Source organism: Bacillus cereus group sp. Bc031 (genome assembly GCF_027716265.1).
In the GTDB taxonomy this organism is placed as follows: Bacteria; Bacillota; Bacilli; order Bacillales; family Bacillaceae_G; genus Bacillus_A; species Bacillus_A paranthracis.
This window is the reverse complement of record NZ_JAQFUL010000004.1, coordinates 57,672-115,342: the sequence shown is the minus strand read 5'-3', so window position 1 is coordinate 115,342 and position 57,671 is coordinate 57,672. Positions and strand designations below refer to the sequence as shown.

The following is a 57,671-nucleotide window of genomic DNA, read 5'->3' as shown; positions in this document are numbered from 1 at the left end:
CAGAAAGAACTTACGATTTATAGTAATTTTGCTGGTGTTGTTCAAAAGTTAGATAAAGATGCTGCACAAAGCTCATCTCAAGCGGTAGGTGGTCAGGGGAAAGCATTCTTACAAATTGCTTCTAAAGATCCGTTCCAAATTCAAGGGACGTTAACTGAGCTTCAGAAGTCACAAATTCAAAAAGATCAAACATTTACTGTAACGGCGAAAGCAAATAATAAGAAGAAATGGACAGGTAAGATTACAGAGGTAAGTGAGTTTCCAACAAGTGCAGAGATGGCTCAAGCCGGTGGTGTAGGTGAGGCAACTCAAAATATGTCTCAATATACATATAAAGCAAGTCTTGATAGTCAAGATGGTTTATCTCCAGGTTATCACGTTTCTCTACAAGTAAATTTAGGGAATAAGAAGATGGTTGCTGTTCCAACTAAGAGCATTGTAGAAAAGGGCGATGATGCATTTGTTTATGTTGAGGATAAAGGAAAGCTTCGTAAACAAAATGTGAAAAAAGGATCTACTGATGGAGACTGGACAGAGATTGTAGAAGGCGTAACAGTGGGGCAAAAGGTGGTTAAAAATCCTTCCGAAGATGTGTATGACGGAATGGAAGTGAAAGAGAAATGATTACGTTAAATCATATTGCTAAAACGTATTATCAAGGAAAATTGGCAGTGCCGATTTTGCACGGTATTAGTTTAACGATTCAGAGTGGTGAATTTGTTTCGATTATGGGGCCGTCTGGTTCTGGTAAGTCGACGCTTATGAATATTATCGGTTGTTTAGATCGTCCAACAGAAGGCGAATATATGCTGAACGACGTGAATATCCTAACAGCAGATGAGTCAAAACTTGCTTTAATTCGTAATGAATATATTGGTTTTGTGTTTCAGCATTTTAATTTGCTGCCGCGTCTTTCAGCAGTGGAAAATGTTGAGCTTCCGCTCGTATATGGTGGCGTGAAGAAAGCGGAGCGTCGCAAGCGTGCTTTGGAGGCGTTAGGTAAAGTTGGATTGGCAGATCGTGTGCATCATTTACCAAATGAGTTATCAGGTGGACAGAAGCAGCGTGTAGCGATTGCAAGAGCGATTGCAAATAATCCAACGTTCATTATGGCCGATGAACCGACTGGTGCACTTGATACGAAGTCTGGTGAGCAGGTCATGAATATTTTCACGAAGCTTAATGCAGAAGGCACGACGATTGTTATGGTTACGCATGAAGAGGAAGTAGCAGCGTATTCGTCCCGCCGCATTGTACTGCGGGACGGGAAAGTTACAGAAGATAGAAGGTGTGCGGTATGAGTTTACTAGATAGTATAAAAATTGCCCTGTCTTCTATTTTAGCTCATAAACTACGTTCTGCTCTTACGATGCTCGGTATTATTATCGGAGTAGGTTCGATTATTACTGTCGTTGCAATCGGACAGGGCGGGGAATCGATGCTGAAATCTCAATTTGCTGGTTCAGGTAATCAAACTGTTCAAATTCATTATAGTGCAGATATGAATGATCCTTTTGGTATGGAAATGGTAGAAGCACCGAAAATAACTGAAGAAGATATTTTTGAAATAAAAAAATCTCAGAGATCACACATGTTGTGACAACAAACTCAAGCATGGAACCACTTGATATTGAAGATAAAAAAGAAATGGTAAGTATTACTGGATTAGATAGTGAGTACTTTGCAGTAAATAAAGTAAAGTTGTTAAAGGGACGTTCTTTACAAGAATCAGATGTGGACCAAGGTAATAACGTTGTCATGATTAGTAAACAAATGGAAGAAAAGGTATTTAAGGATGCCAATCCAGTAGGTAAAATTATTGAAATAAAGGGACAACCAATGCAAATTATTGGTATCTACAAATCAGATAGTGAGTTTATGGGAATGGGAACATCAGAAATATTAATTCCAATTTCATTATGGCCAATACTATATGGGAAAGATGAAATTCAAAATATTTCTGTTCAAGCCAAAAATGTAAATGATTTAGAGAAAGCAGGTAAAAAAGCTGCCGATGTCTTAAACAGCCGCAAACCAAGTGACGTAACTGGTAAATACGAGGTTCTAAATTTAAAAGAACTTCAAGAAGGCATTTCAAAGATGACAGGGATTATGACAATGATCATCGGTGGTATCGCTGGTATTTCACTAATTGTTGGTGGTATCGGTGTTATGAACATCATGCTCGTATCTGTAACGGAGCGTACACGTGAAATTGGTATACGTAAAGCACTTGGTGCAACGCGCAGCAAAATTTTATTACAGTTCTTAATTGAAGCAGTTATGTTAACGCTTCTTGGTGGGCTGATAGGAATTGGGCTTGGTTATGGTGGTGCATATATTGTTTCCACGTTTGCAAAGTGGCCACCACTTGTTTCATGGGAAGTTGTCATAGGCGGCGTATTGTTCTCAATAACACTCGGCGTTATTTTCGGATTAATTCCAGCGAACAAAGCTGCAAAATTAGATCCAATTGAAGCACTTCGTTATGAATAAATTACTAGTGTAGTAGGAATGTTATTCTCTATTACACATACCCATTGTTTTAGTAGGCATTTCACATCCTCGAGAATAAAGAGGATGTGAAACTCCCCCTTATAACCATTTATATTAATATAAAAATTTATTATAGAGGAAGTGAGTTTAAATAAACAGAAAGTTGGCGAAGAAAAACCGCCTTTACTTAAAATGATTACAGATCCTGGAGTACAATTCGAATGAGAAAAAATTTGAGACATGTTCTTCTTATTAGCACTGCTACAAGTTCTTTTTGGTAGTTGCAGTGCGTAATATTATGTATACATCAACAGCGATTGTTAAGATTAAAAATCATTAGGTCATTATTAAGTTTTTATGATGTTTTTTCGAAATAATACTCCTTATACAACTATTATTATCATTAGTGGTCTTATTAAGGCTATTTTAAGTTTAACTTCATTTGGCAGAACAACTAAATAAACGAGTTTAGGCTCATTATTTACTAAAGGTACATTTGCATATAGAATTAGTAGTACAATTTAAACATCCTATGTATCAAATTTAACTGTTTTTTGTTTAGGGTTATAAATTGGATTAAGTAAATTAAAATTTGCTATTCCAATTCTCATCTTCTTTATATTCAAAACTACGTTTTCATTTGCACTTGTTGTATTAATAACAAAGTTTTTACCGGATACGCCGACATAGATAAGATTATCTTCATGACAGTATACAATTTGTCACATTAGTAACCGATTAATTTGTTTCGAAACGTATAATTTTCTTTTTTGATATGGTGACTCTTTGTTACAATAACAGCATTCTAAGTTCGATTAAAAATTGAGCAGACTTCTTGCATATAATTCTACTTCCCCTCCTTATTAATTACATTTTCAACAAATAATTTTAAATCGTCCCAACGCTCTTTGAATTTATCCAATTCCTTTTCCCCCATTTTTGATAACGCATAGTACTTTCTTTTTGGACCAGTCGTAGATTCCCTTAATACACTCGTAACTAATCCTTCTTTTTGCATACGTAATAATAATGGATATATCGTCCCTTCACTAAAAAGAGTGAAAGCCATAGTTATGTAATTTTTCCTTTAATTCGTAACCGTATATTTCCCCTTCTTGAATAATGGATAAAATACATCCATCTAAAACACCTTTTAACATTTGTGTTGATTTTTTCATTTCATTCCCCTCTCTTCTGTTAACTTTTAATACAAGTGCTTTAAACATAAACATAAAAATAACATACGATAACTTGTAATGCAAGGTATAATGAACGTAACTTTTAAATTTCCATTCATAAAAACAGAACGATTTTTATAGTATTTATTAGATATATGTTTGTTAATAGCAAATACCTTTGTTAACTTATTTTTGTATTAATTTTCTTAAATTTATTATATTAACCTTTCATCAATTGAGATTCCTGCTGGAAAAAACCTAAATATTTCCTCCTAAAAATGCACATGAATCATTGATTATTTTAACTTTTCCATTTTAGGTAATTTATTAATTTTACAAAGGTGGACAATTCCTCTAAGTTGTCTCCTCAAGTAGCTTCTACAAGTATTCTTTTCCCTTAATCGGAGAAATACCATTCCTTCGTTTGTTCTTATATGGCCGCTCTTTATAGAACAGAGTACTTCAGCTGATAAAGAAAAAGACCACTTTAATGTGGTCTTGGTTCTAAATTAACTTAAGCAATTCATGCAGATCATTTATTATTCTTTCTTGCGCCCACCAGAATAATATTATGAGCATCCCTTAAATCTAATTTTTTAAAAATTTCATTAACTCTTGATAACTCTTGTTCTGAAGAATTAAATATTACTTTTATTAATTTCTTATATAACAATCACCGAAAACATTAAACTCCTTTATAAGATCAAAAAAATAATTTAAAGAATTAACTCCATTTGGAATAACCTTTATTCCAAATGGAGTTTTTAAACTAACTGCTAAATTAAATTTTATGATCTCATTTTAATCAAATTTTAATTTCTTTAATGCTTCTGCGAATGCATTATTTAATGGTTCTTCTTCTTTTTTCTGTTGTTTCATATACTTTTGAACGTCGCGTTTATCCGCTTTGTTTCCAGATTCTTTTTTACGTCGCTCTTGGAATGTCGATAACTTCTCGCGATAGCCACATTTACATGCAAAGATTTGACCTGCACCTTCACCACGTAATTCTAGTTTCTTCTTACATTGTGGGCAACGAGCGTTTGTTGTACGAGATACATTTTTACGATGACCGCATTCACGGTCTTGGCATACGAGCATTTTTCCTTTTTTGCCGTTTACTTCTAACATTGGTTTACCGCAGTCCGGGCAAGACTTCGTTGAAATGTTGTCATGTTTATATTTTTTATCACTCGATTTAATTTCAGAAACAATTTCTTTCGTATAGTTCTTCATTTCGGAAATGAATACTTCTTTTTTCAGTTTCCCCTTTGCAATTGCCTCTAGCTTTTGTTCCCACTCACCAGTTAGTGTAGGTGATTTTAACTCTTCTGGTACTAAATCAAGTAATTGACGACCTTTTGAAGTAATGTGAATATCTTTACCACGTTTTTCAATTAAAAATGAATTGAATAGCTTGTCGATAATATCAGCACGCGTTGCTACAGTACCTAATCCACCAGTTGATTTTAACGTATCAGCAAGTTGTTTATTTTGCGTATCCATATATTTCGTAGGATTTTCCATTGCTGAAAGTAAAGTCGCTTCGTTAAAACGTGCAGGTGCTTTCGTTTGGCCTGATGTTTGCATAATTAACTTTACAGTTAATGTATCGCCTTTTTCGATACGAGGTAAAAGCTGCTCTTTTACGTCATCAGTTACATCATCATCCTCAAATCGATTTTCATATACTTCCTTCCAACCAGCATGTAAAATCGTTTTTCCGCGTGCAATGAACGTTTCGTTACCAACTTTGGTACGTAATGTTAGTTGCTCGTATTCGAATGCTGGGAATAAAACAGCTAAGAAACGTTTTACAACTAAATCATAAATTTTGCGTTCTTTATCTGTGAATACTGAAAAGTTAACGTATCCTTCTGTTGGAATAATCGCATGATGATCGCTCACTTTACTATCATCAACAAATGATTTATTAGGTTTGATAGGCTTTTGTAATACTTTATGTGCTAAAGGACGGTATTCTCCAACACCACATGCTTTTAGACGCTCTGGAAGTGTTCCAACGATATCAGATGAAATGTAGCGTGAATCTGTACGAGGATACGTTAGCACTTTATGTTGTTCATATAATTTCTGCATAATGTTTAATGTTTCTTTCGCAGAGTAACCAAACTTTTTATTGGCATCACGTTGCAATTCAGTTAAATCGTAAAGACCAGGAGAGAATGACTTCTTCTGCTTTTTATCAATTTCCACAACAGTGGCATTTTGTTTATCTAGATTTTTTACAATATCATCGATTTTTTCTTTATTAAAACTACGGCTATTACCATTTGCATCTTGCCAAGTTAGTTTTAACCTATCGTTTGTTTGAGCTTCGATACCGTAGTATGTTTGAGCCTTAAAGTTTTTAATTTCATCCTCACGACCAGCAATAATAGCTACAGTTGGAGTTTGTACACGCCCACAGTTTAATTGAGCATTGAATTTTGTTGTTAATGCACGGGTAGCATTTAAGCCAATATACCAATCTGCTTCAGAGCGGGCAACGGCTGAGGCATATAAATTGTCATAAGCTTTACCTGGTTTTAAATTATTAAAACCATCTTTAATTGCTTTGTCTGTTACAGAAGAAATCCATAAACGCTTAATTGGTTTATTTACTTTTGCTTTTTCAATTATCCAACGTGCGACTAATTCGCCCTCTCTTCCTGCATCGGTAGCCACAATCAGCTCATTAACATCATTTCGAGTAAGTTGATGTTTCACAGCATTAAACTGTTTTCCCGTTTGTTTTATAACAACTAATTTCATACGTTCTGGAAGCATTGGAAGATCTTCAAGAGTCCATGTTTTATACTTATTATCATAAGTCTCAGGATCTGCAAGCGTCACTAAATGCCCAAGAGCCCAAGTCACGATGTATTTGTCACCTTCTAAAAATCCATTACCTTTTTTTGTACACTTTAATACTTTTGCTATATCACGTGCAACTGATGGTTTCTCAGCAATTACTACACTCTTTGCCATTTATTCAAACTCCTTTACTAACTATATACCGTTTAATATACCACAGTTTTCAAGAAGAGCAGTAAGAAGCACCTTATATATCAGTCATAATTGACATGACTCGTTTAAGAATCACTAAACAGAAGCATTAAAGAAATTAAAATTTGATTAAACAAAAAGGTTCCTACCTCTATCGGTAGGAACCTTTTATGTTAGTGAATGATTTTACTTCCTTTTGCGTTCTCAACGAATTTTTCGCTCGATTTGTTAATTGGTGTTTTCAATAATAACGCAGCTACAATCATAACTACTACGAAAGCACTTAATACAAGTAAATCTCGCGTTACAATATCCCACAGCATTCCGCCTACTGTTTCACGAATTGCACTAATTGCATATGTGAACGGTAAGAACGGATAAATTGCTTGGAAGAATTTCGGTGTCATTTGAATTGGGAATGTTCCGCCCGATCCTGCTACTTGCAGTACAAGTAAAATGATCGCCATCGATTTCCCAACGTTTCCAAAAATAGAAACGAGTGAGTATACGATACAAACGAAGACCCCACCAATAAATAAACTAAATAATACAAACCAGAACTTATCGACTACGTACGTACCGAGTAAGAATATATCTCCCATCGATACGATAAACGCTTGTGAAAGACCTATCGTTAAGAATGTTAATAAACGTCCGAAGTAAATTTCATGGCTCTTATAATTCGCGCCCTCTTCATGTACTTCTACTGTTAATAATGAAACCATTAATAATGCGCCTACCCATAATGCAAGCACTGTATAGAATGGTGACATCGCTGAACCGTAGTTCGGCATCGCAAATAATTTATTCTCTTTTAAATTTACTGGATTCGCAAAGTAGTCACTTTGCTTCTCAACATCGTTTTTCAATAAGCGTATGATGTCTTTTAAATCCTCTTCAGATTCAAAATCACGAATTTTATCTGCCAATTCTTTAATCTTTTTCTCAGTAGCTGGCATTTCAGCTTTAATGTCTGTTAATTTCTTTTTACCATCTACTAAGCCTTTTGATGAATCTTCTAGTATTTTTTTAACATCTGGAAGCTTTTTGTCTGCTTCTTTTAAAATTTGAGATGTGTTTTTAGACATCTCTTTTGTACGAGCAATTGCTTCATTAAAGTTTGGAACGATTTCTGAATCGTATTTAGCTAAGATGTCACTTATTTGGGCCGAAGTACTTTTAGATACTGCGTTAATACTTTCAATAACATCTGCTGCTGGCTTTTGACCTTTATTAATAGCGTCAATTCCTTTATCAGTTAAATCGATTGCTTTTTGTAAACCATCTTTTAATTTATTCAATTTAGAAATCATGTTATTCGTGTTCTTATCACTATTTACATCCGCTAAAACTTTATTCGTATTTTCCATAACAGGAATCATATCATTAACTAAATTCTTTCCAGCTTGTAACTCTCCTCTTATATCATTTAAAGCTACTTTTGTAGAATCTAATCCGTTAATCCCTTTATTATTCAAGTCTTCTCTTGCTTTGCCAAGCTCCGTTTTTAATCTGCTATAATCATTTACAGCCTTATCATAAGCTTCTCTACCATTGTTTAAAATCTCATTAGCTTTGTTTATATCTTGATTTAAATTTCCTCTCAGTTGCTGAGCATCTTCTTTTACACCTTCAGCCTTGTTTTTTAATTGTTCAGCTGTGCTTACTGCTTTTTCAAAATCCGCTACGAACGTTGCATTATAATCTGTTTCTGCTTGATTTACCAAGTTATTTATTGCGTCTAACTTTTTATTAGCAGCATCTCTTACGTCTTGTTTCACTTCTTGCCCTGTACCAATAATATTGGCAATATCTTTAACGCCCCCATTTGCATTTTCGATAGCTGATTTAAGGCTTGTTAATCTTTCTATTCTCTTTTGGAAGAATTCTTTTCCAAAATCAGTTGATGCCGACTCTTTAAATTTAGTAAAGACATCAATTACATATGAAACACTATCCGCACGATCTTGAAGATTCTCAGAAACCTTATTAAGATCTTGTTTCGCTTTTTCCGGGTCGAAATTACCATTTTGCAACCCGTTTATAACACCTTGTGCATAAGTTGTTCCAACACGTATTGAGCTAAAAACATTATTTACAGTTTGATTAATATTTTTAGCAATGTTTTTATATCCCTCACCATTCACTTGCGGTAATTCTGGAAGCGCTGGTATTTGCGGGATAGTTACATTTGGTAACTCTGGAAGTTTAGATGGATCTGGAAGTGCCAGATTGAAATCAACAGATGGATTTTTTAAGAAATCCGTAATTGCCGCCGCACCATTCAAACCTGTTTGCATTGCAATTAAATTATTCTTAATAGTTCCCGGGGCACGATTCAATGTTTCATCATTTCTCGCAAAGAACGCATCTAAGCTCTTAAGTGTATCCTGACCATCATTAATAACACTCTCTACAACCGGCAATTCTTTCTGCGCTACTTTCACGACATCCTCTGCTCGAGTCGCATCATCTAACGCCTTATCCATAAGTGTATTCATTTCTGGGAACTGCGCTTCTAACTTAAATACAAGATCTTTTACTTTCTCAATACTTGGTAAGTTTGTTTCTAAATCGATTCCAAGGTCATTGAAGATTTTAAAAATCTCACCGTTCGCTGTTTTAACAAAGTTTTTACTAATTTCTTCTGTAATACCTGATGCACCTTTTGCTGTAATTTTTGGTGCAATCGCATTTACTTTTTCATTTACATAGTAATCAAGTTCTGGTTTCTGTGGATTTTCATCCAGAACAGTTGCAATTTTTTCAGAGAAATCTTTTGGAATTGTAATGCTTGCATAGTAATCCCCACGCTCAACTCCGTAAATTGCCTGTTTTTCGTCTACAAATTTCCAACCAAGATTTTTGTTTTTCTTAAGAGAATCTACAATCTCGTCCCCGATATTGATATCTTTCCCTCTTAAATTAGAGCCTGCATCTTGGTTAGAAACTGCAATGGGAACTTCTTTTGTATTTCCATATGGATCCCAAGAAGCTTTAATGTTAAACCATGCATATAACGATGGTAAAATCATTAACCCTACAACAATAACAATTGCAGCCCAATGTTTAGCTACATTCCGTAAATCAGTCTTATAAATACGCCAAATTTGTTTCATAGAAGTTATCACCTAATTATATATTTTTCCTTCTTTAGAAAATGATACATACATTTTGCAATTATATCACTTTCTACATCGTGGATTAACCAAAAACGAACTATTTTTTCCCATTAACTTTAACTTACTACATTATATAACGAAGTAAGTCAAAGTATGAATACAAAATGACCAAATCGGTTTTATATTCAATAATAACAAATATATAGGAAATGTCATAAAAAATACAAGTATTTTCTCTTGGAAATACTTGTATTCCTAAAAAAATCCTCACAGCTTTTTATTATCTGTGAGGATTTCTTCTATTATATATCTACTTGCACTTCTACACCGAAATGATCTGAAATTATATTTCGGTTTGTACCATTAAAAATAACTTTTGAAGAACAAACTTTTTCACTTCGGTTACACAATATTAGATCGATTCGTAAATTATGTTTATTTTCATCCCAACCAGCAATTTCACCTTGGACAGTTGTTCCTTCATCCTTCTCTATTGCTAGTCCATATGTGTCGTACAAACCTTTTTGCATCATATATTCATAACCCTCCCCTTGCAAACGAGCGTTATTATTAAAATCACCCATTAAGAAGGAAAGTTCATTGCTATCTACACGCTCCATCAAACGATTCACTTGATCTTTAAATGATTCTTCTTCATCATTCCACCAACCGAGGTGGCAAGAGTAAAACGTGATGTTCTTACCATTATAAGCAATTGTTGCACTTACAATTTTGCGTGTTTTCCAATACGCTGTATCCTTATTTTCTGAAATAAAGAACGTATCTTCTTTTACAACATTATGCTTCGTTATAATCGCTAATCCTTCTTCATACACATCATAACCAATATGAGAGAAATCCCAAGTAATATTGTAATCTTTTACATGTAACGCTTTTAACTCTTCTAATAGTAAAAGTCCAAAATTATCTTCTTTCTTGTTACCGCATACATTTTTAGCTCCTATCGACTGACTTACTTCTTGCAATGCGATAACATCGTACTCTTCTTCTTGAATGACTTTAGCAAGATATTTTATCTTTTCTATTTGATTTTCTTCTTGCCAAGAGTGACAGTTTAAAGTTAGCAATTTCATATTATTACGCACCTAACATATCTTGAATGTCTGACTTTAATACGTCAGCTTTCGGGCCATATACCGCTTGTACACCTTTATCTTTTACGATAAGTCCTAAAGCACCATTTTGTTTCCACTGCGCTTCTGGTGCAACAACATCTAAATCTTTTACTGTTACACGTAAACGTGTCATACAAGCATCTACGTCAGCAATATTTTCTTTTCCACCTAATAAATCAATAACCTTTGTTGCTAATGAACCATCTTGTACATTTCCTGTTCCTTCTGATGCCTCATCTTCATTATCAATATAGTTACCTGCACGTCCTGGTGTTGGTAAGTTGAACTTTTTAATTAAGAAATTGAATAATGTAAAGTTCAGACCGAAGAATACTAATGAAACGATAACGAAATTGATTAAATCTCTAGTTAATCCTGCATTAACCATCATCGGTGTACGAGTAATTAACTCAATGAATCCGAATGCGTGAACACGTAAGTTAATTAAATCTGCTAATGCGAATGCAAGTCCTGTTGTAATTGCATATACAACATATAATACTGGAGCAATAAACATGAACATGAATTCAATTGGTTCTGTTACACCTGTTAAGAATACTGCTAATGCTGCTGATAAGAACATTGGTTTATATTTTGCACGTTTTTCTTTATCAACATTACGGAACATCGCGAAAGCAATACCCATTAATGCTGCTGTTGAACCGATAACTTGTCCAGCTTTGAAACGAGCTGGTACAACATTATTTAATAGATCGTTATATGCTTTTGTATCTCCATTTGCTAATAAGTTATTTAAATCTGTAATCCATGCAAGCCATAAAGGATCTTGTCCTGCTACAACTTGTCCAATTTTTGAGCCAGTTAACATCGTATATGTTCCACCTAGCTCAGTATAGTTCATCGGAATTGTTAACATATGGTGTAAACCGAATGGTAATAGTAAACGCTCTAACGTTCCATATACAAATGGTGCAACAATTGGTGCACTATCTTTTGAAGCTGCAATCCAGCGACCAAATTCATTTAATCCACTTTGGATGAATGGCCATAAAAGTGATAATACAATTGCAGTTACTGTAGACCAAACAATTACAACGAATGGTACGAATCGTTTTCCGTTAAAGAATGCTAATGCTTGTGGTAGTTTGTTATAGTTATAATATTTGTTATATAAAGTAGCTCCTAAGAAACCTGTGATAATCCCTACGAAAACCCCCATGTTTAATGCTGGTGCACCAAGTACAGAAGTAAAGTAATCTTTTACAATTAAGTTCCCTGCTAATACTGAAGAAACTTTCGCTTTTGAATCCGCTAACATTTCAGCGTTTACGCCAAATATAGCTCCTGTAATTCTGTTTGTTAAGACGAATGCTAATAGCGCTGCAAATGCGCCACCTGCGCGATCTTTCGCCCAAGATCCCCCAATTGCTACTGCGAATAAGATGTGTAGATTAGTAATAATTGCCCAACCGATGTCTTCCATTACGCGAGCGATTGTATGAACTGCGTTAATATCCCCAGCAGACATTCCAATTAACTTACCGATAGAAATCATTAAACCAGCTGCTGGCATTACAGCTACAACAACTAATAACGCTTTCCCGAACTTTTGCCAAAAATCAAAAGACGTAATTTTCATCTGTTCTTCCTCCCCTTTATTTATAACAACATAATGATTTAAATTATAATTTCTGTTTCTATTGTGAAAACGATTCCTTATGTTACTTCATTTTTATCTTTACGCAACCGTTTTCATAAATCTATTTTAATAAAAGCGTTTTCACTTTGCAATAGAAATTTATTATTTTTCATAAAAAAAGATGCTCTAAGAGCATCCTTTTTTATTATGAAATACGATAAACCCTTGTTTCATAAGGCTTTAACGTGATTGAAGTTACTTGTTCATGTTCCGCAACTTCATAGTTATTTAAAAGCAAACGTTTGCGTTCTAGTGCAAATAAATCCTCATTATACACAGCTTCCTCTTTTGAGATATTACTAATTACGACTATTTTTTCATCGTTTAATGTACGAGTATATGCATAAATTTGCGGATCATCTTCTAAAAGTAAATCGTACGTACCGTAATTCAGTACATCGTGCTCTTTTTTCAAGGCAATCATTTTCTTATAGAAATTGAAAATAGAGTTTTCTTCATTTTTCTGCTTTTCAACATTAATCTCTTTGTAGTTTTGATTCATACTAAACCAAGGTGCACCTGTTGTGAAGCCAGCATTCATCTCATCGTTCCACTGCATAGGTGTACGTGAATTATCGCGGCAAGAAGCCCATATAATTTCCATCATATCTTGATGGGACACGCCCTCTGCAATTTTCTCACGATATAAATTTTTAGTTGCAACATCATCGTAATCTTCAACATTTGGTAATTGGACATTTGTCATCCCAATTTCTTGTCCCTGATAAATAAACGGTGTACCGTGCATAAAGAAGTACATTGCGCCTAGAGCCGTTGCACTTTCACGCCAATATTGTTTATCATCTCCCCAAGTTGAAACGATACGCGGCTTATCGTGATTCTCAATATATAAAGCATTCCATCCTTTATTTTCTAACCCTTTTTGCCATTTCGTTAATACCTTTTTCAGCCCTACAACATCAAGATCTTTCTTCTTTTCTGCATCCCATAAACTTAAATGTTCGAATTGGAATACCATATTGAACTTACCTTGCTCTTCTCCAACCCAAAGCTCAGCATCTTCAATCTTAACGCCATTCGCTTCACCAACAGTCATAATATCGTACTTAGAAAACGTATTTTCTTTTAATTCTTCTAATAAAGGTTGAATACCATCCACATTCATATGTTTATCAAAAGATGGAACATACTTTAGTCCTCTTGGATTTGGCATATCTTTAAAGCCGTCTTCTTTTTTAATATGGCTGATTGCATCTACTCGGAAGCCATCAATTCCTTTATCAAGCCACCAATTAACTGTATCGTATAGCACTTCTCGAACTTCTTTATTCTCCCAGTTTAAATCTGGTTGTTTACGCGAGAATAAGTGTAAATAATATTGTCCTGTTACTTCATCATACTCCCATGCCGAACCATTAAAAATACTTTCCCAGTTGTTTGGTTCTGCACCATCTTTACCATCATGCCAAATATACCAATCACGCTTCGGATTGTCTTTAGATGAACGAGACTCAATAAACCATGGATGTTCATCACTTGTATGATTAATAACTAAATCAATAATAAGCTTCATATCACGTTTATGAACTTCATCTAGTAAAGCATCAAAGTCTTCCATCGTCCCAAACTCATCCATAATATCTTGATAATCACTAATGTCATAACCATTATCATCATTAGGTGACTTATACATTGGACAAATCCAAATTACATCTATTCCTAAATCTTTTAAATAATCCAGTTTCGCAATAATACCTTGTAAATCTCCAATACCATCGCCATTTGAATCCATAAAGCTACGTGGATAAATTTGATAAGCAACCGCTTCTTTCCACCATGTCTTATTCATAGTCATTCTCTCCTTTTGCATCCCATCGGAATTTTATGCAAACGTTTTCGTAACACTATCATAACAAAATATGAATAGTTTGCAACTGTTTTCATTGAACTCTATGTAGTTTCTTTATTCTTATGCTTTATTTATTTCTCACAAAGGCAAATCTCATTCTTCTCATCTCCTTGTCCACGCTTATTACAAACCTTATTCATATATAAAAAAGGAAGAACAAAAATGCTGTTCTTCCTTTTCACATTGAAAATCTTTCAATTGTCTGTTTCAATTCTGTTGCTTGTTTCTCTAGATCCTTTAATAATTGATCGATTGCTATCATATTTTTAGATTGTTGCAACGTCACACGTGCTACTTCTTGTGAACCAGCTGACGTTTCTTCAGCAATTGCTGCTACGGCCTTTGTTTGTGCTCCTGTTTGATGAATGTGGTTCACTTGTTCATTCATATAACCACTAATTTGCTTCGTTGCATCCGCTACTTCCATAACACTTGATGACATTTCTTTTAAAATTAATTCCGTAGCCTCCCCACGTTTCGCCTCTTCTTTAGCTATTTTCACTTGTTCTGTCATTTTCATTGCAACTTGTTGTACTTCCTCTTGCATATTTCGTAATAACTGCGATATATTTCTTGCAGAGTGGTCACTTTCATCTGCAAGTTTACGTACTTCTTCAGCTACAACGGCAAAGCCCCGTCCATGCTCTCCAGCACGAGCAGCCTCAATAGAAGCATTAAGTGCTAATAAATTCGTTTGGCTAGCAATCTCACTCACAACAGATACAATATGTTCTACTTGTTTCATTCTTTCCTCTAACTTCTGTACATTTTGCATTGAATCTTCATTTTCTTTCGCCAATGTTTGAATACCTTTAATTAAAGACGTAAAGACACGAGTACTATGCCCTAAAGCTTGAACCATTTCTGAAGACAACTCATCAGACTGTTTAGCTTTCTCTTCTACTTCACTTGCAATAGAAGTTGTTGTATCAACAGCGGAAACAATCGCTTGAATTGATGCCGCTGATTGCTCAGCGCCAGAAGAAATCTCTGCAAGAGTTTCAGAAACACCTTGTGCTTGTTTCGTTGCTTCGCCTGTTTGTTTTCTAATTTGCTGTACTTGATTGTTTGTATACGAAAATGTTGTATCAATATTTTTTACCATGCCCCTTAAGTTCCCAAGCATCATATTAAATGCAACACTTAAAGATTTAATTTCATCATCAGTCTTCGGTAACGGAACATCTTCACGAATGTCTCCTTCAGCCGCTTTTCTCGCCGCCTCCTCTAACTTTCGAAGCGGTTTAATTAAAAATATGGCTGCTCCATATGCTAAAATTCCAGACCATACTACTCCTAATAACATAACGATAATATTATATGCAGTTTGACTTACATAACTTTGAAAATAATCATATATCACATAAATAAAAAATATACTTGTTGAATATGTAATTAAAGCTAAAACTGTAGTGAATAGCATAAGTTGTGTACGTAAGCCAAAGGAAAATGTCTTCCTTTCTTTTTCCATCTCTTCTTTCCCCCTTTGTATAAGTAATATAAGTACTACCTATATATTATTATCCATATTTTCATTATAGAAGGATATAGAGATTTCAAAAAATTATTATTTTCTTTAATATCAAATCCACGAAAAAAATAAAGGATTCTGACAATTTGTGACTAATAACAGAAATAAGGGGCAACATTTGTAAAATATATTTTTGACTGGGGGTTTTGTATGATTCAGGTTCGAAATCTAGTAAAATCATTTGGCTCACTTGACGTTTTAAAAGGAATTGATTTAGAAGTACAAGAAAAAGAAGTTGTCGTTTTAATTGGTGCCAGTGGTTCCGGTAAAAGTACATTACTTCGCTGTCTTAACTTTTTAGAAATGTACGATGAAGGTGAAATTCACTTACAAGGTGAACGAATTGATCCAAAGCATTCAAATTTAAACAAAGTCCGCGAAAATGTCGGTATGGTTTTTCAGCACTTTAACCTCTTTCCTCATATGACCTCACTAGAAAACATCATAGAAGCACCTATTCATGTAAAAAAATTAGAAGCAGCAAATGCAAAAGAAATCGGAAATCAGCTTCTGCAAAAAGTCGGCCTACAAGATAAAGCAGATGTAACGCCCCATCTCCTATCAGGTGGTCAAAAACAGCGTATTGCTATTGCACGAGCTCTTGCTATGAATCCTAAAATTATGCTATTTGATGAACCTACCTCAGCTTTAGACCCTGAACTTGTTGGAGAAGTATTGCAAGTTATGAAAGAACTTGCTGAAGAAGGAATGACCATGGTTATTGTTACTCATGAAATGAATTTCGCAAGAGATGTAGCTGATCGCGTCATTTTTATGGATGATGGAAAAATTGTAGAAGATGCTCCGCCAGCACAATTCTTTTCAGCTCCATCACATGAACGAGCGAAACAATTTTTACGTAACGTTTTATAATATAACTTCTGTTTCAAACGAAAAGAAATACATTCATACGGTGCACAACTAATCATCTAAATAAAATATTTCAATAACATACTTAAAACCATCCGTATGATCAATATATAGGAGGGGTTTTATGAAAAGAAAACTATTAACCATTGTTGCGAGTATTACATTATGCACATCCTTTATACTAGGAGCCTGTAGTAAGGAAAGTGCTACTACTTCTTCAAATGGTGAAAAAGAATTTCGTTATGCGATGAGTGGCTTATATAAGCCTTTTAACTATAAAGAAAATGACGGAAAACTTGTCGGTTTTGATGTAGAACTAGGTGAAGCACTTGCGAAAAAAATGAATATGAAACCAACCCCTATTACAAATCCATGGGAAACGCTAATCCAAGGTCTCAAAGCGAAAAAGTATGATGTAATACTGGGCAGTATGGCAATTACAGAAGAACGCTTAAAAGCTGTTAATTTCTCAAATCCTTATTATCGTTCTGGTGCCCAAATTTTTGTAGCTAAAAAGAATACATCTATCTCTTCTCCAGAAGATTTAAAGGGTAAGAAAATTGGTGTTGTAAAAGCTAGTACCTTTAAAGACCTCGTTGCAAAATATACAGATCAAATTACAGAATACGATAGCGATATTACTGCACTTATGGACTTAGAGCCTGGACGTATCGACGCAGTAATTACAGATCAAATGGTTGGTTTACGCATGATCAAAGAAGGTAAATCAAATATAAAAGAAGCTGGAAAACCACTAAACCTTGATGAAATGGGAATTGCTATTCGTAAAGATGATAAAGAAATGGTCGAGAAAGTAAATAAAGCTTTAGATGAAATTATTAAAGATGGTACGTATGAAAAGATCAGTAAAAAATGGTTTGGGCGTAATATTCTTGGTGAAGAGGAAAAAACGAAGTAATTTAGCCCTTCAAAGTTTCCATAAATCATGCCCCACTTTGTGTGGGGCATTTCATTCTCTACTAAAATCTATACAATATGAGGTGAAACGCATGTTTGAAATTTTTATCTCTACCTATCCCACACTCTTAAAAGCTACTATTGTCACATTACAATTAACACTAACATCCCTATTACTCGGTTCACTAATTGGATTACTATTCGCTTTCTTTCGAATCTCTAACAATAAAGTTTTAAATAGTATCGCTCACGTATACATCGCCATTATTCGTGGTACACCTTTAATTGTTCAAATCGCCATTCTCTATTTTGGGATTACATCCGTTGTTGTTTTTACTCCTTTTTGGGCAGGAGCCATTGCTTTAGCAATCCACAACGGTGCATATATTACTGAAATTTTCCGAGGCTCTATCCAATCTGTCGATCGTGGACAAATGGAAGCAGCTCGCTCTCTAGGTATGCCATATCCTTTAGCGATGCGCCGTATTGTATTACCGCAAGCATTTCGTCAATCTATTCCTCCTTTAGGAAATCAATTTATTATTGGATTAAAAGATTCTTCACTTGTTGCTTACGTAGGATTGTCCGAATTATGGGGGTCAGGTTTATCAATCGCTGCAGGGAACTTCCAACAACTAGATACATATATAATCGTTGGTTTATATTATCTCGTGCTCGTTCTCCTATTCACTTACCTTGTTAATCTTTTAGAAAAACGATTACAGCGAAAAGAAACAAACTCTATACAAACTGCAAAAAAGAAAACAAAAGAAATTTCTCTTTGAACAAACTAACAGGTTAAGGACCATTTCCTTAACCTGTTTTTATTTCTTCTCCATACTTTTTACTCCAATAATATTTTTCTATGTATAAGAAATTCATTATATTTCTACAGTCTCCCTCTTTACACATCATAAAATTATCCATAATATAGTAAAGATGGATATACACATCTAGACGTCTTAAATAGTATAAGGAGGTCACTATGCTGGATTTAATTTATAAAGATTGGCTGAAACAAAAATATCAAATTTATAACCTTCAGCAACTTACAAGCTACATAAACAACTTAATTAGCCTGGCTGAAACATTAGGATTCTATCAATTACAAAAGGATTTACAACAATTATCTACAACGTTAAAAGATTCTAGCTCTGTCTACGATGTAGTCGAGCATATCACAGAAATGATGCTTTCCTTTAAACAGGATGATCAATTACTTAAAATTTATATAATTGGTACTATCCCTGAGGTACTTCAAAATGCCTCCATTCAAATTTTCGACAACATAAATAATGCTGATTGTGTTGTTGTATATAAAGAAACTATCCCTTCTTATTTCATACAACAGCCTATCATTTATTTTTATGAGAACGTAGATGATGAACAAATTGTGCATCACGGAGTACAAGAGGTGTTACATACAAAATTACCTTTTGAAACAATCCAGAAGAGATTACAAAAATATATGTCAGTATCTCGCCAAACCCCTCCACTATTAGTAGTAACCGCTGACGACTTATTAACAAAATTTATAAAAACTGAATACACAACTTTACTAAACGTATATCATTTCACTAGTGGAAAGCACTTTTTCACAGAAAAAATCTATGAACAGTTTCCATTCTTCATACTAATTGTGGATTGGATGATGCCACAAATGGATGGTTTAGAACTTATTAATCGATTAAAGAGATTGTTGCCTAGTCGACATTTCCGAATTTTTATGACCTCTACTAAATCAACAGCCCACCACCTGGAGGAAGCATTTAAAGCCGGTGCTGATGATTTTATTGAAAAGCCGTTTTCACCTTTAGAATTTAAGGTTCGTTTGGCGCACTTATTAGAAGGAAGGAATGAAGGCTATTGATTATAGTTACAATTGTACAATCCATAGTTATCTTTTTAATAGTTGCTATTCTTATAGCGTATATATATTTAATTTCACTAAAATTACGTAGTAGAAATTTCAAAAGAAAAAATAATAAATGGAAAGAAGAAAATAGAAAATCTCTATATGAATTTATCATGCATAATAAATGCCATGATTTCAAAATTGAACATATAGCAGATATTCACGCACTAGAATCTCTCTGCATTAAAGCTACACAGCTCGTATCCGGGATTGATGAAAAACAGCGCATTCATCATTTATTACAAGTCTATTTGTTTCCCCATTATAAAGAAAAATTAGTTCACGGCACTCATATAGAAAAACAAAATATATTAGATATTATTTCTTTCTTCAAAATAAAAGAGTTTGAAAATGAGGTAAAAGATATATGCACTCAAACATCTGGATCTATCCAGCATCAGGCATTTACTACATTAAGTACATTAAACACAAGGCAAGCAATTTTACTTGCTACAAGAGTCCATGACTCTATTCCCATCACTATGATCGCTTTAAGTATTTCTCAAACTGAAAATTTTTCTGTTTGGGTTGAGTTTTTCCATACATTACCTAAACAATTTCAATATGAAATTTTAAATGCAATCGGTACACGTGAAGAAAATAGCTGTTATCTTTTCCTCATTCAAAACTTAATGAATGAAGATGAGGAAATTATTATTCGCTCGTTACATGCTATTTCAAAGTTAATGCCTAAAACAGAAACAAAAGAGCACATTGAACAGTTATTTAAAAAGGACAGTTGGCAAATTCACCTCATGCTTATTCGTGTAATAACCCCCTTTAAAGATGAAGGATACTTCCCTTATTTACTAGAACAAGCAGGGCATCAATCTTGGTGGATACGTCGTGAAGTCCAACATGCAATTCAATATTATTCAAACTGGCAAGAAAAGTATATTGAAATTGCATTACATCACCCTGATCGTTTCGCACGTGAAAGTGCATTAGAGGCTCTAGCACGAAAGGATGTGACAACATATGCATTATCTTGATATATTTTTAAAAATTTCACAATGGCTCTTCTTACTATACATGGGTGTTGCTATCTTATTCTATACAGCTATATTTCTGATTTCTGCATTCACCTTAAGAAAAAAAAGAGAACGTGATGAAAATAGGGAATTACTTCATTATTTACAGTCTGGTATTACTCGACCTGTCTCTATTATTGTTCCTGCCTATAACGAAGGAGTCACTATCGTATCAAGTGTCCAATCACTTTTAACTTTAGAATACCCTGAGTTTGAGGTAATCGTCGTAAACGATGGATCAAGCGATGATACGTTAGAACAATTAAAAGATCATTTCCAACTATACGAAATTCAGAACGTGGTTAGATTACAATTGGAAACAGAGACTATTCGAAAAATATATCGCTCATCTGTTAATAAACAAATTATCGTTGTCGATAAAGAAAACGGCGGCAAAGCAGATGCATTAAATGCAGGTATCAATATTTCCAACTATCCGTACGTTTGTTCATTAGATGCTGATTCTCTCTTAGAACGTGATGCACTTATGAAAGCTATGAAACCAATTTATGAATCTCCAGAAAAAGTTATGGTAACTGGCGGGAGTGTTCGAATTGTGAACGGTTCTTACATACAAAATGGACAAATGATTGAAAATCGTCTTCCAAAACAACCTCTTGCGCTCATGCAAATTATCGAGTATTTGCGTGGATTCTTATTTGGTCGCTTAGCATGGAGCAAGTATAATATTCTTCCTATCATTTCTGGTGCATTTGGTATTTTCGATAAAGGAGAAGTTATTCGTGTTGGAGGTTATCAGCGAAAAACTGTCGGAGAAGATATGGAGCTTGTCGTTCACCTTCATAAAAAAGCTTTACAGGATGAAGAAGAAAAGAAAATCATTTATAACCCAAACGCAATTTGCTGGACATAGGCTCCCGATGATTTAACAACCTTCCGCAAACCACGGAGTCGTTGGCACCGTGGTTTAGGTGAAACTTTATGGCGCCATAAAGATATTTTATTCCGTCCAAAATATAAAGCTTTCGGTATGATTGCAATGCCTTTTTATTTATTACTAGAATGGCTCGGTCCTATTATTGAAATACTTGGCTATTTACTACTACTGTTTCATTTACTATTCGATGAAATTTTCACAGAATATGTATTTTTACTGTTAGCTGCTACCGTACTATACGGATCATTCCTATCCGTAGGAGTTGTTTTATTAGAAGAATGGAGTATGAAAAAGCAAAATAGTATTAAAGATTTCACACTCTTACTTCTCTGGTCGTTAACTGAATCATTTTGGTATCGTCCACTGACTGTTTGGTACCGATTTTTAGGACTGTTTCAAAGTCTTTTCCGAATTAAAGGTTGGGGGAAGATGAAGCGTAAATCGCTTGAAAATCAATCCTCAGAGCGTTTTTGGTGGCTGCGAAGAATCGCCTTCATCCTAATTATTTTAGCTGTTATTTTCGGTATAGATGCAACAAAACACCGATTGCAACCAACATTCCTAAAAAACCCTGCAGATAATATTTCATATGGTTTTAAAGCAGAGCGAAATAAGCAAAACCTTCAACATTATACAGGGGGCAAATGGGAAGATTGGACAATTAAAGGTGTGAACCTAGGTATGGCAAAACCAGGGGCATTTCCAGGTGATGCTGCAATTACAAAAGCAGAATATAAAAAATGGTTGAAACAAATTAGCGAAATGGGTGCAAATACGATTCGTATTTATACCATTCACCCTCCTGCTTTTTACGAAGCTTTATTTGAATTTAACCAACAAGCAAAACAACCTTTATATTTGTTCCATGGTGTATGGGTTGAAGAAGAACAACTGTTAGAAACAAAAGATGCTTACAAATCCAAAAATGAACTCTTTAAAAATATTGAAAGAACAGCCGATGTAATTCATGGTAATACAACAATCGCTGCTGAAAAAGGACATGCTTACGGTGAATATAATTATGATGTGTCACAATATTTAGCTGGTTGGATTCTCGGGATTGAGTGGGATCCTGACATGGTCATCGAAACAAATAAAAAACATGCTGATAAAACTTCATTTAAGGGTAAATATTTCGAAGCAAAGAACGCTAGTCCATTTGAAATTTGGCTAGCTGAAGGAATGAATTATATCGCTCAATATTCTATTAGCAAATATGAGACCGCTCAGCCTATCGCTTTTTCCAACTGGGTTACAACAGATTTACTAGATCACCCTGCTGAACCGTTCATCGGTGAAGATGCTGTATCTATAAATCCAAATCATATCTTTGCTAATAAGAATTACCCAAGCGGGGCGTTTGCCTCTTATCACGTGTATCCTTATTACCTTGACTTCTTAAATTTCGATCCAGATAAAGCAAATTTCAAAGACCATCGAGGGCAATCCAATAGTTACGCTGCTTATTTAAAAGACTTGCATGATTCACATGAAATGCCTGTTGTTATTTCGGAATTTGGTATCCCAGGATCCCGAGGTATTTCTCATAAAAATATACATGGAAAAGACCAAGGGCATATGAATGAAGATGAACAAGGGAAACGTAATGCAGAGCTCTTCGAAGATATTATTCAGGCGAAATTGGCCGGCGGTATTGTATTCATTTGGCAAGATGAATGGTTTAAATTCTCTTGGAATACAACTAAATATGATAATACGGAAGAACGACCACATTGGAACAACGTACAAGTTCCTGAACAACATTTCGGTTTGCTATCATTTGAATCCCATACTATTAATGTCGATGGTGATACGAGTGATTGGAAAACAAAAACAAAAATTGGGGATAAGAATGGTTACACGACTTTCGTAACACACGATGAGTCCTATTTATACTTATCCATTGATCGTCCAAAAGCTAGACCTCTTGAAGAGGAACCTATTACAATTGGAGTAAACATATTACCTGAACAAGGAAATAAAGAATTTAACGGCCTTTCTATGAAAGAAGGCGCTGATTTTAAAATTGATTTGCACGGCGGACAATCTAATCAAGTACTTGTTGATTCTTATTATGATGTATTCTCTTATGAATTTGGTTTCCAACGAAATCTAGTTCCTTATACAAAACCAGAAAAAAATAGCGGACAATTCTCCCCTATTTATACAGCATTAAGTTTGCCAATTACATTACCACTGACTCAGGAACAATTGCCATTTGAAAAATTTAATGTCGGAGCATTAACTATGGGAAATAGTAATCCAGATAGTGCTGATTACAACTCACTTTCAGATTTTTCTACTCCGAAAAAAGAGACAATTGAGATTCGGATTCCTTGGATGTTATTAAATGCGAAGGCGCCAAATATAAAAGAATTTATTGGTGATATTTATGCAAATGAAGAAATAGATGGTTTAACTACGAAACAAATTATTAACGCAATTGGCTTTACAGTTCAAATTGGAGCTGAAAACATTACAACTGCACAAGATGGAGAATACGCTATGTATAACTATTCAAAATGGGGTGATGTTGTCGAATATACATCACGACTCAAGAAAAGTTACTACTACATGCAAAAAGTATATCAAGCTACAAAATAACAAAAAGCAAGCTACTTTTCAGTAGCTTGCTTTTTTGAAAATATATATATTTACTGATTTACTTTTTTAATACTCTCTTCTTCCTCTATATGTTCCTCACGATATGAAATATTATGAGGATCTAGCCCATTTCCTAAAGAACCATAGAAATGCTCTCTATGCGGATCCACTAATTCACTTCCTTGATAATACACACGTGGTGTATTCCATAGCGCTGCCAAAGCTTTTGTCATCGGCATCTCATGATAGCGTTCCGGCCACATTTCTTTAATTTTCTCTTTTACTAACGGGTAGTATTTAGAGCTCATAGCAGGGAACAAATGATGTTCTGTATGATATGAGAAATTGAAATGTAAAACGTCTACCCAACGCGGCACTGTTACTGATAAACAGTTTGCTAACGGATCATTTACTGGAACAATTGGATTTAAGCGGTGATTTGTTGCGATATATGCCATTACAATAAAGTTAGCAATTAACAATGGAATCACATATGCAAATAACCATTTTCCAGGTCCCATAATAAACAATAAACTAATCCAAACAGTCCAAGGCAAAAGAAGTTGAAGCCATACAGATTTTTGATTGGATGACTTAAACTCTTTTATAAAATGAAAGAACATTCGAGTCGAATGCAAGGTAAATTGAATTGTTAGTGACAGAAAACTAAAGAATGAACGTACATGAAGAGGCATGCGATATACCCAGCTCAAAAACTTACTCTTTTTAAGCTTCTCAAGTGTAGGCCATGCATCTGGATCATTCTCTTCATGTTGTGTATGAACGTGATGTGTTGCATTATGCCACTTTCGCCAAAGTTTAGGACCTGTTGATAATGGCATAAATGCAATCGCTCCTAAGAAATCACGAAGCCATGCCTTTCTTACAACAGTTCCATGTAAAATTTCATGCCCTAAAAACCCAAGTGAAGCAAAACATAATCCAAGAACGATCGCAATTCCTAGATTAGCCCACACATTCAATTCAAATACACCAATCGATATTAACCCCGCCAATGCCACAAGTAAATAAGCCAGTCCGCCAAATAAACGAGTAGGAACTGGTTTAAATGCTTTTTTCGGCAAATGTGGTGATACACGTGCTGCATACCACCCAAACGTATGAAGCTCCTTCATCCTTTTGCCCCTTTCTTATGCCGCGCCTTGCGCAACTTACATATATCAATTCTTGCTTCCAGATTGATTTTACTAGGTGATTAAAAAGCATCTAGTATAAGGAAAATATACTCACTCTATCGTCACTTATTTTTCGCTTTTATTATCAATGAAAAACATTTATCTTTTTACTCTCTATCAACCTTTCCACATGATGAATCATATCAATAGAATTTCTACATTGTCAATAACTTTTATGACCTAGTAATAAAAGTTGGTTATATTTTTATAATTATACTTTATTTCAATAAAGAAAAAACACATATTTTATAAGGTTTCATCTATTATACAGATACGTACCTTAACATGCTATAGACTCTATCTTATTCAAGAACTCTCTGTGTAAACAACAAATACACTCACTTAAATTTAAGCTTTACACAACTTCTACCTCTTCATACCAACAAGACCTAATAATTATATTGAAATAATTTTATCTTTCTTTTAAATAAAAATAGCCTTCCTCTAAAACAGCACACATGAATTTCATCTCATATGGAAATATTAAAAGGAAAATTGTTCTAAATCAGGAGGTTTCCTTAATGACAAGCGATACATTTCCACAATTCCCATCATCTTATTGGATTGAATCTACTCAACTCCCTGCTTTTCCCCCTTTATCTGAAAATATAAAGACAAAAGTCGCTATTATAGGTGCTGGTATTACAGGTATTACTACTGCCTATTTACTTGCAAAAGAAGGCATCGATGTTGTATTAATTGATTCTGGTCTTATTTTAAACGGGACGACTGGACATACAACAGCGAAGATAACAGCGCAACATGATCTTATTTATGATGAATTAATAAACCATTTCGGTATGGAAAAGGCCGGGCTTTTCTATGAATCAAATAATCATGCTCTACAATTTATTAATGAAACTTTGCAAACATATAAAATCGACTGTAATTTCTCAAATGAAGATTCATATTTATATACAACTACTGATAAGGGATTAAGAAATTTATCGAAAGAATATGAAGCTTATCAAAAATTAAATATACCTTGTGACTATGTTCAATCTCTATCGATTCCAATTCCAGTACAATCTGCACTTGTCATGAAAAATCAAGCCCAGTTTCATCCCCTTCTTTATTTGAAAACGCTTTTAGAAAAGTTTATGAACAAACGACTGCCATGGATGTAGAAAAAGGAGATTCTCCACAAGTCATTACAAAGGGCGGACATCGCATTACTTGTGAATATGTTGTCTCTTGTTCACACTTTCCTTTTTATGATGCGAATAGCTTTTTCTTTACACGAATGTACGCAGAGCGCTCTTATGCTCTTGCTATTAAAACAAAAACAGATTATCCAGGTGGCATGTATTTAAGTATTGATGACCCAAAGCGCTCCTTACGCTACACAACAAGCAATGGGGAAAAATTAATTTTAATTGGCGGAGAAAGTCATAAAACAGGCCAAGGAATAAACACGATGCTTCATTATGAAGCACTGTATTCTTTTGCAGAAGCAACGTTTGGGGTAGATGAGGTTCCTTATAGATGGTCAGCACAAGATTTAATCACGCTAGATAAGGTCCCTTATATCGGACATATTAACGAGAGCAATCCAAATATATTTGTTGCAACTGGATATCGTAAATGGGGGATGACAACTGGAACTGCTGCCGCTCATTTACTGAAGGATTCCATTCTAAAAGTAGACAGTCCATATAAAGAACTATATGCACCTTCACGCTTTCATGCAAATCCAGATATAAAAACGTTCTTCTCCCAAAACATTGATGTTGCGAAACATTTAATTGAAGGAAAGATTGAAACTGCATTACGTAAGCCAGAAGATCTCGAAGTTGGTGAAGGATCTGTCGTACATGTTAACGGGAAACGAGCAGGTGCTTATAAGGACAAAGATGGAAAATTACATATTGTCGATACAACTTGTACACATCTCGGCTGCGAAGTTGAATGGAATAATGGTGATTGTACTTGGGACTGCCCTTGCCACGGTTCCCGTTTTTCAATTGAAGGAGGTGTTATTGAAGGTCCGGCAGATCAACCGTTAAAACGAGTTGATAATGAGTAAATAAAGAAGTTCAACAGAATGACTGTTGAACTTCTTTATTTACTATAAAACTTTTTCATATAAATTCCGACATAAGAAGGGAAATATTAACATCAAATGAAATAATATATTCATCTACAAATCAAAAGGGGTGAACATTATGCAACCTTCAGCTCCACCTCATCTAGAATCTACAAAAACTATCTTTTTAAACTCTATTACAAAACTTGTTGTTTTTATTTGTTGGCTAGCCATTCTAGCTGACGGCTATGATTTAGGTATTTACGGGGCCGTTCTGCCTAAGCTACTGGAAGACAACAGCTGGGCACTATCACCAGCTCATGCTGGTACAATTGCAAGCTATGCTTTGTTTGGTATGTTTATTGGCGCTATTCTAGTTGGAACTATTACAGATCTAATTGGACGAAAATGGACGCTTATATGCTGTTTAGCACTTTTTTCTATCACAATGGGCCTAGCTGCACTTGCTCCTTCTCCTGAATTATTTGGACTATGGCGATTTATCGGAGGAATTGGACTAGGCGGTGTCATTCCAACAGCTTCCGCACTTACTGTTGAATATTCACCCAAAAAGCGACAATCTTTTATTTATGCTCTTATGTTTACTGGCTATCCTTTAGGTATCGTGTTAGGCGCTATTTTGTCCATGTTTATGTTAGAAGACTTCGGATGGAGAATTATGTTTGGCATCGGAATGATTCCACTACTCCTCATTCCTTTCATTATTCGTTATTTACCTGAATCCATTCAATTTTTGTTATCACGTAACCGCCAAGAAGAAGTGGATAAAATTCTTAATCGTTTTCAAATTGAATTCCATGCAAAAGAGAAAACTCATCAACCCCCATCTAATATACGAAAGAAAAATGGATTTCTTACTTTATTCTCAAAAGAATACATAAAAGCAACGCTGCTTTTTTGGATCACTTATATAATGGGGATGTTTTTAATATACGGTTTAAATACTTGGTTACCTCAGATGATGCGACAGGCAGGATATCCTCTTGGATCTAGTTTATCATTTCTACTTATGCTAAATATTACCGCCGCTATCGGTGCATTATTTGCTGGAGCAATCGCAGATCGTATAGGAGCCAAAATTGTTATTAGCATTTCCTATCTTATGGCAGCTGTATGTATTGGACTATTAACAATTAAACCATCTGTTACAATCATTTATCTTTTAATTGGTCTTGCTGGAATTGGATCGGTCGGTATTACTCAAATATTAAATGCATATGTGACACAATACTTCCCATCCCATATCCGAGCTACTTCCTTAGGCTGGGGACTTGGACTTGGCCGAGTTGGCGCAATTACTGGTCCTATTCTTGTCGGTATTATTATGACAATGCAATATGACTTAGTATGGAATTTTTACTTATTCTCATTTGCAGGTCTTCTTGCAGCTATATCTGTTTTCTTTATTCCTACAAAATAAAAAGAGCACAAACTTACTTGTGCTCTTTTTCGTATACCGCAAACAACATATCTCGAAACAATGTATTTAAACTCTCAATATCGATCCCTGATCCCTTTTCAATTCCTTTTACATATTGCTGATAGTAATGAATTTGTTCTTCCAAAAATTGATTCAACACATCAATTTTTAATCCAACATCTAATTCAGTACCTGCCTTTTTCTTTATTAACAACTGTTCAATTTCATCTAATACGCTACGCTCCAATGATAATTCTGTAATTAATCGATCGAATTCTACAGGAGGCAAAGTTGTTTTCTCCTCTAGCCACTTACAAGCCAAAATAGGACGCAATACATAAAAGTACTTTTTTAATTTTACATTCTCATCTTGCAAAAATTCACGATAATTTTTTGAAGCCATATGTAAGTAATGATATATCGTCGCTTTCGGATCGAAGTTCTTTTCACTCATTTGCTGAAGCTGTTCTGGAAAATTAGAGTTTTTCGAATAAAAAATGGGTGATCGAATCCATTCGAGTAAAGCTGGGTTTGACTTTGCAAATAGTTGTAACGCTTTTTTAATATCCCATCCGCTTATATCTAAATCATCACTAATCGGATACTCAATTACATCTCGTTTATCATGAATGGATAAATACCATTCTACCGGGTGCATATAAACGAATCTAACATCATAATCACTATCTTTTGATGGAAATCCCCATGCACGACTCCCTGACTCCACAGCGAATAAAATTTTCACATCATTTTCTTTCTCAATTCGTTCTAACTCCAACTTAATTTTCTCTCTCATTTCATACCCTCTCCATTTTTTGATTATTTCCTTGGAAATTCGACAAATATATTACTAAGTTTACTACATACTAAAATAGCTGTCAGAAAATTTCCGACAGCCTGTCAAAATTCGTTATTTTTTACTTGTTCTTTTCAGTTACACTAACCGCAATTCGTTCAAACTCTTTTTGAATCTCCTCTTTGTATGCATCTACTTTTGAAAAGTCCATAGCAGCAATATAAATTCGTTCTAATTTATCACGAACTGATTTCGCTTTCGCTAAAAAAGACATCGCCTCGTTCATTTTTGCTTTATATTGAATAGAGACGTCACGAATTTCCTCCGCATACTTCTCATCCGTCCCTGGTGTTACAATAAGGGCATACATATCTATAATTTCATCACCTTCGCGGCTCGGAAAATATTCATGTGGTGCGGTGCTATCGAAAATCGCAAACCCTAATTCTCTTACGATCACCATATCAAGGCTATTTGGATCAAACCCACAATGATATACTTCAACTTCAAATCCTTTTTCTTCTGCTGCCTTAGCTAATTTTTTGAGCATTGTTGATTTCCCAGAACCTGGGCGTCCTTTTATAAAATAACGATGTGGTAATCCTTCTGTTAAATTAGGAACAAAATCAACTGCTCCTTTCGGTGTAGCTGCTCCTAAAAACCGATGTTTCACAAGCGATTGTTTCCCAACTTTATCTGTAAATAATTTCTGAATGAGCTGCTCGGTTAGTTCGTTCGCTTTATTAAAATCAATATTACTAATATATATTTTCTCCCACTCATCATGTATAACTAATGCCTCGTTAAAACGAGCGTAAGCAGCTTGAAAAGCTTTGCTTGCTTCTGAAACAAATCGTTCAATTTCCACTTTCTGCTTTCTTAACTTATCTGAATCCCAAGCAATTCCTAAATTAATATACTCCTCGACAACTCCTGGCATTTTTGGCTCAATAACATGCGGTGATGTTCCATCAACAATTCCTACTTTTAACTTCGGGATGATGACACCATCAACCGATTTATTATCAGAAGAACAATGTAAAAATTCAATATCATATCCCTTTTCAACCCATTCACGACCTATTGCCTTAATTAAAGAAGATTTTCCCGTTCCAGGTCCACCCTTTAAAATAAATAATCTGTTTAGTCCTTTTAAATTCTCTTCATATAAATTATGAAATCCTCTAGCTGTATTTCCACCAGCATAATAATTCAATACATTCCCTGTCACTGCACTCACTCCTTCGCAGCATTCTATTTACATAAACTACAATATGCGAGCAACTTTATTTGGGTGAATACCTATTTTGTGTTGCACAGAAAAAGGAAATGAATTACAATTTCATTATCACGAAGATTCAGAACTTTAAATTGAATATACCTTTATCAAGAGAGGCAGAGGGACCGGCCCTTTGAAGCCCAGCAACCTCAGTTTATACAAACTGAATAGGTGCTAATTCCTGCAAAATGCATTGCATTTTGAAAGATAAAACGTAACTATTGTGTGCAAAACTCATCTTTCTTGATTATGAAAGGTGAGTTTTTTATATTTCAAAATATATACTTGGAGGTATTTAAAGTGAAAGTAATTGACCTATCCCAAACATTTGAAAACAATATGTCTCAATTTCCTGGAACACCAAAAATCAATTTAGAAGCCATTACAAGCGTTGAAGAAACAGGTTATCAAGTTACAGATTTTCATTCTGTCGTTCATGTTGGTACACATTGTGATGCTCCTGCTCATTTCATTTCAGGCGCAACGACTATTGATCAATTGCCCCTAGACCAATTTGTAGGTGAAGCTGTTCTTATCGACGTAACTCATGTACAAGAACGAAAACTACCTAAAGAAGTATTACACAATGCTGACATAAAAGAAGATGATATTGTCATTTTCCATTCCAACCTATCTAATAAATGGAATACAGAAGCGTATGAACAAGAAGCCTTTTATCTTTCCGAAGAATTAGCTGAAGAATTAGTTCAATTAAAAGTAAAATCTGTCGGTTTAGATTTCATTTCTCCTGACGAGGTAACGACAGAAACATCGCCAATTCATCACATACTACTTGGGAATAATATTTATTTAATCGAAAACTTAACAAACTTAGATGCCATTAATGCGAAACGTTTCTTTTTCTCAGCGGCACCTTTAAAAATTAAAAATAGCGACGGTGCTTTCGCAAGAGCATTCGCTGTAATTTTTTAAACAAACTATACAAAAAAGCAAAGATCATCATTGACCTTTGCTTCTATTTCTTTTATTTAAACTAAGAAAGAATTGCTCAACGCGAGGACGTAACCAAGCTAAATAATCTTTCTCTTTCTTCTTTGTACAAACTATTTCTTCCCCATCAACCATTCCGACAAGCTCTAGCTCTAACAGTTGCCTCGTAAATGCTAACATATTTATTTCTTCTTCCGGATACTCTTCTTTTAATTTCTCCTCAATTTCCCCTAATAAAAAACCGTCACGCATCATTGCCAATGCATCAATCCAAAGTGGCGGCATTTCATATTTTTCTCCTGTAATTGTATCTTTTACAATATAATTCTTTTGCTCTTTTCGAAATTGAATCGCGTGTAAGCATACAGTCGAATTTAATGTTAATTCCATCATACCACCTCTTTCATAATATCTGCATAGAAAAAAGGATGCGCGTGCACTCCTTCTTTTTCTAACACTACCGAACCGTTACATGAATAACAAATCTCATGTCGATATTTTCCTCCATTATAAACGAAGTATTTTATAAAAAAAAACCCTTCTCGAAACATTTTATAAAATGTTTATATTTACGCAACAAGAACACTTTTCTGAAAAATATTTTCTTCTAGCGCATTATGCTATCGGTAAAAAAATCTCCACCTTCATTCCTAGCTCTCCGCTACTTTGAATCGCAATACTTCCTTGCTACTCCTCATGATCAATACAAAAACTCTACATATTATCTCATTAAATGATAAGGAAATTACTTTCAGAGCAATCTGTAACCTTATAACGAGAAAAGGAAGGAGATTTCCCCTTCCTTTTCATCACAATTTATATCCACCTTACTCGATCATGTAGCAATCCATCCGTAAAGTCATTTCCACCAACTACAAAATCATTCATATATAAATTCAAATATTCTCCGTACTTACTTTCTGTATTTAATAATAATTCCTCTACATAATAGGCACCTTGTTTAAAGTTATCGAACAGTAAACTACACAAGCCAGCATAAATGCCACATCCTACTTGGAAGTATGTCGCATTCGTTTTATATTTATGAAAAACTTGACTACTATTCATCACGTTATACATATAAGTCTCGCTATTTTCATAAACGAGTAATACACCGACTAGATCCTCGCCCGCAATCTCTTCTTCGGCTGGATTAAATACTTTACGATTCCAATTCCATAGATCTTCTACCTTATCTAAGTTCTGTCTAATTATATTTGTTGTATACTCGTTAATTCGGTAAAGAAACCCTACTTCCATGTTAAAGTTTTTCCCTAAAATTAAAACTTCCTCATGCGGCATCAAACAACCATAAAATTCTTTCTCTCCCAACTTTACTTTATACTCTGAAGCATATACATCTTCATAAAAGTAAAGAGGACGATGATGACTCATATACATCGGATAACTCCATATCGCTTCATCTAGAAATCGCTCTACTGCCCATGAAGCATACAGTGTATGAGGCTTTATAAGTGCTGTATCATTCAAAAATGACGTATCATGTTCTACTATATAGCATGCTTTTGGCTTTTCATTTGGACGTTCCTTCATAAGTTCAACAACCATCCATTGAACAACACCTGGGTTCATACCTGAGCCTATAATTGCTTTTGTATTTGTAAATTTCTCTTTTTCCTTCTCAAACCGCGTATATCTTTCCGTAAGTTGAAAGCCGATTAAACTATCGTCCTGATCTACTGCCTCATTTTCCAAAGCTGAATTAATATAACAAATTCCAAGTTCATTACAACAGCTTAATACTCTGATCGTATCTGCCCCTGAAACATCAATCACAACGCTCGTACTACTTTCTTTTAAATGTTTTTTAAATGTCACTACATCTTGGAGATCTATTTCGGATAAAAACAATTGATCTTCCAAATTTGGAAACAACTCGTCATAATACGTCCTATCTTTTTGTTTTATATCAACCAAATAAAATGTAACATTCTTTATCACTTCATAAATCGGGTCTTTTTCATTTACTATCGCTTGATTTAAAATCGCTAAAACTGCTTTTGCTGCTCCACCAGCACTACCAAGTAATGTAATCGATAACGAATTTGGAAACTGCTCCACCAACAAAACCCCTTTAATATATTAGTTAAGCAGTTCTCCCTCAAAAAAATAAATTGAATACATCAAAAGATAGCTCGTACATATTCTTTATAATTTAGTACAAAATTTCCTCTTCAACAGTCATACTAACATATTTATATTCAATTCATTTTTCCCCTCATATTCAGATCAAGCTAAACAAATAGGCTCGACCTTTTCTTCTGCATATAAAAGAAAAAGCCAGCCCTTTCAATTAACTTACGGACAATGGACAGATTTTACATGTTGAATATTTACATACATTTTCGCATCACGCGCTTTTAATATTTCAATATGCCCTTCATCAATCTTCGCCATCTTTCCGATTTTATTATATTCCTCACCTAAATCGAACACCATAATTTTTCCAGACATTTTAATAAGTTGTTCTTCAAACGTTCGAGCTAACGTAATATTTAAGGGATTCACGGGGAGTTCATTTTTATTGAGGGCGTAAGGCACTTGATTTTCTTTATACGGAATTAACCATTTCAAGTGTTTTAAAGATATATATACAGTTTTATAAACTGGACTATAAAAAACAATATAATCGTTCATTACACTTGTAACATACCCATGTATTGGAGCATTTCCTGCTACATAAATTTCCGTAAAAATCCCTTTGGAAGTACTTAATACTTTCCTCAAAGAAATTGAAGGTGACTCTCTCTTAATTACAGAATCCACATCTGGTTTTAAGATTTCTTCATCATGTGGTCGTAAAAATTTATAATATTGTACATGGTATAAAGATATATATACGTAGTCTTGTCCATTGTAAAGAACAACGATATCATTTCCTACGTCTATTAATACACCTTTAAACCTTTTTTCACCAATTAATTTAACATATATATTTTCTCCAATACTTTTGTTTAACTCATTCATCTATATCCTCCTTCCTATGAATTTCTTCTTTCCTGTCTTTCATTTCTAAAAAAATAATCAGGGCAAAGTTCTGTTTTAATAGTAAGTAATTCCTTTTCATACTATTGAAATAAGAAATTGTTCTTCTCTTTCCCTCATAATGCCCCTCTTATTTATTAAACATTATTCATCTTCATTCTTTTTACATTTAACTACTTGACTCACACTCTTAATATGAGACTTAACTATATAAATCACTTCATCGCAGTTTACTAGTGTAATGCAGCCATGGTGTACCTCACTTAACAAACCTTCCACACATTCTGGACCACCACGATTAATTTTTACCCACTTATACTTCAAGTCTTTTAATATATCTAGAAAAGTATCCTCATCAGAGCAGAAACATGAACTATAGCAATCACCACATTTACTTTCTTTTACTTTCTTAACTAGACTCTTCACATGCTTCAAGTGATAATATACTAATTCACCATGTGGTAATAGTAACGTTAGATAATCTTTGCCTAACGATACAAGCTCACCAACTCGACTTTCTGGTCCGCGAAGGTTTACTTTGACAGTCTCACCAACTAAACATTTAATTTGGTCACAACATAATACATTCTCCAATTTCGTATCCCCCTTTCTTATTATCTTCCTCTACTTGATTGTCTTTGTGCACGAGCACGACCTGAATTATTGCTACTTTCCTTACTATCGTCGCTCTCATCGCTCTCTCCACAAGCTAAAGCATTATAGTTAACACTTTTAATATGCTTTATTGCAATTAAGATAATTTCTTCTTTTACGATTAATGTTACGAAGTCACAAGAAACATCTTGTAAAATGCCTTCCACTTTCTCTGGACCACCGCGATTAATTTTCACCCAGCAATATTTGAAACTTTCAAGCAGTTCTTCAAAGTCTTCTGCACAGGCGCAATCTTCCCACTCGCAATCACTTGATCCACATTCTTTCGCATTTTTTGTGATACTCTTTAGATGTTTAAGTTGATAGTAATAAAGCTCACCTTTTTCATTCTGCAATACGAAGTAGTCCGGACATACTGATATTATTGTTCCTTTTTGAGATTCTGGACCACCCCTGTTTACTCTCACAAAAGATCCAATTAAGTCTTTCAAAAAATCACAATGAAATAAACTCACGAGAAAACCCCTTCCATTAATTTATAAGCTTTTGCACTGATAGTATATGTATCTGTACAGGTTACGTTCTCTATGTTTGTCCTAGCTAGAAAAAAATATGCTTTTAACATGGTAGACTACTACCTATCAAAATTTGAGGAAAGGCTAAGAACTCCTTATGCTTTTAATATCTTTAAACAAAAAAATCCCTTATGAAGATACATTTCTGCATATCTTCATAAGGGATTTCCCATAGTTTAATCTTCGTCTTTAACATCCATATCTTCTGGAATTGGTTCGTTCAATATTTCTTCCACTAATTGCTTATATTTCTCCATTTGTTCTAAATGTGTATTGAATTGTTCTTTATTTAATAAATATTGCTCTCCATCAAATAGTGCACGAATTTTCTTTTGCTGAATTAACTCTTCAATATACGACTTTGGTAAATTTAAATACTCCGCAGCTTCTTCTACTGTTATATACAACTCGTTCATTCCTTTATTATTTTTTCCTATATACTGTATCTTACTTTATTTTTGTAAACAAATAAAAAAGATTTTGTAAATGCAACCTAAAAAGCAGGTAGATGCATTCCATATATTGTATAATAGTATATAGTAAGAATTTTTTAAATATAGAATGGTATTACCCATTTACACAAAGGAGAGTTAACATATGGCTACTCGTCACATCATTACAATGTTAGAAAAAACATTACAAATTGAAACAGAAAACACAATTTCTCATTTAACTGCATCTTTATCTGATCGTATTCTTTCTCAAAGCGTAGCAATACAGGAAAACAATTGTTACCATACAATTGGAGAATGGTACAAAAATCATTTCTTATTCCAACAAGATGATTTCCTTTGGGCTAAATACGTTTTCTATGACGCATATTGTGAGGAAATAAAAAAACAAGGTCATCTTACAAAACGTGTTCGCCAAATATTAGAATCATTAGCTCGAATGCATGGAAAACAGTACATTGCTTCTATATTAAACATGCCATTTCCTAACGAACGAGCTAAAGGAACAGCATAATGTAATACAGTTCTGCGTCAGCAAAACATAGATTCATTATTTTCTAGGAAGATTCACAAATAAAATGTTCATGTCACATGAACTGATGAAACCGGTGTCATTATAATGATTGAAAATATAGTAAACAGGAAAACCCCCATTTACCTCTCTCATCATTCGAATAGAGAAGTAAATGGGGGGATACTTGTTCCTTTACTATTTCATCATCTGCTTAATCAATTCTCGATTTCTCTTCTTAAATACCTCATTATGCGAAGAAACCATTCCATACTCACTTGCATCTGGCTGAATAAATTGTTTCGCTTTATTCACAGCATTTCCAGCATCTTGGAATGCTCCCGCAATTAAGTGTAATTTTCCTTCATGCTTTAAAATATCCCCAGCAGCATATAATCCGTCTACTGAAGACTCACTATTTGCATTCCCTGCAATATAAAAATTATCTATAATCGCAACGTCTAACTCACTATTTTCTAATAATGTAATGTCACGTTCATATCCATGATTAATAATAACTTCATCAATAGGTAAATGAGAAACTTCACCTGTCTCATGATTCGTTAATTCTACATATTCAATCGCTTCATGACTATCACCAGCAATTAATTTTGTAATCGATGTATGAAAGAAACACTCAGCTGAGCTGTTCAGCAGTTGCTTCACTTGTGCTTCATGACCAGATAATTCTTCTTTTCTATATGTTACATATACTTTTTTCGCGATTGGTTCTAATTCATTTGCCCAATCAACGGCAGAATTTCCTCCGCCGGAAATAATGATCGTTTTATCTTTGAAACGCTTTAAAGACTTCACTGTATAATTTAAATTCGATACTTCAAATCGCTCAGCACCTTCAATTGATAACTTTTGTGGTTTCAATATACCACTTCCAGTTGCCACAATAACTGTTTTTGAAAAGTGTTCTTTTCCATCGTTTGCTTTTAACGTAAAAGTGCCATCTTTATTACGAATAATCGATTCTACTTTTGTATTTAATACAACTTCCGGCTGAAATGTTAACCCTTGTTGTACAAGTTGCTCAATTAATTTATCACCTGTAACTGGTAATAGTCCACCTACATCCCAAATCATCTTCTCTGGATAAACATGTATTTTTCCACCTAGCTGTGGTTGAAATTCTATTATTTTCGTTTTCATTTCTCTGAGTCCACTATAAAAAGCTGAATAAAGCCCTGCAGGTCCTCCGCCTATCACAGTTACATCAAACAATTCTTCTCGATTCATTCGTGCTCACTCCTCAGCTACTAATAATTGATTATCATTCTCAATAAAATATAACCTGTTTCCGCAAAATTTACAATTAAAATTACTATTGACAATACAACTAGATAAAATTATATTATTTAATGAATCAATAGTGATAATCATTATCAATTTGTTAATAATTAGAAAATTTGAGGTTACATCTTCTTTTATTAGTATGGTTAATACTATATTGTGACATCTCACATTCAAAATTTTTAATAAATATTTTGTATTACCACTACTCTTTCAAAAAGATTGCAGTTAAACAAATTATCGTATACACATATCATCTATTTAAAGGAGACAGACGATGAAAAAGTTATTTATTTCACTAACAGTTCTTTTCGTCCTTGTTATGAGCGCTTGTAGCAATGGCTCTACAGACAAAAAGAACGATGCAAAAGGTAGTAAATCAGAAACCATTACATACCAATCTGAAAATGGTAAAGTAGAAGTTCCTGCAAATCCAAAACGCGTTGTTGTTTTATCATCATTCGCTGGTAACGTAATGTCATTAGGTGTAAATCTTGTTGGGGTAGATTCATGGTCTAAACAAAACCCACGTTTTGATAGCAAACTTAAAGACGTTGCTGAAGTATCAGATGAAAATGTTGAAAAAATCGCTGAACTAAATCCAGATTTAATCATCGGTTTATCAAATATTAAAAATGTCGATAAGTTAAAGAAAATCGCTCCTACTGTAACATACACTTACGGAAAAGTTGATTACTTAACACAACATTTAGAAATCGGTAAGTTATTAAACAAAGAAAAAGAAGCAAAAACTTGGGTTGATGACTTCAAGAAACGTGCACAAGAAGCTGGTAAAGAAATTAAAGCAAAAATCGGTGAAGATGCTACAGTTTCTGTTGTAGAAAACTTCAACAAACAGCTTTATGTATACGGCGAGAACTGGGGCCGCGGAACAGAAATTCTGTACCAAGAAATGAAATTAAAAATGCCTGAAAAAGTAAAAGAAAAAGCATTAAAAGAAGGTTACTACGCATTATCTACTGAGGTATTACCTGAGTTTGCTGGTGATTACTTAATCGTAAGTAAAAACAAAGATACTGATAACTCATTCCAAGAGACAGAATCATATAAAAACATCCCAGCAGTAAAAAATAATCGTGTATACGAAGCAAACATGATGGAATTCTATTTCAATGATCCACTTACATTAGATTTCCAACTAGACTTCTTCAAGAAGAGCTTTCTTGGTAAATAATACAAACATGAGGAATTCTTATTTTAAGAATTCCTCTTCCTTTATTCTATGAAAAGAAAAGATGTGAAACGAATGACAAAAGAACATGACAATACACGTTCTATAGCTTTTACATACAAATTAATTTTAAGCATAATTGCATTCTTTCTTATTTTTATGGTAGCAATGGTATTAGGTGCTGCAGATACTTCAATAAAAGACGTATGGTCAGCACTCACTTCCTCCGCTAAAGGGGATAAAATATCTATTATTCGCGAAATACGTTTGCCCCGTGAAGTTGCCGCTATTTTTGTAGGAGCTGGACTTGCTGTTTCTGGAGCAATTATGCAAGGATTAACACGAAATCCACTTGCAGATCCTGGATTACTCGGGCTATCTGGTGGAGCAAATGCTGCGCTTGCACTAACCCTTGCTTTCAACCCTTCCATCAGCTATCTTTACTTAACATTAGCTTGCTTTATCGGTGCTGCAGTTGGTGCAATTATGGTATTTGGAATTGGTATGGTGAAAAAAGGAGGGCTCTCCCCTCTTCGAATTGTATTAGCTGGTGCTGCCGTTTCAGCATTTCTACTCGCAATTTCAGAAGGAGTCGGCATTTACTTCAAAATTTCACAAGATGTATCACTTTGGACTGCTGGAGGTGTAATTGGAACTACTTGGAGCCAATTGAAAGTTATTATTCCAGTCATTTCAATTAGTATCTTTATCGCTATCTTACTAGCAAAAAAATTGACAGTTCTTAGTTTCAGTGAAGAAGTGGCTATTGGACTAGGTCAAAAAATTATTGTTATTAAAACCATTCTATTTATCATTATCATCTTACTTGCAGGTGCGTCTGTAGCACTTGTCGGAAATATGGCATTTATCGGTTTAATGGTACCTCACATGGTACGCCCAATTGTCGGGCCAGATTACCGATTTGTTATACCGATGTCAGCAATTGCTGGGGCTTCCTTTATGCTACTTGCAGATACAATCGGACGTACCATTAACGCTCCGTACGAAACACCAGTTGCCGCTATTGTCGCAATTGTAGGATTACCATTCTTCCTATTTATTGTACGTAAAGGAGGAAAAATGTTCTCATGATACCATCTATTCTAAGAAAACAACGTCTTATCATACTCGCTTTACTTATACTAACCATTACAACCATTGTAATTGGAATGGGGCTCGGTTCAACATCTTTATCTTATGATCGACTACTCCCAACGTTAATGGGACAAGGAACTTTTAAAGAGGAGTTCGTTTTATACTCTTTAAGACTACCTAGAATTATCATTACATTATTAGCTGGTATGGCTCTCGCTTTATCAGGAGCTATTCTGCAAGGAATTACCCGAAATGATTTAGCTGAACCTGGTATTCTCGGAATCAACTCTGGGGCCGGTGTTGCTGTTGCTATTTTCTTCTTATACTCTCCAATAGATGTAGGTTCATTTCTTTACTTACTACCTATCGTTGGATTTATCGGAGCGTTTCTGACAGCTGTTCTAATCTACGTATTTTCATATAGTAAATCAACTGGACTTCAGCCGGTGCGATTAACATTAACCGGTATCGGTTTTGCATTTGCACTATCTGGAATGATGATTGTCCTTATTTCATCCGCAGATCGTATGAAAGTAGACTTTATTTCAAAATGGATTGCCGGAAATATTTGGGGAGATGACTGGATCTTCGTTTTAGCAATGCTCCCATGGTTAATCGTATTCATTCCGTTTGTTTTCTATAAAGCAAATCGATTAAACATTTTAGCATTAAACGAACCAGTCGCAATTGGCGTTGGAATTGAAATTGAAAAAGAACGCAGATACTTATTAGTGGCAGCCGTTGCGCTTGCAGCTGCAGCTGTTTCCGTAACAGGAGGAATTAGCTTTATTGGACTAATGGCTCCTCACATCGCAAAATCTTTAGTAGGTCCAAGGCATCAAATCTTCATGCCTATCGCCCTTTTAATCGGCGGATGGCTATTACTATTAGCAGACACAATTGGACGAAATATCGTTGAACCTAACGGTATCCCAGCAGGTATTGTTGTCGCTTTAATTGGTGCTCCTTACTTTATGTATTTGTTGCTTAAGAAGGCGTAAAAAACACCCTCAAGAATGAAATCTTGAGGGTGTTTTTATCTCCAGCATTTTATTCACTTTTATACATATCAACGCGTTTTACAAAATCATCAGCGACACTGAAATAGATAGCGTAGCCCTCCTTGCGGTATACAAGGGCATCACTATCTATCCCTTCTTCTATTCCATACGGCTCACCTAACCAACTCTTTAACTCATTTACAGGAATATTCATATGTAACCAAATTTTTTTAACTTTTGAAGGAAACATATCCAGGTTATAATCACCATAAGTAACAGTATTAGCTGCATCACAAGCTGTACACTTTGCTTCCTGTAAAGCATCAGGTGTACCAAATTCTTGTTTCACTGCAGATTGTTCTTGTCCAATCACATTCAATCCAAATGGTCCCAAATTCCCGTCAATTAAAGCTGTTTCTAGAACCTGTTTTAGTTCTTGCTTTGTTTTAACTTTAAAATTATAAGAAGAACCAGCGCTATCATTCACCGATATTGATGGAATTGACTTATCTGCATCCGATTCTTTTGCAAGAGTAGTATTTTCTTGAGAAGAACTCTTCTCTCCATTACTACGCCATACTATTTTCTCTCCATGCCAAGCACTGTTACTGTCCTCTTTCATCAAGTACATTCCACTTATACCAAATAGCATCAATATACCCATGCCAAGTGGAATATAGATTCTTTTATCTTTTTTTATAACCTGTAGTACACCTTTCACCTTATTGAAGGTCTTTGAAAGTCTTTCATTAGTTGTACAAGCGAGTAAATATTTATAGAAAGAATCCCATCCCTGTGTCTTTTTATACAATCTTTTCAAACTAATCATAACAGCGAATGGTACCTCTTCATTTTGTGATATTCGGTAAAAAGAATTTACTTTCTGACGCTTCGATTTCATAAATCGAGCAAGTAAAATAGCAAGGTATTGAGAAGAGCTAAACTCTTTTAATTCTTCACCAGGATATAAATCATGCTCATCTTTTCGTTTAACCATACGCATTTCATAGTCCAAAATCAGATTTAATTTTTGATTCTCTTTCAAACCATGATGCAAAAATTTCATTGTAAACTCAATCTTTGTCATCAAACCTAAATTCCTAAGATCATGATCATGAACTACCATCGGTAATTGTTTAAATAACTCTGCAGTAAAGGTGATAAAAGTATCCTTTTCTTTTTCGTATAGTTCTAACGATTTGCACATAAGCGCTGCAAATTTTAATAAGTTCGCATAATATTTAATACTTTTCCCATTCTTTATAATTGTTCGTTCCATAATTGGATACTTGCTAACGTGTTGATAAAACTGGTTAGATACTTGGACTGCTTTGTCAATTTCTTTTTTCTGTAATAAAGATTGTATATGAGAAATCGTTTCTATTGCCCATGTTACTACCTGTCCTTGCTCACCTTTAATTAATTGCAATTTATAAACGTTATCTTGCAAATATAACTTTTGAAATTCTATGCCACTCTTTTTCAGCTGCTTATTAACAGTTACAAATGCGCCACCATATAAACTCAATTGAACATACTTATAATGGGTTTTTAATTGTTCCAGATCCACCTTCAACTGTTCATTATATTTATCCCACATTTGTCGTACATTCTCTTGCGCGTTTACTATTTTTAAAGCATCTGGGTCTAATAATTTTGCAAGTCCTTTAACTAAGAAGGAGCCTCCAAACCCCATAATTAACGATGCCATTATTTGTGATACAAGCTGCACAAATTTTTTCCCTGGAAGCCTACTTTGTATATCTCTTAATAATTCTGTATATTGACCATATGCCTCATAGTAATTTTGAAAGTTTTTAATCGTGGTATCCATTGAAAGGTTCATTCTTTTCTTTAACCCCTCAAAAACATTACCTGTAAAATATAATTTTTTAAATAAATGTCCATGTTGATTTTTTGATATTTCTTCAAGAAATTCATAATACACTTTCCCTAAATATGGAAAACTTAGTATCCTCTTCAGCTCATCTCTAATTTCGCCCACCTGAGTTAATTGAAAAAAACGGGTAATATATTGTGAATACATTTCTTTATTATCTGGATTTTGTAAGGGCTTAAAGACTTCTTCTTCTAGCATTTTATTCCGTTTTTCAATACTTTCATGAATTTTTTGGAAAAGTGCCTCTCCTACTCTCTCGACAAAAGATTCAATTTCTTCTGCTACATTATGAGTAAGTTGCTCATATAATTGTTTTTTGGTTTCTAAATACAGCTCTACTGGATTATCAGCTTGCTCTTTTTCTTTTATATAACTCAAAACAGATTCCCCAACAAATCTAAAATATCTAATCCATCTACAGACGTAGACAAAATAGAACCCGCATCCGTTATATCCACAACACTATTCACTACATCTAAAGCGTCCAAATGAGTAGTATCAATCACATCTATATCTATATTCGGGGATATGAATTCTGGACTTGTATCAATTGTCATCCCTTCCCCTAGTGGATTCGAGTTCATATCATATAATTTTTCTCCTGTAGCTGTATTCATTGTTAAGCCACCCGAACTATTAGGCTGTGAGTACCCTATTATCCCTTCAACATTATCATGAAAAGTTTCCCCACCATACATATTTTGGCTAGAAGAAACGGTATGTCCACCTCCAAAATCAAAGGTCGTTCCATCATACGCATTCTCTTGAACACGAGCAATTGTTTCTCCATGACCATCCATTATAACGCCACCACCTTCAACAGGAGACGGCTGATACTCCGCGACCACTTCTCCGCTTCTGCTTTTCAAATCATATCCGCCAGTCAAATTCGGTAAAATAATCTTTTCTTCCAAACTATCATTAGTAGACTGTATTCCCTGAAATAATTGATTCATTAACATTTCACTATTCCCCAAACCTTATCCATCCCTTCATTCTCTTCACTTTATCAGTTATTCTCCCCAAAATATGTATATACTTTTCTAAACTACTTATATTTTATGCTTATCTATCCTTAATAAAAGTTACAATATTTACCTCATTATATCATTAAATTAAATTATCCCCTTAAAAGGATTTAATATTTATAAAAAAATCTACTGCAATAGATCCTTTTCCGAATCTATCGCAATAGACAAAACACTCCATAGCTAACTACTGCTGTCCATACCCTTCAAACTTCTTCGCCAAATTCTCCATCTCGTCTTCTGGCAATAGCTTCGGTTCCCCGATGCTTTTCGTTTGATAATAAATTTGCGCACAAAATTCAATTTCTTCTGCAACGGTAAATGCCATTTTTATATGATTTGCACCTGCAATTAAACCGTGGTTCGCAAGTAAAACGGCACGACGATCAATCATTCCTTCAAAAGCAGCCTCTGCTAATTGCTTCGTACCAAATGTTTCATACGGTGCACAGCGAACATTTGGGCCTGCGAAAGCAATTAAATATGATACTGCCGGCAGTTCCCATCCTAATGATGCAATCGTCTTCGCATAGGGAGAATGTGTATGCACAAGCGCATTTATATCTTCACGCTTTCTATAATAAATAAGGTGCATATCGAGTTCACTTGATGGTTTTCTCTCTCCCTCTATTACATCGCCATCTAAGTTTAATATAACTACATCTTCAGGCTTCGTTTCATAATAATCTAAACCACTTGGGCTAATGGCAACAAGACCTTGCTCGCGATTGAAGATACTAATATTACCGCCTGTCCCCTTTGTTAAACCGCTAGAAATCATTTTCTTTCCGTACGCTACAATTTCTTCTCTCTCTTTTTGTAATAACATATACATCCCCCTAAGTATGAAGCTTATGATGACTGACTTTTTAACTCTATCTACTTATTGAAATAGCTTTTTTAAGTTCTCCGTAAACGGTGCTTTCACAATCCCTTTTTCCGTAATGATTGCTGTTACATTTTCATATGGTGTAACATCAAAGGCTGGATTATATACTTTACTTTCTTTCGGAGCAGAATATTGTCCGAATCGATTAATCACTTCAGAAGCATCTCTTTCCTCAATCGGAATTTCTTTTCCTGTCCGTGTTTTTAAGTCAATTGTCGGCGTTGGTGCCGCTACATAAAACGGAATGTTGTAGTATTTCGCTAAAATAGATACGCCTAATGTTCCAATTTTATTTGCTATATCACCATTTGCTGCCACACGGTCGCATCCAACGATTACCGCATCAATCTTCCCTTGTGACATAACCATAGCTGCCATATTATCTGTAATGACAGTGACGTCAATTCCCGCTCGCTGCAATTCTAATGCTGTTAACGTTGAACCTTGTAATCTAGGACGTGTCTCATCTGAATAGATTTTCAAGTCCCATCCTTTTTCTTTCGCTAAGTACATTGGAGCTGTCGCAGTACCATACTTAGTCGTCGCTAACGCACCTGCATTACAATGTGTTAATACTCCCATTCCATCATGGAATAATGTTAGTGCATGTTCTCCAATGTGACGGTTAATTTCTTCATCTTCTCTATGAATCTCTTTTGCCTCTTCTAATAATCTATCTTTCAACTGGGCGATTGATAAGTGTGCGTTCTCTGTCGCGACTGCCTCCATTCTTTCAAGTGCCCAAAATAAGTTTACTGCTGTCGGTCTTGATGTTGCCAAGTATGCACATACCTTTTTTACTTCCTCTATCAATTCTTCCACCGTATTTTGAGTAACTTCCTTGGCTCCTAAATACACACCGTAAGCTGCTGAAACACCAATCGCTGGCGCACCTCTTACTTTCATTACTTGAATGGCATCCCACACACCTTCAGCTGTCTTGAAAGATTCATAAACAACCTCATTCGGTAATAATGTTTGATCTAATAAAACTAAAGCATCATCTTTCCACTGGATTGGTATTAATTGCTCTTCCATCATCTTCTCCCCTTACTTCGCGTAGTGCATTGACTGTTCTTTTAACGTTTCTACAAAGCTTGTACCTGTTTTATATTGATTCGCTCGTAAAATAAATTTCTTTGCTACTTGAAGACAAATGCGTTCTGCTCTAGCACGTGCTTCCTCATTCTCAATACAAGTAATATCTTTTACTTTCGCAAGCCCAACAATACGACGAATTAACTCAAGACCTGTCACTGCAGCTGTATCCTCTAATACAGATTGTAAATATACTTCGTTAAAGCCTTCCTCCTTCGCCATGATTTCTGTCACATGAATATTCCAAGCATCTAGAAACTTCTTCTTAAATAGATCAATTACCTCTACCATTGTCGATTGTAACCAATCCATATACGTATCTTTCTCGGCTCCAGTTGACATTGTCGCATCTGCATTTACCCAAGCAAACATTAAATTCGCCATTACATTCCCAATGTCATAGCCCATTGGTCCATAAAAAGCAAACTCAGGATCAATTACCTTTGTGGAATCATTTTTTACAAAAACAGAACCAGTATGCAAATCACCGTGAATAAGCGCCTGTGCATTCGTCATAAAAGAAAACTTAAGTTTTGCTACTTCTATACGAAGCTCTTTATCACTATAAATATGTTCTCTAATCCACCCTTCATTTAACAGAAATAACTCATTACGCTTATTATGATTTGTAAATGGCTCAGCGTATACGAGTTCTTCTGTAATCTCACATAACTCAGGATTTATATAATTCTACACAAGTTCCTTCTTCTCTTTATGATTCATTACAACGTCCGATGTTAATAAGAGCGTATTTACCAAAAAGGTCGTTAAATCATCCGCAAGCCTCGGAAATATTTCATGATGTATAAGTGCTGTACGTAATATTGTGTGATCCGATAAGTCTTCCATTATGCAACAATTCATCACACTATCAAACAAATACACCTTCGGAACAAGTCCAGGTGCTAACTCTTCCTCTAACTGCAAAACATCCGATTCTATACGAATACGATTCGTCGACAACTTAAACTCATCTGAAATACGTGCTGTATCCCCAGCTTGCTTTACAATGACAGAAATGTTCTTCTGTTCATCCCAAACACGGAATACATAATTTAAATTACCATCGCCTATTTCTTTACACTGTAACCCCTTTGCATGTTCAAACTTACATAATTTCTCTTTCACATATACAATCACATCGCTAGCTTCCATTAAAAAATACTTCGTGAACTTAGACATGGTTTCCCCTCCACACTAATTGTAAGCGTTTTCTAAAAGCTATAAAAAATAATAGGATTAAATCTTTCATCCTATAATATATGTTCTTCTTTTTGAAATGTATATCTAGGTTTTATTATATCTTGTTAATATCTTGAGTCAATGTTTCTATATCATTGCAATATGCTTCCTAATTATATATTTGAGAGGACAAAAATTGTTCAAAAAGATTCTAGTTCATTTTATTTTATTTATCACACAATTCTTTGTAAAATAGAAATACGCAGTTCCTTTTCAAAAAGACAACTTCTAAGAAATATTTCCTTCCTAAGAATTGATACTTACATCATATCTCTAACATACACACTACTCTTTCAAGCACTCATTGAAAATTTATAAACTTAAAATTACCTTTCCATTCCCTGTTATCCTTAATTGAGAATAAATATTAATTAAATTGATATAAAGTTCGTTTATTCGCTTGACAAAATAACCACTTCTATATGATAATTAATATCGAATTAGAATTATTATAGTTAATTAAAAAATATATTTTATGAGCACACTATTTTTTGATGCTCAAAACCAACATTTAGGAGGAATTTTAATATGTTATTAATCGGCACAGAAGTAAAACCGTTTAAAGCTAATGCTTACCATAATGGAGAATTTATCCAAGTTACTGACGAAAGTTTAAAAGGAAAATGGAGTGTAGTTTGTTTCTACCCAGCTGACTTCACATTCGTTTGCCCAACTGAACTTGAAGACTTACAAAACCAATATGCAACTCTTAAAGAGTTAGGCGTTGAAGTATACTCTGTATCTACAGACACTCACTTCACTCACAAAGCATGGCATGATAGCTCAGAAACTATCGGTAAAATCGAGTACATCATGATTGGTGACCCAACTCGCACAATCACTACAAACTTCAACGTTTTAATGGAAGAAGAAGGTCTTGCTGCTCGCGGTACATTCATCATCGATCCAGACGGCGTTATCCAATCTATGGAAATCAATGCTGACGGTATCGGCCGTGACGCAAGCATTCTTGTTAACAAAATTAAAGCAGCTCAATACGTACGTAACAACCCAGGTGAAGTTTGCCCAGCTAAATGGCAAGAGGGTTCTGCTACACTTAAACCAAGCCTTGACCTTGTAGGCAAAATCTAAGGAGTTCGATCAAAATGATACTAGATGCAGATATAAAAACACAACTATCCCAATATCTTCAATTAATGGAGAACGATATTTTACTTAAAGTAAGCGCAGGAGACGATGACGTATCTAAAGATATGTTAGCTCTAGTAGACGAATTAGCTACTATGTCATCTAAGATTACAGTAGAAAAAGTTGAATTAGAGAGAACACCAAGCTTTAGCGTAAACCGCCCTGGTGAAGACACTGGTGTCGTATTCGCTGGTATTCCATTAGGACACGAATTTACTTCATTAGTGTTAGCTTTACTACAAGTAAGTGGACGCGCTCCAAAAGTTGAACAAAAATTAATCGATCAAATTAAAAACATTCAAGGCGAATATCATTTTGAATCTTATATCAGCCTAAGTTGTCATAACTGTCCTGATGTTGTACAAGCTCTTAACGTAATGAGCGTTCTTAACTCTGGTATTACACATACTATGATTGATGGCGCTGCATTCAAAGAGGAAGTAGAAAGCAAAGACATCATGGCAGTACCAACAGTTTTCCTAAACGGCGAATCTTTCGGCAGCGGTCGTATGACACTTGAAGAAATTTTAGCTAAAATGGGTGACGGTCCAGATGCATCAGAGCTTTCTGATAAAGATCCATACGATGTTCTTGTTGTTGGTGGCGGCCCTGCTGGCGCAAGTGCAGCAATTTATGCAGCACGTAAAGGCATCCGCACTGGTATCGTTGCTGAGCGCTTCGGTGGTCAAGTAATGGATACTATGGGCATTGAGAACTTCATCAGCGTAAAACGCACTGAAGGTCCTAAGCTAGTAGCAAGCCTTGAAGAGCACGTAAAAGAATACGACATCGATGTAATGAATCTACAACGTGCAAAACGTTTAGAGAAAAAAGAACTTATTGAAGTGGAACTTGAAAACGGCGCTATTCTGAAAAGTAAGAGCGTAATCGTTTCAACAGGTGCTCGCTGGCGTAATGTTGGCGTACCAGGTGAAGCTGAGTTCAAAAATAAAGGTGTAGCATACTGCCCACACTGTGACGGTCCATTATTCACTGGAAAAGACGTAGCAGTTATCGGCGGCGGTAACTCTGGTATTGAAGCAGCTATCGACTTAGCAGGTATTGTTAAGCACGTAACTGTTCTTGAATTCATGCCGGAATTAAAAGCTGATGCTGTATTACAAGAGCGTCTTAACAGCTTACCAAACGTAACTGTTCTGAAAAACGTTCAAACGAAAGAAATTACTGGTACTGATAAAGTAAACGGTATTTCTTACATCGATCGTGAAACTGAAGAAGTTCATCACGTTGAATTACAAGGTGTATTCGTACAAATCGGTCTTGTTCCAAACACAGACTGGTTAGGCGAAACAGTTGAGCGCGTTCGCGGTGAAATCGTAACAGACAAGCACGGCGCTACAAACGTACCAGGAGTGTTTGCTGCAGGTGACTGTACAAATAATCCGTACAAACAAATCATCATCTCTATGGGTTCAGGTGCAAACGCAGCTTTAGGTGCATTTGATTACTTAATCCGTAACTAATTATATAAACGTGAGTAAAAAAAGCGGGTGCCTTGGCACCTGCTTTTTTATAATCTTAATGTATAAATTAAAAATCTCTCATTCCCATTCTTCTCATAAGCACCTGGCAATCTAACTTCTTTCTTCAGCTCAAACGCAGTCTGATTTTCTAAGAAGAAAATATAGTCCTCAGAAGGATAATACAAAATAATATCCACTTCTCTCCCCGTTTCTTCTACAGAAAGTAAAATGTTATTTACTACGTTCATAAATACTTGTACAGAAAATGGGTTGAAGAAATAAAACCGGTTATCACGTGAATCAATTTCATATTCCTGCGCTAAACAGCATTCAAACCTAATTTTATCTTTGCTGTTTCTTACCTTTCGTGCATAACGATCTCGATTATCCATCGCTTCTTTATAAAACTCTTCATTCATTTCAATTCCAACTGCTGAAGCACCACATTTATGATGCATATAAAAGTTTAATCGCCCTTTTCCGCATCCAAAGTCTACAATTCGGTCGCTACTTCGTATTTCATATTGATTCAATAACTCATCTAATCCGCTATACGGCGTCGGTTCATAGCGATGATAATGCATAGACTTGTTAAACCCTTTTTGCTCACCGACTGTTTTTATATGTAAAACTGCATCGTAATATTGTTCGTTCATTCGTTTTCTCCTATTAAAAAATGGTACTTATTATTATACACCATGTACTGGATGCTCATTTTTTATCAAATCAATAGGTACGTGAAATTATATCGACGATTTTCTCAATATATCTATCGTAATTTCAAATATATCAACGATTTTTTCAATATATCGACGTTTCGACAAAGGATATCGACTTAACGACAAATTTCTACAAAAAAAAAAAAAAAAAAAAAAAAAAAAACAGAAGCTCCCTAGCCCCTGTCTTCTAACACTTTCAATACAGTTTGTTTTAATATTTCTACCCCATCCATAATGCAACTATGATCGAACTTCATATACGGATGGTGTAATCCAGGTTGTAGGTCTGCTCCTAATCCAAGCATGACAGCTTTTAAATGTGGTCTCTTCACTGTGTAATAATGGAAATCATCGCTTCCTGTCGTATAAAGTGGTCCCGTACATTTATCTTCCCCATACACTTCAAGAATGCCTTTACGCATAAATCGCTCAGCTTCTTCTGAAACTTCAGCTCCTGGCGCGAGATCAATCCACTCATATGAAGTTTTCGATCCCATCGATGCAGCTGATTCTATGACATGCTCTATTTTTTTCTTCAATTCTTCTAATAATGTATTACTCTCCGCTCTGACATCTAAACTAAAATGCCCGTTACCCGGAATAATATTTAAATTATCACCACCAGCTTGGCACCTCGTCATCTTTACTGAATAGGAACTTTGTGGTGGTAGCCATATGTTTTTCAAACCGATATTAATCATGGAAATAACATCAATCGCATTTATCCCTTGATGCGGGCGTGCTCCATGTGCATCTTCTCCGTGAATCGTACCCTCTAAAAATCCTGCTGCTCCGTGACGAATTGATGGGGCAGCTTGTTTCAAAGATAGTTCTTCAATTGGGCGCAAATGAACACCGAATAGGAAATCCGCATCATCCACAGCACCTTTCTCTACCATTTTTAAAGCTCCATTCCCTTTTTCTTCTGCCGGCTGAAAAATAAATCTAACTGTGCCACTTTTCCACCTCATATTCTTTAATTGTAAAATAAGTCCCATTACAATCGTCATATGCGCATCATGACCACACGAATGATTCGCCTTAAACTCTCCATTCACTTCTTGCCAAAGTGCATCCATATCAGCACGAATCGCAATAACTGGATTTCCGCTTCCAATTTCAGCAATCACCCCTGGGCAATCATCAAATATTTTATATGAAATTCCTTCTTCTTTTAAAAAGTTAGTAATATACGCTGTCGTTTCATACTCTTTCCAACTCACTTCAGGGTTTTCATGTAAATGCTGAAAAATTTCAGTTAAACGCTCTTGTAGTTCTAATGTTTTCAAAGCTACATTCTCCTTCCCAAATTCCAAACCATTCAGGTTAATTATACTTATGAAAAACAGATGTTTTTATGAACATATTGAATTTTAAGAAAAAAGTCAATTATTTATTTTTAAACACTAAAAAAGCTTACTCTACATCTATATTACAAACTAAACAAACAACTAGAATATTACTTATTTTCTGTCTTTTATGTTGACGCTTACATATATTTTTAGTTATCATAACCTAATAAACGTCTATTTTACGACAATTCTAAAAATACAAACAAACATACATACATAACAAGGAGGACATTTATGAAAAAAGAAATACCTTTTGGTGTAGCCATGATCCCTATTATCATTACAGTTGCAGTTATGATGGTTACAATTGTTGTATTAAAACAAAGCCCTCACGTCCCACTTATTATCGGTACAACCGTTGCTTCCATCGTCGCTTGGCGTTACGGTTACAAATGGAACGACATTGAAGAAGCAATGTATAAAGGAATTCGCCTCGCATTACCCGCTATCGTTATCATTATTCTAGTAGGTTTAACGATCGGTGCTTGGATTGGTGGTGGAATCGTCGCAACAATGATTTATTACGGTTTAAATCTATTAACACCATTACTATTTTTAGTTTCAATTACAATTATTTGTTCTATTGTTGCATTAGCTATTGATAGCTCTTGGTCTACAATGGGAACAATTGGTGTTGCAGGAATGGGTATTGGCCTAAGTATGGGAATCCCAGCTCCAATGGTTGCCGGTGCTATCATTTCCGGTTCTTATTTCGGCGATAAAATGTCACCGCTTTCAGACACAACAAACTTAGCCGCAGGATTAACAAATACAGATTTATTCACACATATTCGTCATATGTTATTTACTACAATTCCAGGTTTAATTATTACTCTTATCGTTTACGCGTTCTTAGGAAGAAGCTTCGGTGCTAACAATATCGATGCAAAAAGCATCGAGCAAACATTACAAGTATTGCAACAAAACTTTGTTATCTCACCTTTCCTATTAATCATACCTGTAGTTGTTATGGTATTGGTCGCTAAAAAAGTTCCTGCTATACCAGCTATTCTCGTAGGTATTATTTTAGGATTTTTATCACAAGTCTTTATTCAAGGTGGTTCTGTCTCATCAGCTGTCGCTGCACTCCAAAGTGGATTTGTCATAGACACTGGCAACAAGCTAGTAGACGAGCTATTTAATCGTGGTGGTTTAAGCTCTATGATGAATACCGTCTCTATGACAATTGTCGCTATGACTTTCGGAGGAGTATTAGAACATACAGGTATTCTTCGCTCCATTGTAAATCAAATTTTAAAATTAGCGACATCAGCAAAAGGACTTATCGCTTCAACTATCGCATCTTGCTTTGCAACAAATCTTACTTGCTCTGAACAATATATTTCGATTGTTGTTCCTTCAAGAATGTACGCGAATGCATACACAGAAAAAGGACTACATTCTAAAAATTTATCCAGAGCATTAGAAGATGGAGGAACATTAACTTCTGTTTTTGTACCTTGGAATACATGCGGTGTATTTATACTCGCAACACTCGGCGTAGGTGCTTTCGAATATGCTCCTTATGCTATATTGAATTTCATCGTACCTATTATCTCGATTATTTACGGTATAACTGGTCTCACAATTACGAAACTATCTGACATTGAAAAAGCGGAACTACTAAAGAAACAAAAAGCTCAATTAGAAGCTTAAAGATAACGGTAAATTCAGTTCATATATTGCGCGAGGACGCCCTTGTTGATAAGGCATTTCCTCGCCGCAAATATGAACATATCCATAATCAACTAGTTTCTTTAATAACCTTTCAGTTGATCGTCGAGTCACTTGTAAGTATTCAGAAAGATCTGCTGCTGTAAACTTTAATGACGGATGCGATTGACTAAATTGAATAATTTTTGATAAATTTGCTGGGCTAAGTTTCGTTTCCTTCGCTATTTTCATTAGTTCCGGATTATCATTTTTCAAACTTTGTACTCTCTGTTCTTTCGGGAACGGACCAAATAGTTCTTTATCACTTGTTAGTATATAAAAACAGCGGTCTATTGGATTATTCTTCGCGAAACCTTGGGCGATTTTAGCATTTTGCTCCGCTTCTTTCACAGTTTTTCCGTAACCAAATCCAATAGCTATCGTTCCTTCTATACTCGCAAATAAATTATTCATCGTATTTGTTTTTATAATGGATTCAATATCACCACGAGTCGTATATAAAATGAACGTCATTTCATCAATTGTTTTAAATGAACCACGTAGTTCTTTTGAAATAACATCTAATTGCTCAAGCAAACCATCTCGTAATTCTAAAGAAGAAATAATACAAGCACCAACAGTAGCTGAATGGCTTCTTGCTAACTCAGCTTTTATTTTTGCATCTTTTAGCCCATGTATAATAGATTGCTTCGGATCTATCATACGTTCTGAAGGAATACCTATTTTTTGAAGTTCATCATAGACAGCATGAATGCTAGTTAAAGCTAAATGAGCCTCTCCAGATTGATATTTAGCTACATGAAAATCAATAACTCTATTTATTTCATCTTTACTCCACAGCATATTTTCATAATCAAACACTTGTGGACTTTCTTTTATGCCAATATCATGGAACACATTTATAATGAATGAACGGTCTACTAAATCAATTGAAATTTTATGTGGTTGAACCCCTTGGTGATACATGACAGAAAGAATTGAAGATGCGACAGTCGTCTCGTCTTGCTGTAAGTACGTACTTGGAATTCGTAATTGTTCTCTTATTTCTTTTGCCATATAATAAGGTAAAGCACCTGAGAAAAAGATGAAATCACAAGGCTTTAAACGCTTTAATAGTTCAGAAGATTCTGCCGGATGAAGGTAAACATATGGATCAATTTCTATTTCTTCTAGTTTATGAGCAATAGGTAAAAGTGTCTCCATAAACTCTTTTGAACCGACAACTGCAATTTTTATCATCATTTCTCTAACTCCTTATCATTAATTAACGACTATTTAACGTCAACTATATCAAATGTACAAAACCATTGTAAACAGGAAGGGGTCTCTACCTAATGAAAATTACAGCTATTCATCTTTATGCAATTCGTTTACCGCTTCGCGATCCGTTTGTTATTAGTTACGGTTCTTATTATGATATGCCTTCTATTATTGTCAAAATGGAAACAGACGAAGGCATTATCGGTTACGGTGAAGGCGTCGCTGATGATCACGTTACAGGCGAATCTTGGGAAAGTACTTTCCATACTTTAAAGCATACACTAGCTCCTGCTCTTATCGGGAAAAATCCAATGAATATCGAGAAAATACACGATATGATGGACAATACAATTTACTGTGTTCCTACTGCAAAAGCTGCAATAGATATTGCTTGTTTTGATATAATGGGCAAAAAACTAAATCAACCTATATATCAATTAATTGGCGGACGCTACCATGAAGAATTTCCTGTCACTCACGTCTTAAGTATCGCAGATCCAGAAGAAATGGCTGAAGAAGCTGCCTCTATGATTCAGAAAGGTTACCAATCTTTCAAAATGAAAGTCGGTACAAATGTAAAAGAAGATGTAAAAAGAATTGAAGCGGTACGTGAACGTGTAGGAAATGATATTGCGATTCGCGTTGATGTAAACCAAGGGTGGAAAAATAGCGCCAACACATTAACAGCACTTCGTTCATTAAGTCATGTAAACATCGACTGGATTGAACAGCCTGTCATTGCAGACGATATTGACGCAATGGCTCACATTCGTTCGAAAACAGACCTTCCGCTTATGATTGATGAAGGATTAAAAGGTTCTCGTGAAATGCGCCAAATCATTAAATTAGACGCCGCTGATAAAGTAAATATAAAACTAATGAAATGCGGTGGCATATATCCTGCTGTAAAACTCGCTCACCAAGCAGAAATGGCCGGCATCGAATGCCAAGTTGGATCCATGGTCGAATCATCCGTTGCCTCTTCCGCAGGATTCCATGTCGCTTTCTCGAAAAAAATTATTACGAGCGTTGAACTTACAGGTCCATTAAAGTTCACGAAAGACATCGGAAACTTACATTACGACGTACCATTTATTCGCTTAAACGAAAAGCCAGGACTCGGCATTGAAATAAACGAAGATACACTACAAGAACTAACCGTATTTCAAGAAGTTGTACGCTAAAGGAGGACTAACGCATGACAGTTCTATACAAAGGATCATTAAAACAAAATAACGATCCATTTCATGTTACATTACTATCCAAAGAGCACATCGAACAAATTTTATTACTACAGAACGTTGTAGTTGAAACACTAGAAGATAAAAGCCGTTTACAACCACTTTCACAAGAAGAATTTCAATACATTCTAGAAGGAAACGGTATGATGATCGGTGCTTTTATCAAAAACGAACTCATCGCATTTCGCGCCCTACTCGTCCCTCCTATCGACGATGAACATTTAGGACTTGATATCGGCTTACCAGAAAGTGAACTACACCGCGTCATCTATCAAGAAATCTCAAACGTTCATCCGAACTACCGCGGAAATGGGATGCAAAAAATATTAGCGACAGTCATCATGGACGAATTACAAAAAGAAAACAGCAAATATGATTATGTGTGCTGCACCGTTGCCCCTTTTAACATTCCGAGTTTAAAGGATAAGTTCGCGCAAGGGATGGAGATTGCTGCACTGAAGGAGAAGTATGGCGGAAGTATGCGGTATGTTTTTGTGAAGGAATTGCGTGGGGACAAGGAGAGAGATTGGACGGAGGTTGAGAACGTTCTGATGAGCGATGCTGGTGGACAACAGACGTTGCTTTCAGAGGGGTATCGTGGGTATGGATTGGAGAAAATAGACGAAGATTTTGTTGTGAAATTTGGACGATAATTGCTAGGTAAGAAAAAGGAGATGTCTGCTGATCTCCTTTTTCTTTATTGAACATATCGATTGCAACTCCAAATATATCAACGATTTTTGAAATATATCGGCTTACCGTCAAGTATTGACAATAATTGCAACCTATATAAAGCCCACCACTAAACCGTCATCTTCCAACTAGATAATGCTAACCAATTCTCCATTTCCTTATAATCGGGCATGATCTTCCCGACAAGACGCCAAAAAGAGCGATCGTGATTTAAATGAACCATATGACACATTTCATGAACAACTACATAGTCAATTACTCGCTGT

44 protein-coding genes, 5 pseudogenes and 1 riboswitch (2 of these 50 cut by a window edge) are annotated in these 57,671 nt (G+C 35.0%); of the genes and pseudogenes, 22 read left to right on the top strand and 27 right to left on the bottom strand.

Going from position 1 to position 57,671, the window contains the following annotated elements; translation table 11 throughout:
• The 3 genes and pseudogenes from PDQ33_RS03165 to PDQ33_RS03155 form a co-directional block, all read left to right on the top strand.
• Positions 1-624, top strand: the 3' portion of a protein-coding gene (locus PDQ33_RS03165) for an efflux RND transporter periplasmic adaptor subunit (RefSeq protein ID WP_270754698.1). The gene continues 564 nt to the left of window position 1, outside the view; 624 of the gene's 1,188 nt are visible here — the last part of the coding sequence; the start codon falls outside the window, past its left edge; the stop codon is at positions 622-624.
• Positions 621-1,301, top strand: coding sequence for an ABC transporter ATP-binding protein (locus PDQ33_RS03160; protein ID WP_000631604.1), 681 nt, complete (start codon positions 621-623; stop codon positions 1,299-1,301). The genes PDQ33_RS03165 and PDQ33_RS03160 overlap by 4 nt, the downstream gene beginning before the upstream one ends.
• A pseudogene (locus PDQ33_RS03155) lies at positions 1,298-2,496 on the top strand (ABC transporter permease). Before PDQ33_RS03160 ends, PDQ33_RS03155 begins: the two are co-directional and overlap by 4 nt.
• An 847-nt stretch (positions 2,497-3,343) precedes the next feature.
• Here PDQ33_RS03155 and PDQ33_RS03145 read toward each other — a convergent pair.
• From PDQ33_RS03145 to PDQ33_RS29135, 8 genes and pseudogenes are all read right to left on the bottom strand, one after another.
• Positions 3,344-3,674: pseudogene (locus PDQ33_RS03145) on the bottom strand (PadR family transcriptional regulator).
• 801 nt (positions 3,675-4,475) lie between these two features.
• On the bottom strand, positions 4,476-6,665 hold the full coding sequence (topB, locus tag PDQ33_RS03140) for a DNA topoisomerase III (RefSeq protein ID WP_219913316.1): 2,190 nt from the start codon (positions 6,663-6,665) through the stop codon (positions 4,476-4,478).
• A 191-nt stretch (positions 6,666-6,856) separates the two neighbouring features.
• A complete protein-coding gene (locus tag PDQ33_RS03135; protein WP_000810126.1) occupies positions 6,857-9,802 on the bottom strand; it encodes a YhgE/Pip domain-containing protein in 2,946 nt (981 codons plus the stop codon).
• A 305-nt stretch (positions 9,803-10,107) separates the two neighbouring features.
• Positions 10,108-10,899, bottom strand: coding sequence for an endonuclease/exonuclease/phosphatase family protein (locus PDQ33_RS03130; protein WP_000771959.1), 792 nt, complete (start codon positions 10,897-10,899; stop codon positions 10,108-10,110).
• 4 nt (positions 10,900-10,903) lie between these two features.
• Positions 10,904-12,541, bottom strand: coding sequence for a PTS transporter subunit IIBC (locus PDQ33_RS03125; RefSeq protein WP_000705546.1), 1,638 nt, complete (start codon positions 12,539-12,541; stop codon positions 10,904-10,906).
• A gap of 205 nt (positions 12,542-12,746) precedes the next feature.
• A complete protein-coding gene (locus tag PDQ33_RS03120) occupies positions 12,747-14,411 on the bottom strand; it encodes a glycoside hydrolase family 13 protein (RefSeq protein ID WP_001044744.1) in 1,665 nt (554 codons plus the stop codon).
• Between the two features lie 238 nt (positions 14,412-14,649).
• A complete protein-coding gene (locus tag PDQ33_RS03115; RefSeq protein ID WP_407707409.1) occupies positions 14,650-15,576 on the bottom strand; it encodes a methyl-accepting chemotaxis protein in 927 nt (308 codons plus the stop codon).
• A 15-nt stretch (positions 15,577-15,591) separates the two neighbouring features.
• Positions 15,592-15,777: pseudogene (locus PDQ33_RS29135) on the bottom strand (HAMP domain-containing protein); the annotation flags it as partial.
• Between the two features lie 375 nt (positions 15,778-16,152).
• Between PDQ33_RS29135 and PDQ33_RS03110 the strand changes: the two are divergent.
• From PDQ33_RS03110 to PDQ33_RS03080, 7 genes are all read left to right on the top strand, one after another.
• Entirely contained in the window at positions 16,153-16,875 is a 723-nt protein-coding gene (locus tag PDQ33_RS03110) for an amino acid ABC transporter ATP-binding protein (protein ID WP_000616944.1), read from the top strand.
• 121 nt (positions 16,876-16,996) lie between these two features.
• Positions 16,997-17,791 carry an ABC transporter substrate-binding protein gene (locus PDQ33_RS03105; protein WP_000823738.1) on the top strand — a complete coding sequence of 265 codons (795 nt, stop codon included), beginning with the start codon at positions 16,997-16,999 and terminating at the stop codon, positions 17,789-17,791.
• Between the two features lie 91 nt (positions 17,792-17,882).
• Positions 17,883-18,575, top strand: coding sequence for an amino acid ABC transporter permease (locus tag PDQ33_RS03100; protein ID WP_000461540.1), 693 nt, complete (start codon positions 17,883-17,885; stop codon positions 18,573-18,575).
• 200 nt (positions 18,576-18,775) lie between these two features.
• Positions 18,776-19,660, top strand: a complete 885-nt coding sequence (locus tag PDQ33_RS03095; protein WP_000886124.1) for a response regulator — start codon at positions 18,776-18,778, stop codon at positions 19,658-19,660.
• A complete protein-coding gene (locus PDQ33_RS03090) occupies positions 19,657-20,697 on the top strand; it encodes a HEAT repeat domain-containing protein (protein ID WP_219913317.1) in 1,041 nt (346 codons plus the stop codon). Before PDQ33_RS03095 ends, PDQ33_RS03090 begins: the two co-directional genes overlap by 4 nt.
• Positions 20,684-21,610 carry a glycosyltransferase family 2 protein gene (locus PDQ33_RS03085; protein ID WP_270754692.1) on the top strand — a complete coding sequence of 309 codons (927 nt, stop codon included), beginning with the start codon at positions 20,684-20,686 and terminating at the stop codon, positions 21,608-21,610. The genes PDQ33_RS03090 and PDQ33_RS03085 overlap by 14 nt, the downstream gene beginning before the upstream one ends.
• A 117-nt stretch (positions 21,611-21,727) precedes the next feature.
• Positions 21,728-24,238 (top strand): glycosyltransferase family 2 protein, encoded by a 2,511-nt coding sequence (locus PDQ33_RS03080; protein WP_270754690.1) that lies wholly within the window; start codon positions 21,728-21,730, stop codon positions 24,236-24,238.
• A 50-nt stretch (positions 24,239-24,288) separates the two neighbouring features.
• Here the strand turns inward: PDQ33_RS03080 and PDQ33_RS03075 are convergent, their stop codons facing one another.
• A complete protein-coding gene (locus tag PDQ33_RS03075) occupies positions 24,289-25,374 on the bottom strand; it encodes a fatty acid desaturase family protein (RefSeq protein WP_000661225.1) in 1,086 nt (361 codons plus the stop codon).
• 581 nt (positions 25,375-25,955) lie between these two features.
• Here PDQ33_RS03075 and PDQ33_RS03070 point away from each other — a divergent pair.
• Both PDQ33_RS03070 and PDQ33_RS03065 read left to right on the top strand, forming a co-directional pair.
• Positions 25,956-27,460: pseudogene (locus PDQ33_RS03070) on the top strand (FAD-dependent oxidoreductase).
• 139 nt (positions 27,461-27,599) lie between these two features.
• Positions 27,600-28,901 (top strand): MFS transporter, encoded by a 1,302-nt coding sequence (locus PDQ33_RS03065; RefSeq protein ID WP_001183110.1) that lies wholly within the window; start codon positions 27,600-27,602, stop codon positions 28,899-28,901.
• A 13-nt stretch (positions 28,902-28,914) separates the two neighbouring features.
• Here PDQ33_RS03065 and PDQ33_RS03060 read toward each other — a convergent pair whose 3' ends face one another.
• Together PDQ33_RS03060 and PDQ33_RS03055 are read right to left on the bottom strand one after the other, a co-directional pair.
• Complete coding sequence (locus tag PDQ33_RS03060) at positions 28,915-29,697, bottom strand: nucleotidyltransferase domain-containing protein (RefSeq protein WP_001208294.1); 783 nt, start codon at positions 29,695-29,697, stop codon at positions 28,915-28,917.
• Between the two features lie 121 nt (positions 29,698-29,818).
• Positions 29,819-30,928, bottom strand: a complete 1,110-nt coding sequence (locus tag PDQ33_RS03055) for a PRK06851 family protein (protein ID WP_000147491.1) — start codon at positions 30,926-30,928, stop codon at positions 29,819-29,821.
• A gap of 149 nt (positions 30,929-31,077) precedes the next feature.
• A riboswitch (SAM riboswitch) is annotated at positions 31,078-31,190 on the top strand.
• Between the two features lie 86 nt (positions 31,191-31,276).
• On the opposite strand from PDQ33_RS03055, the gene PDQ33_RS03050 reads away from it, so the two are divergent.
• Positions 31,277-31,909, top strand: a complete 633-nt coding sequence (locus PDQ33_RS03050) for a cyclase family protein (protein WP_000862959.1) — start codon at positions 31,277-31,279, stop codon at positions 31,907-31,909.
• Positions 31,910-31,936: 27 nt separating this feature from the next.
• Here the strand turns inward: PDQ33_RS03050 and PDQ33_RS03045 are convergent, their stop codons facing one another.
• From PDQ33_RS03045 to PDQ33_RS03020, 6 genes are all read right to left on the bottom strand, one after another.
• Entirely contained in the window at positions 31,937-32,317 is a 381-nt protein-coding gene (locus tag PDQ33_RS03045; RefSeq protein ID WP_000424101.1) for a hypothetical protein, read from the bottom strand.
• A 426-nt stretch (positions 32,318-32,743) separates the two neighbouring features.
• Positions 32,744-34,009, bottom strand: a complete 1,266-nt coding sequence (locus PDQ33_RS03040) for a hypothetical protein (protein ID WP_000434742.1) — start codon at positions 34,007-34,009, stop codon at positions 32,744-32,746.
• Positions 34,010-34,246: 237 nt separating this feature from the next.
• The gene (locus PDQ33_RS03035; RefSeq protein ID WP_001004271.1) at positions 34,247-34,915 is read right to left on the bottom strand and encodes a hypothetical protein; all 669 of its coding nucleotides are present in this window, start codon (positions 34,913-34,915) and stop codon (positions 34,247-34,249) included.
• Between the two features lie 162 nt (positions 34,916-35,077).
• On the bottom strand, positions 35,078-35,527 hold the full coding sequence (locus PDQ33_RS03030; RefSeq protein WP_270754687.1) for a spore coat protein: 450 nt from the start codon (positions 35,525-35,527) through the stop codon (positions 35,078-35,080).
• Between the two features lie 20 nt (positions 35,528-35,547).
• Positions 35,548-36,063 carry a hypothetical protein gene (locus tag PDQ33_RS03025; RefSeq protein ID WP_000051521.1) on the bottom strand — a complete coding sequence of 172 codons (516 nt, stop codon included), beginning with the start codon at positions 36,061-36,063 and terminating at the stop codon, positions 35,548-35,550.
• 236 nt (positions 36,064-36,299) lie between these two features.
• Positions 36,300-36,539: a helix-turn-helix domain-containing protein gene (locus PDQ33_RS03020; RefSeq protein ID WP_001004507.1), complete on the bottom strand. Its 240-nt coding sequence runs from the start codon at positions 36,537-36,539 to the stop codon at positions 36,300-36,302.
• Between the two features lie 181 nt (positions 36,540-36,720).
• Between PDQ33_RS03020 and PDQ33_RS03015 the strand changes: the two genes are divergently transcribed.
• A complete protein-coding gene (locus tag PDQ33_RS03015) occupies positions 36,721-37,089 on the top strand; it encodes a hypothetical protein (RefSeq protein WP_000235473.1) in 369 nt (122 codons plus the stop codon).
• A gap of 195 nt (positions 37,090-37,284) precedes the next feature.
• Here the strand turns inward: PDQ33_RS03015 and PDQ33_RS03010 are convergent, their stop codons facing one another.
• Positions 37,285-38,334, bottom strand: coding sequence for an NAD(P)/FAD-dependent oxidoreductase (locus PDQ33_RS03010; protein ID WP_001078293.1), 1,050 nt, complete (start codon positions 38,332-38,334; stop codon positions 37,285-37,287).
• 331 nt (positions 38,335-38,665) lie between these two features.
• On the opposite strand from PDQ33_RS03010, the gene PDQ33_RS03005 reads away from it, so the two are divergent.
• The 3 genes from PDQ33_RS03005 to PDQ33_RS02995 are packed head-to-tail and all read left to right on the top strand — an operon-like array spanning position 38,666 to position 41,676.
• Complete coding sequence (locus PDQ33_RS03005; RefSeq protein WP_000732578.1) at positions 38,666-39,583, top strand: iron-hydroxamate ABC transporter substrate-binding protein; 918 nt, start codon at positions 38,666-38,668, stop codon at positions 39,581-39,583.
• A gap of 48 nt (positions 39,584-39,631) precedes the next feature.
• Positions 39,632-40,672 (top strand): FecCD family ABC transporter permease, encoded by a 1,041-nt coding sequence (locus tag PDQ33_RS03000; protein WP_000823048.1) that lies wholly within the window; start codon positions 39,632-39,634, stop codon positions 40,670-40,672.
• Complete coding sequence (locus PDQ33_RS02995) at positions 40,669-41,676, top strand: FecCD family ABC transporter permease (RefSeq protein ID WP_270754683.1); 1,008 nt, start codon at positions 40,669-40,671, stop codon at positions 41,674-41,676. The genes PDQ33_RS03000 and PDQ33_RS02995 overlap by 4 nt, the downstream gene beginning before the upstream one ends.
• A 49-nt stretch (positions 41,677-41,725) precedes the next feature.
• On the opposite strand, the gene PDQ33_RS02990 is transcribed toward PDQ33_RS02995, so the two are convergent.
• The 5 genes and pseudogenes from PDQ33_RS02990 to mtnK form a co-directional block, all read right to left on the bottom strand.
• Complete coding sequence (locus tag PDQ33_RS02990) at positions 41,726-43,954, bottom strand: hypothetical protein (RefSeq protein ID WP_000120380.1); 2,229 nt, start codon at positions 43,952-43,954, stop codon at positions 41,726-41,728.
• A complete protein-coding gene (locus tag PDQ33_RS02985; RefSeq protein ID WP_000928931.1) occupies positions 43,951-44,538 on the bottom strand; it encodes a hypothetical protein in 588 nt (195 codons plus the stop codon). The genes PDQ33_RS02990 and PDQ33_RS02985 overlap by 4 nt, the downstream gene beginning before the upstream one ends.
• Before the next feature lie 253 nt (positions 44,539-44,791).
• Entirely contained in the window at positions 44,792-45,433 is a 642-nt protein-coding gene (locus PDQ33_RS02980) for an L-fuculose-phosphate aldolase (RefSeq protein ID WP_048553248.1), read from the bottom strand.
• 54 nt (positions 45,434-45,487) lie between these two features.
• Positions 45,488-46,531: an S-methyl-5-thioribose-1-phosphate isomerase gene (gene mtnA / locus PDQ33_RS02975; protein WP_219913454.1), complete on the bottom strand. Its 1,044-nt coding sequence runs from the start codon at positions 46,529-46,531 to the stop codon at positions 45,488-45,490.
• Between the two features lie 12 nt (positions 46,532-46,543).
• Positions 46,544-47,773 (bottom strand): annotated as a pseudogene (gene mtnK, locus PDQ33_RS02970) (S-methyl-5-thioribose kinase).
• 588 nt (positions 47,774-48,361) lie between these two features.
• Between mtnK and ahpC the strand changes: the two are divergent.
• Together ahpC and ahpF are read left to right on the top strand one after the other, a co-directional pair.
• Positions 48,362-48,925, top strand: coding sequence for an alkyl hydroperoxide reductase subunit C (gene ahpC, locus PDQ33_RS02965; RefSeq protein ID WP_000924422.1), 564 nt, complete (start codon positions 48,362-48,364; stop codon positions 48,923-48,925).
• A gap of 14 nt (positions 48,926-48,939) precedes the next feature.
• Positions 48,940-50,466: an alkyl hydroperoxide reductase subunit F gene (gene ahpF / locus PDQ33_RS02960; protein WP_270754677.1), complete on the top strand. Its 1,527-nt coding sequence runs from the start codon at positions 48,940-48,942 to the stop codon at positions 50,464-50,466.
• Between the two features lie 47 nt (positions 50,467-50,513).
• Here ahpF and PDQ33_RS02955 read toward each other — a convergent pair whose 3' ends face one another.
• Together PDQ33_RS02955 and PDQ33_RS02950 are read right to left on the bottom strand one after the other, a co-directional pair.
• Positions 50,514-51,122 carry an SAM-dependent methyltransferase gene (locus PDQ33_RS02955; RefSeq protein WP_001005638.1) on the bottom strand — a complete coding sequence of 203 codons (609 nt, stop codon included), beginning with the start codon at positions 51,120-51,122 and terminating at the stop codon, positions 50,514-50,516.
• A 236-nt stretch (positions 51,123-51,358) separates the two neighbouring features.
• Positions 51,359-52,474, bottom strand: a complete 1,116-nt coding sequence (locus tag PDQ33_RS02950) for a M20 peptidase aminoacylase family protein (protein ID WP_000853529.1) — start codon at positions 52,472-52,474, stop codon at positions 51,359-51,361.
• Positions 52,475-52,771: 297 nt separating this feature from the next.
• Here PDQ33_RS02950 and nhaC point away from each other — a divergent pair, with 297 nt between their 5' ends.
• Positions 52,772-54,193, top strand: coding sequence for a Na+/H+ antiporter NhaC (gene nhaC / locus PDQ33_RS02945; protein WP_270754675.1), 1,422 nt, complete (start codon positions 52,772-52,774; stop codon positions 54,191-54,193).
• Here the strand turns inward: nhaC and PDQ33_RS02940 are convergent.
• A complete protein-coding gene (locus PDQ33_RS02940) occupies positions 54,182-55,453 on the bottom strand; it encodes a transcriptional regulator (protein WP_270754674.1) in 1,272 nt (423 codons plus the stop codon). The genes nhaC and PDQ33_RS02940 overlap by 12 nt on opposite strands.
• A 92-nt stretch (positions 55,454-55,545) precedes the next feature.
• Here PDQ33_RS02940 and PDQ33_RS02935 point away from each other — a divergent pair, with 92 nt between their 5' ends.
• Both PDQ33_RS02935 and PDQ33_RS02930 read left to right on the top strand, forming a co-directional pair.
• A complete protein-coding gene (locus tag PDQ33_RS02935; protein WP_134198165.1) occupies positions 55,546-56,655 on the top strand; it encodes a mandelate racemase/muconate lactonizing enzyme family protein in 1,110 nt (369 codons plus the stop codon).
• A 14-nt stretch (positions 56,656-56,669) separates the two neighbouring features.
• Positions 56,670-57,365 carry a GNAT family N-acetyltransferase gene (locus PDQ33_RS02930; protein ID WP_134198166.1) on the top strand — a complete coding sequence of 232 codons (696 nt, stop codon included), beginning with the start codon at positions 56,670-56,672 and terminating at the stop codon, positions 57,363-57,365.
• 149 nt (positions 57,366-57,514) lie between these two features.
• Here PDQ33_RS02930 and PDQ33_RS02925 read toward each other — a convergent pair whose 3' ends face one another.
• On the bottom strand, positions 57,515-57,671 hold the 3' portion of the coding sequence (locus tag PDQ33_RS02925) for a M48 family metallopeptidase (protein WP_270754673.1). Its footprint extends 551 nt past the window's final position; only the last 157 of its 708 coding nucleotides appear in the window; its start codon lies off the right edge, out of view — the gene reads right to left on this strand; the stop codon is at positions 57,515-57,517.

What these genes read in the sequence shown, in the direction of transcription:
- PDQ33_RS03160 (WP_000631604.1), top strand. Translation starts at nt 621, where the DNA reads ATGATTACGTTAAATCATATTGCTAAAACGTATTATCAAGGAAAATTG.
- topB (WP_219913316.1), bottom strand. Translation starts at nt 6,665, where the DNA reads ATGGCAAAGAGTGTAGTAATTGCTGAGAAACCATCAGTTGCACGTGAT.
- PDQ33_RS03135 (WP_000810126.1), bottom strand. Translation starts at nt 9,802, where the DNA reads ATGAAACAAATTTGGCGTATTTATAAGACTGATTTACGGAATGTAGCT.
- PDQ33_RS03130 (WP_000771959.1), bottom strand. Translation starts at nt 10,899, where the DNA reads ATGAAATTGCTAACTTTAAACTGTCACTCTTGGCAAGAAGAAAATCAA.
- PDQ33_RS03125 (WP_000705546.1), bottom strand. Translation starts at nt 12,541, where the DNA reads ATGAAAATTACGTCTTTTGATTTTTGGCAAAAGTTCGGGAAAGCGTTA.
- PDQ33_RS03120 (WP_001044744.1), bottom strand. Translation starts at nt 14,411, where the DNA reads ATGAATAAGACATGGTGGAAAGAAGCGGTTGCTTATCAAATTTATCCA.
- PDQ33_RS03115 (WP_407707409.1), bottom strand. Translation starts at nt 15,576, where the DNA reads ATGGTAAAAAATATTGATACAACATTTTCGTATACAAACAATCAAGTA.
- PDQ33_RS03110 (WP_000616944.1), top strand. Translation starts at nt 16,153, where the DNA reads ATGATTCAGGTTCGAAATCTAGTAAAATCATTTGGCTCACTTGACGTT.
- PDQ33_RS03105 (WP_000823738.1), top strand. Translation starts at nt 16,997, where the DNA reads ATGAAAAGAAAACTATTAACCATTGTTGCGAGTATTACATTATGCACA.
- PDQ33_RS03100 (WP_000461540.1), top strand. Translation starts at nt 17,883, where the DNA reads ATGTTTGAAATTTTTATCTCTACCTATCCCACACTCTTAAAAGCTACT.
- PDQ33_RS03095 (WP_000886124.1), top strand. Translation starts at nt 18,776, where the DNA reads ATGCTGGATTTAATTTATAAAGATTGGCTGAAACAAAAATATCAAATT.
- PDQ33_RS03085 (WP_270754692.1), top strand. Translation starts at nt 20,684, where the DNA reads ATGCATTATCTTGATATATTTTTAAAAATTTCACAATGGCTCTTCTTA.
- PDQ33_RS03080 (WP_270754690.1), top strand. Translation starts at nt 21,728, where the DNA reads ATGATTGCAATGCCTTTTTATTTATTACTAGAATGGCTCGGTCCTATT.
- PDQ33_RS03075 (WP_000661225.1), bottom strand. Translation starts at nt 25,374, where the DNA reads ATGAAGGAGCTTCATACGTTTGGGTGGTATGCAGCACGTGTATCACCA.
- PDQ33_RS03065 (WP_001183110.1), top strand. Translation starts at nt 27,600, where the DNA reads ATGCAACCTTCAGCTCCACCTCATCTAGAATCTACAAAAACTATCTTT.
- PDQ33_RS03060 (WP_001208294.1), bottom strand. Translation starts at nt 29,697, where the DNA reads ATGAGAGAGAAAATTAAGTTGGAGTTAGAACGAATTGAGAAAGAAAAT.
- PDQ33_RS03045 (WP_000424101.1), bottom strand. Translation starts at nt 32,317, where the DNA reads ATGGAATTAACATTAAATTCGACTGTATGCTTACACGCGATTCAATTT.
- PDQ33_RS03035 (WP_001004271.1), bottom strand. Translation starts at nt 34,915, where the DNA reads ATGAATGAGTTAAACAAAAGTATTGGAGAAAATATATATGTTAAATTA.
- PDQ33_RS03020 (WP_001004507.1), bottom strand. Translation starts at nt 36,539, where the DNA reads ATGAACGAGTTGTATATAACAGTAGAAGAAGCTGCGGAGTATTTAAAT.
- PDQ33_RS03015 (WP_000235473.1), top strand. Translation starts at nt 36,721, where the DNA reads ATGGCTACTCGTCACATCATTACAATGTTAGAAAAAACATTACAAATT.
- PDQ33_RS03010 (WP_001078293.1), bottom strand. Translation starts at nt 38,334, where the DNA reads ATGAATCGAGAAGAATTGTTTGATGTAACTGTGATAGGCGGAGGACCT.
- PDQ33_RS03005 (WP_000732578.1), top strand. Translation starts at nt 38,666, where the DNA reads ATGAAAAAGTTATTTATTTCACTAACAGTTCTTTTCGTCCTTGTTATG.
- PDQ33_RS03000 (WP_000823048.1), top strand. Translation starts at nt 39,632, where the DNA reads ATGAAAAGAAAAGATGTGAAACGAATGACAAAAGAACATGACAATACA.
- PDQ33_RS02995 (WP_270754683.1), top strand. Translation starts at nt 40,669, where the DNA reads ATGATACCATCTATTCTAAGAAAACAACGTCTTATCATACTCGCTTTA.
- PDQ33_RS02985 (WP_000928931.1), bottom strand. Translation starts at nt 44,538, where the DNA reads ATGTTAATGAATCAATTATTTCAGGGAATACAGTCTACTAATGATAGT.
- PDQ33_RS02980 (WP_048553248.1), bottom strand. Translation starts at nt 45,433, where the DNA reads ATGTTATTACAAAAAGAGAGAGAAGAAATTGTAGCGTACGGAAAGAAA.
- mtnA (WP_219913454.1), bottom strand. Translation starts at nt 46,531, where the DNA reads ATGGAAGAGCAATTAATACCAATCCAGTGGAAAGATGATGCTTTAGTT.
- ahpC (WP_000924422.1), top strand. Translation starts at nt 48,362, where the DNA reads ATGTTATTAATCGGCACAGAAGTAAAACCGTTTAAAGCTAATGCTTAC.
- ahpF (WP_270754677.1), top strand. Translation starts at nt 48,940, where the DNA reads ATGATACTAGATGCAGATATAAAAACACAACTATCCCAATATCTTCAA.
- PDQ33_RS02955 (WP_001005638.1), bottom strand. Translation starts at nt 51,122, where the DNA reads ATGAACGAACAATATTACGATGCAGTTTTACATATAAAAACAGTCGGT.
- nhaC (WP_270754675.1), top strand. Translation starts at nt 52,772, where the DNA reads ATGAAAAAAGAAATACCTTTTGGTGTAGCCATGATCCCTATTATCATT.
- PDQ33_RS02940 (WP_270754674.1), bottom strand. Translation starts at nt 55,453, where the DNA reads ATGATGATAAAAATTGCAGTTGTCGGTTCAAAAGAGTTTATGGAGACA.
- PDQ33_RS02935 (WP_134198165.1), top strand. Translation starts at nt 55,546, where the DNA reads ATGAAAATTACAGCTATTCATCTTTATGCAATTCGTTTACCGCTTCGC.
- PDQ33_RS02930 (WP_134198166.1), top strand. Translation starts at nt 56,670, where the DNA reads ATGACAGTTCTATACAAAGGATCATTAAAACAAAATAACGATCCATTT.